This is a genomic window from Lysobacter sp. cf310, from assembly GCF_900114355.1.
GTDB lineage: Bacteria > Pseudomonadota > Gammaproteobacteria > Xanthomonadales > Xanthomonadaceae > Lysobacter.
The window spans coordinates 715759-770528 of the sequence record NZ_FOSS01000002.1 but is presented as its reverse complement, the minus strand read 5'-3'; the positions used below and the strand labels follow the sequence as shown (position 1 = coordinate 770528).

The 54770-nt window shown below is 70.2% G+C and carries 56 protein-coding genes and 1 riboswitch (2 of these 57 only partly in view); of the genes, 30 read left to right on the top strand and 26 right to left on the bottom strand.

Translation table 11 applies throughout. The features are described 5' to 3' along the window. The 3 genes in view from BMZ45_RS10180 to BMZ45_RS10170 are tightly spaced (at most 22 nt apart) and all read left to right on the top strand, a layout consistent with a single transcriptional unit that may run on beyond the window. Positions 1-580: the 3' portion of a protein-L-isoaspartate(D-aspartate) O-methyltransferase gene (locus BMZ45_RS10180; protein WP_091635821.1), read on the top strand. It extends 101 nt beyond the left edge of the window; the window shows 580 of its 681 coding nt (coding positions 102-681); its start codon lies beyond the left edge, outside the window; the stop codon is at positions 578-580. A 22-nt stretch (positions 581-602) separates the two neighbouring features. Then, complete coding sequence (locus BMZ45_RS10175) at positions 603-1220, top strand: YqaA family protein (RefSeq protein WP_091635818.1); 618 nt, start codon at positions 603-605, stop codon at positions 1218-1220. Positions 1221-1228: 8 nt separating this feature from the next. Beyond that, positions 1229-2080, top strand: coding sequence for a peptidoglycan DD-metalloendopeptidase family protein (locus tag BMZ45_RS10170; RefSeq protein WP_254776591.1), 852 nt, complete (start codon positions 1229-1231; stop codon positions 2078-2080). 358 nt (positions 2081-2438) lie between these two features. Here BMZ45_RS10170 and BMZ45_RS10165 read toward each other — a convergent pair whose 3' ends face one another. The 3 genes from BMZ45_RS10165 to yhbY form a co-directional block, all read right to left on the bottom strand. Further along, positions 2439-2963, bottom strand: coding sequence for a D-Ala-D-Ala carboxypeptidase family metallohydrolase (locus BMZ45_RS10165; RefSeq protein ID WP_091635814.1), 525 nt, complete (start codon positions 2961-2963; stop codon positions 2439-2441). 116 nt (positions 2964-3079) lie between these two features. Then, complete coding sequence (locus BMZ45_RS10160; protein ID WP_056172870.1) at positions 3080-3454, bottom strand: Mth938-like domain-containing protein; 375 nt, start codon at positions 3452-3454, stop codon at positions 3080-3082. Positions 3455-3597: 143 nt separating this feature from the next. Further along, positions 3598-3903 carry a ribosome assembly RNA-binding protein YhbY gene (yhbY, locus tag BMZ45_RS10155; protein ID WP_056172873.1) on the bottom strand — a complete coding sequence of 102 codons (306 nt, stop codon included), beginning with the start codon at positions 3901-3903 and terminating at the stop codon, positions 3598-3600. A 69-nt stretch (positions 3904-3972) separates the two neighbouring features. Between yhbY and rlmE the strand changes: the two genes are divergently transcribed. From rlmE to BMZ45_RS10110, 9 genes are all read left to right on the top strand, one after another. After that, on the top strand, positions 3973-4605 hold the full coding sequence (gene rlmE, locus BMZ45_RS10150) for a 23S rRNA (uridine(2552)-2'-O)-methyltransferase RlmE (RefSeq protein WP_091635811.1): 633 nt from the start codon (positions 3973-3975) through the stop codon (positions 4603-4605). Positions 4606-4701: 96 nt separating this feature from the next. Continuing rightward, positions 4702-6597 (top strand): ATP-dependent zinc metalloprotease FtsH, encoded by a 1896-nt coding sequence (gene ftsH / locus BMZ45_RS10145; protein ID WP_091635808.1) that lies wholly within the window; start codon positions 4702-4704, stop codon positions 6595-6597. 325 nt (positions 6598-6922) lie between these two features. Continuing rightward, on the top strand, positions 6923-7822 hold the full coding sequence (gene folP, locus BMZ45_RS10140; protein ID WP_091635806.1) for a dihydropteroate synthase: 900 nt from the start codon (positions 6923-6925) through the stop codon (positions 7820-7822). 1154 nt (positions 7823-8976) lie between these two features. Then, positions 8977-9966 carry a tRNA (adenosine(37)-N6)-dimethylallyltransferase MiaA gene (gene miaA, locus BMZ45_RS10135; RefSeq protein ID WP_091635803.1) on the top strand — a complete coding sequence of 330 codons (990 nt, stop codon included), beginning with the start codon at positions 8977-8979 and terminating at the stop codon, positions 9964-9966. Between the two features lie 144 nt (positions 9967-10110). Then, positions 10111-10389 carry an RNA chaperone Hfq gene (gene hfq / locus BMZ45_RS10130; RefSeq protein WP_056172892.1) on the top strand — a complete coding sequence of 93 codons (279 nt, stop codon included), beginning with the start codon at positions 10111-10113 and terminating at the stop codon, positions 10387-10389. Between the two features lie 95 nt (positions 10390-10484). Beyond that, positions 10485-11792 (top strand): ribosome rescue GTPase HflX, encoded by a 1308-nt coding sequence (gene hflX / locus BMZ45_RS10125; RefSeq protein ID WP_091635800.1) that lies wholly within the window; start codon positions 10485-10487, stop codon positions 11790-11792. Positions 11793-11867: 75 nt separating this feature from the next. Next, positions 11868-13001, top strand: a complete 1134-nt coding sequence (hflK, locus tag BMZ45_RS10120; protein WP_091635798.1) for an FtsH protease activity modulator HflK — start codon at positions 11868-11870, stop codon at positions 12999-13001. Continuing rightward, positions 12998-13861, top strand: coding sequence for a protease modulator HflC (gene hflC / locus BMZ45_RS10115; RefSeq protein WP_091635795.1), 864 nt, complete (start codon positions 12998-13000; stop codon positions 13859-13861). The genes hflK and hflC overlap by 4 nt, the downstream gene beginning before the upstream one ends. After that, positions 13862-14050 carry a DUF2065 domain-containing protein gene (locus tag BMZ45_RS10110; protein ID WP_091635792.1) on the top strand — a complete coding sequence of 63 codons (189 nt, stop codon included), beginning with the start codon at positions 13862-13864 and terminating at the stop codon, positions 14048-14050. A gap of 13 nt (positions 14051-14063) precedes the next feature. Here BMZ45_RS10110 and BMZ45_RS10105 read toward each other — a convergent pair whose 3' ends face one another. From BMZ45_RS10105 to BMZ45_RS10095, 3 genes are read right to left on the bottom strand one after another with little or no spacing between them, the layout of a single operon-like run. Beyond that, the gene (locus BMZ45_RS10105; protein WP_091635789.1) at positions 14064-14849 is read right to left on the bottom strand and encodes a LytR/AlgR family response regulator transcription factor; all 786 of its coding nucleotides are present in this window, start codon (positions 14847-14849) and stop codon (positions 14064-14066) included. Further along, complete coding sequence (locus tag BMZ45_RS10100; RefSeq protein WP_254776590.1) at positions 14846-15928, bottom strand: sensor histidine kinase; 1083 nt, start codon at positions 15926-15928, stop codon at positions 14846-14848. Before BMZ45_RS10100 ends, BMZ45_RS10105 begins: the two co-directional genes overlap by 4 nt. Positions 15929-15967: 39 nt before the next feature. Beyond that, on the bottom strand, positions 15968-16837 hold the full coding sequence (locus BMZ45_RS10095; RefSeq protein WP_091635784.1) for a DUF2306 domain-containing protein: 870 nt from the start codon (positions 16835-16837) through the stop codon (positions 15968-15970). Between the two features lie 431 nt (positions 16838-17268). Between BMZ45_RS10095 and BMZ45_RS10090 the strand changes: the two genes are divergently transcribed. The 4 genes from BMZ45_RS10090 (at position 17269) to BMZ45_RS10075 (ending at position 21529) form a co-directional block, all read left to right on the top strand. After that, positions 17269-18561 (top strand): adenylosuccinate synthase, encoded by a 1293-nt coding sequence (locus BMZ45_RS10090; RefSeq protein ID WP_091635781.1) that lies wholly within the window; start codon positions 17269-17271, stop codon positions 18559-18561. Between the two features lie 149 nt (positions 18562-18710). After that, a complete protein-coding gene (locus BMZ45_RS10085) occupies positions 18711-19184 on the top strand; it encodes a hypothetical protein (RefSeq protein ID WP_139215456.1) in 474 nt (157 codons plus the stop codon). 27 nt (positions 19185-19211) lie between these two features. Beyond that, entirely contained in the window at positions 19212-19586 is a 375-nt protein-coding gene (locus BMZ45_RS10080; RefSeq protein ID WP_139215455.1) for a hypothetical protein, read from the top strand. Positions 19587-19714: 128 nt separating this feature from the next. Next, positions 19715-21529: an SLC13 family permease gene (locus BMZ45_RS10075; protein ID WP_091635773.1), complete on the top strand. Its 1815-nt coding sequence runs from the start codon at positions 19715-19717 to the stop codon at positions 21527-21529. Between the two features lie 10 nt (positions 21530-21539). Here the strand turns inward: BMZ45_RS10075 and BMZ45_RS10070 are convergent, their stop codons facing one another. After that, entirely contained in the window at positions 21540-21965 is a 426-nt protein-coding gene (locus BMZ45_RS10070; RefSeq protein ID WP_091635771.1) for a VOC family protein, read from the bottom strand. Between the two features lie 72 nt (positions 21966-22037). Here BMZ45_RS10070 and BMZ45_RS10065 point away from each other — a divergent pair, with 72 nt between their 5' ends. Next, positions 22038-22610, top strand: a complete 573-nt coding sequence (locus BMZ45_RS10065) for a TetR/AcrR family transcriptional regulator (protein WP_091635768.1) — start codon at positions 22038-22040, stop codon at positions 22608-22610. Between the two features lie 6 nt (positions 22611-22616). Here the strand turns inward: BMZ45_RS10065 and BMZ45_RS10060 are convergent, their stop codons facing one another. After that, on the bottom strand, positions 22617-22961 hold the full coding sequence (locus BMZ45_RS10060) for a hypothetical protein (protein WP_091635764.1): 345 nt from the start codon (positions 22959-22961) through the stop codon (positions 22617-22619). 128 nt (positions 22962-23089) lie between these two features. On the opposite strand from BMZ45_RS10060, the gene BMZ45_RS10055 reads away from it, so the two are divergent. Then, positions 23090-23710, top strand: coding sequence for a GIY-YIG nuclease family protein (locus BMZ45_RS10055; protein ID WP_091635762.1), 621 nt, complete (start codon positions 23090-23092; stop codon positions 23708-23710). A 6-nt stretch (positions 23711-23716) separates the two neighbouring features. Here BMZ45_RS10055 and BMZ45_RS10050 read toward each other — a convergent pair whose 3' ends face one another. Further along, positions 23717-24976 carry an RNA polymerase sigma factor gene (locus BMZ45_RS10050; RefSeq protein WP_091635759.1) on the bottom strand — a complete coding sequence of 420 codons (1260 nt, stop codon included), beginning with the start codon at positions 24974-24976 and terminating at the stop codon, positions 23717-23719. Further along, positions 24961-25365 (bottom strand): YciI family protein, encoded by a 405-nt coding sequence (locus BMZ45_RS21830; protein ID WP_091635757.1) that lies wholly within the window; start codon positions 25363-25365, stop codon positions 24961-24963. The genes BMZ45_RS10050 and BMZ45_RS21830 overlap by 16 nt, the downstream gene beginning before the upstream one ends. Before the next feature lie 253 nt (positions 25366-25618). Here BMZ45_RS21830 and BMZ45_RS10040 point away from each other — a divergent pair, with 253 nt between their 5' ends. Together BMZ45_RS10040 and BMZ45_RS10035 are read left to right on the top strand one after the other, a co-directional pair. Further along, positions 25619-25882 (top strand): hypothetical protein, encoded by a 264-nt coding sequence (locus tag BMZ45_RS10040; RefSeq protein ID WP_091635754.1) that lies wholly within the window; start codon positions 25619-25621, stop codon positions 25880-25882. Between the two features lie 78 nt (positions 25883-25960). Beyond that, on the top strand, positions 25961-26554 hold the full coding sequence (locus BMZ45_RS10035; protein ID WP_091635752.1) for an HAD family hydrolase: 594 nt from the start codon (positions 25961-25963) through the stop codon (positions 26552-26554). Positions 26555-26596: 42 nt separating this feature from the next. Here BMZ45_RS10035 and BMZ45_RS10030 read toward each other — a convergent pair whose 3' ends face one another. Continuing rightward, positions 26597-27568 carry an alpha/beta fold hydrolase gene (locus tag BMZ45_RS10030; protein ID WP_091635749.1) on the bottom strand — a complete coding sequence of 324 codons (972 nt, stop codon included), beginning with the start codon at positions 27566-27568 and terminating at the stop codon, positions 26597-26599. A gap of 141 nt (positions 27569-27709) precedes the next feature. Here BMZ45_RS10030 and BMZ45_RS10025 point away from each other — a divergent pair, with 141 nt between their 5' ends. The 5 genes from BMZ45_RS10025 to BMZ45_RS10005 all read left to right on the top strand — a co-directional run bounded on the left by BMZ45_RS10025 (position 27710) and on the right by BMZ45_RS10005 (position 33211). Continuing rightward, positions 27710-28546: a helix-turn-helix domain-containing protein gene (locus BMZ45_RS10025; RefSeq protein ID WP_217643180.1), complete on the top strand. Its 837-nt coding sequence runs from the start codon at positions 27710-27712 to the stop codon at positions 28544-28546. A gap of 10 nt (positions 28547-28556) precedes the next feature. After that, positions 28557-29702 carry a sensor histidine kinase gene (locus BMZ45_RS10020; protein WP_175489027.1) on the top strand — a complete coding sequence of 382 codons (1146 nt, stop codon included), beginning with the start codon at positions 28557-28559 and terminating at the stop codon, positions 29700-29702. 358 nt (positions 29703-30060) lie between these two features. After that, the gene (locus BMZ45_RS10015; protein ID WP_091635741.1) at positions 30061-31212 is read left to right on the top strand and encodes a sensor histidine kinase; all 1152 of its coding nucleotides are present in this window, start codon (positions 30061-30063) and stop codon (positions 31210-31212) included. After that, positions 31209-31988, top strand: coding sequence for a LytR/AlgR family response regulator transcription factor (locus tag BMZ45_RS10010; protein WP_091635738.1), 780 nt, complete (start codon positions 31209-31211; stop codon positions 31986-31988). The genes BMZ45_RS10015 and BMZ45_RS10010 overlap by 4 nt, the downstream gene beginning before the upstream one ends. A gap of 125 nt (positions 31989-32113) precedes the next feature. Next, positions 32114-33211 (top strand): serine hydrolase domain-containing protein, encoded by a 1098-nt coding sequence (locus tag BMZ45_RS10005; protein WP_091635735.1) that lies wholly within the window; start codon positions 32114-32116, stop codon positions 33209-33211. A 24-nt stretch (positions 33212-33235) separates the two neighbouring features. On the opposite strand, the gene BMZ45_RS10000 is transcribed toward BMZ45_RS10005, so the two are convergent. The 13 genes from BMZ45_RS10000 to gcvP form a co-directional block, all read right to left on the bottom strand. Continuing rightward, on the bottom strand, positions 33236-33607 hold the full coding sequence (locus tag BMZ45_RS10000; protein WP_091635732.1) for a VOC family protein: 372 nt from the start codon (positions 33605-33607) through the stop codon (positions 33236-33238). 55 nt (positions 33608-33662) lie between these two features. Continuing rightward, a complete protein-coding gene (locus BMZ45_RS09995) occupies positions 33663-34088 on the bottom strand; it encodes a hypothetical protein (RefSeq protein WP_091635729.1) in 426 nt (141 codons plus the stop codon). Positions 34089-34157: 69 nt separating this feature from the next. Continuing rightward, positions 34158-34655, bottom strand: a complete 498-nt coding sequence (locus BMZ45_RS09990) for an SRPBCC family protein (RefSeq protein ID WP_091635727.1) — start codon at positions 34653-34655, stop codon at positions 34158-34160. A gap of 12 nt (positions 34656-34667) precedes the next feature. Then, positions 34668-35021: an ArsR/SmtB family transcription factor gene (locus BMZ45_RS09985; RefSeq protein ID WP_091635724.1), complete on the bottom strand. Its 354-nt coding sequence runs from the start codon at positions 35019-35021 to the stop codon at positions 34668-34670. A 126-nt stretch (positions 35022-35147) separates the two neighbouring features. Then, a complete protein-coding gene (locus tag BMZ45_RS09980; RefSeq protein ID WP_175489026.1) occupies positions 35148-35777 on the bottom strand; it encodes a DUF998 domain-containing protein in 630 nt (209 codons plus the stop codon). Continuing rightward, positions 35774-36178: a hypothetical protein gene (locus BMZ45_RS21655; protein ID WP_175489025.1), complete on the bottom strand. Its 405-nt coding sequence runs from the start codon at positions 36176-36178 to the stop codon at positions 35774-35776. The genes BMZ45_RS09980 and BMZ45_RS21655 overlap by 4 nt, the downstream gene beginning before the upstream one ends. A gap of 86 nt (positions 36179-36264) precedes the next feature. Beyond that, on the bottom strand, positions 36265-37032 hold the full coding sequence (locus BMZ45_RS09975) for a LytR/AlgR family response regulator transcription factor (RefSeq protein ID WP_091635719.1): 768 nt from the start codon (positions 37030-37032) through the stop codon (positions 36265-36267). Then, the gene (locus BMZ45_RS09970; RefSeq protein ID WP_091635716.1) at positions 37025-38293 is read right to left on the bottom strand and encodes a histidine kinase; all 1269 of its coding nucleotides are present in this window, start codon (positions 38291-38293) and stop codon (positions 37025-37027) included. The genes BMZ45_RS09975 and BMZ45_RS09970 overlap by 8 nt, the downstream gene beginning before the upstream one ends. Positions 38294-38456: 163 nt before the next feature. After that, entirely contained in the window at positions 38457-39326 is an 870-nt protein-coding gene (locus BMZ45_RS09965; protein ID WP_091635714.1) for a hypothetical protein, read from the bottom strand. Between the two features lie 18 nt (positions 39327-39344). Then, the gene (locus BMZ45_RS09960) at positions 39345-40850 is read right to left on the bottom strand and encodes an XVIPCD domain-containing protein (RefSeq protein ID WP_091635711.1); all 1506 of its coding nucleotides are present in this window, start codon (positions 40848-40850) and stop codon (positions 39345-39347) included. Positions 40851-41067: 217 nt separating this feature from the next. Beyond that, positions 41068-42579 (bottom strand): XVIPCD domain-containing protein, encoded by a 1512-nt coding sequence (locus BMZ45_RS21650; protein ID WP_175489024.1) that lies wholly within the window; start codon positions 42577-42579, stop codon positions 41068-41070. A gap of 130 nt (positions 42580-42709) precedes the next feature. Beyond that, positions 42710-43726, bottom strand: coding sequence for a sensor domain-containing diguanylate cyclase (locus BMZ45_RS09950; RefSeq protein ID WP_091635709.1), 1017 nt, complete (start codon positions 43724-43726; stop codon positions 42710-42712). Between the two features lie 245 nt (positions 43727-43971). Beyond that, positions 43972-46851, bottom strand: coding sequence for an aminomethyl-transferring glycine dehydrogenase (gene gcvP, locus BMZ45_RS09945; RefSeq protein ID WP_091635706.1), 2880 nt, complete (start codon positions 46849-46851; stop codon positions 43972-43974). 101 nt (positions 46852-46952) lie between these two features. Continuing rightward, a riboswitch (glycine riboswitch) is annotated at positions 46953-47118 on the bottom strand. Positions 47119-47397: 279 nt separating this feature from the next. Between gcvP and BMZ45_RS09940 the strand changes: the two genes are divergently transcribed. The 5 genes from BMZ45_RS09940 to BMZ45_RS09920 all read left to right on the top strand — a co-directional run bounded on the left by BMZ45_RS09940 (position 47398) and on the right by BMZ45_RS09920 (position 52760). Continuing rightward, the gene (locus tag BMZ45_RS09940; protein ID WP_091635703.1) at positions 47398-48270 is read left to right on the top strand and encodes a hypothetical protein; all 873 of its coding nucleotides are present in this window, start codon (positions 47398-47400) and stop codon (positions 48268-48270) included. Positions 48271-48384: 114 nt separating this feature from the next. Beyond that, entirely contained in the window at positions 48385-48822 is a 438-nt protein-coding gene (locus tag BMZ45_RS09935; protein ID WP_091635700.1) for a VOC family protein, read from the top strand. Then, a complete protein-coding gene (locus tag BMZ45_RS09930; protein ID WP_091635697.1) occupies positions 48822-50084 on the top strand; it encodes a multidrug effflux MFS transporter in 1263 nt (420 codons plus the stop codon). Before BMZ45_RS09935 ends, BMZ45_RS09930 begins: the two co-directional genes overlap by 1 nt. A 15-nt stretch (positions 50085-50099) precedes the next feature. Beyond that, entirely contained in the window at positions 50100-51302 is a 1203-nt protein-coding gene (locus BMZ45_RS09925; protein ID WP_091635694.1) for a DegT/DnrJ/EryC1/StrS family aminotransferase, read from the top strand. 93 nt (positions 51303-51395) lie between these two features. Continuing rightward, positions 51396-52760: a M1 family metallopeptidase gene (locus BMZ45_RS09920; RefSeq protein WP_091635692.1), complete on the top strand. Its 1365-nt coding sequence runs from the start codon at positions 51396-51398 to the stop codon at positions 52758-52760. On the opposite strand, the gene BMZ45_RS09915 is transcribed toward BMZ45_RS09920, so the two are convergent. Together BMZ45_RS09915 and BMZ45_RS09910 are read right to left on the bottom strand one after the other, a co-directional pair. Further along, on the bottom strand, positions 52736-54025 hold the full coding sequence (locus BMZ45_RS09915; RefSeq protein ID WP_091635689.1) for an amino acid permease: 1290 nt from the start codon (positions 54023-54025) through the stop codon (positions 52736-52738). The genes BMZ45_RS09920 and BMZ45_RS09915 overlap by 25 nt on opposite strands. Further along, positions 54022-54770, bottom strand: the 3' portion of a protein-coding gene (locus BMZ45_RS09910) for an aromatic ring-hydroxylating oxygenase subunit alpha (RefSeq protein WP_091635686.1). The gene runs 352 nt beyond the window's last position; the window shows 749 of its 1101 coding nt (coding positions 353-1101); the start codon falls outside the window, past its right edge — the gene reads right to left on this strand; it ends in the stop codon at positions 54022-54024. The genes BMZ45_RS09915 and BMZ45_RS09910 overlap by 4 nt, the downstream gene beginning before the upstream one ends.

Sequence of the window (54770 nt, the reverse complement as noted above, 5' to 3'; positions counted from 1 at the left end):
CGGCGACGAGCGCGTGCTCAACGCGATCCGCACCGTGCCGCGTCATTTGTTCGTCGACGAGGCCCTGGCCACGCGCGCCTACGAAGACACCGCGCTGCCGATCGGCCACGGCCAGACCATCTCGCAGCCCTGGGTGGTGGCCAAGATGACCGAGGCGCTGCTCGCCGACGGCATGCCGGGCAAGGTGCTGGAGATCGGCACCGGCTCGGGCTACCAGGCTGCGATCCTGGCCGCGCTGGGTTTGGAAGTGCACACCGTCGAGCGCATCGGCGAGTTGCTGCGCACCGCGCGCAAGCGCTTCCGCCAGCTCGGCTTGAACGTGCGCAGCAAGCACGACGACGGCCGCATCGGCTGGCCCGAGAACGGCCCCTTCGACGCCATCATCGTCACCGCCGCGGCGCCGGCCCTGGTCGATGCGCTGACCGCGCAATTGGCGCCGGGCGGCACCCTGATCGCGCCGGTCGGCGCTTCCTCCTCGCAGTCGCTGCTGCAGCTGCGCAAGGACGCCGAGGGCAAGGTCAGCCAAACCACGCTGGCGCCGGTGGTGTTCGTGCCGCTGCTGTCGGGCATGATCGATTGAACGCGCGCCACAGGGATACTGAGTGAAGATTTTTGGTCCGCTCTACGAGCGCACGCTGGCCTGGGCCGCTCACCGTCACGCGCCGGCCTATCTCACCGGCTTGAGCTTCGTCGAAGCGATCATCTTTCCGGTGATGCCGGAGGTGATGCTGGCGCCGATGTGCGTGGCCCAGCCCAAGCGCGCGTTCTGGTTCGCGACCCTGAGCCTGATCGGTTCGATGGCGGGCGCCCTGGTCGGCTACGCGCTGGGGCATTACGCGTTCGAGGCCCTGAAGCCGATGTTCGCGGCCCTGGGCATGCTGGACAACATCGAGGCGGGCATCGCCACGGTCCAGGCCAAGGTGGCCGAATCGCCGTGGGCGGTGTTCACCTTCCTGGTGATCGGCGGCTTCATGCCGATTCCGATGAAGGTGTTCACCTGGGCGTCGGGCATCGTCGGCGTTCCCATGCTGCAATACGTGCTGAGCATGCTGATCGGTCGCGGCAAGCGGGTGTTCCTGCTGGCGCTGGTGATCCGGATCGGCGGGCCGCGCGCCGAGGCCGCGCTGCGTCGCTATATCGAGCCGCTGGGCTGGATCGCGACCGCGGTGGTGGTGGCCGGCATCGGCTGGCTGTGGTGGCACGCCCAATCTGGAGCATGAACGCGCGCATGACTAACAACGGACTGTCGCTCATCGACACCATCCCCGTCGGCTCGGCCAAGACCGGCCGCGCACTGGTCGTGGTCGCCGCGGCGCTCGTGCTGGCGGCTTGCTCGAGCACGGTGATCCGCGAACCCTCGCGCGGCGGCCGTACCCCGGTGCGCGTGTCCACGCCCAAATACGGCGCCAGCGCGGTGGTCCAGCGCGGCGACACCATGTACGGGATCGCGTTCCGCAACGGCATCGACGCGCGCGATCTGGCCGCCTGGAACGGCATCAGCGCGCCGTACACGATCTACCCCGGTCAGCGCCTGAAGCTGTATCCGGGCAACGCCACCGCCTCGCGTCCGCCGGTGTCGCGTCCGGTGCCCGCGCGCCCGACCGGCACGACGCCCGTGGCCGGCACGCCGAGCGCGCCGACGGCGCGTCCGCCGGTCGCGACGGCGCCCTCGCGTCCGCCGCCGGCGCCGACCGCGCCGGTCAGCAGCGGTATCGACTGGCGTTGGCCTGCCGACGGCCAATTGCTCAGCCGCTACGTCGCCGGCGAGCCGACCAAGCAGGGCATCGACATCGCCGGCAGCAGCGGCGCGCCGGTGCGCGCGGCCAGCGACGGCGTGGTGGTGTATTCGGGTTCGGGCCTGGTCGGCTACGGCGAGCTGATCATCATCAAGCACAACGATGCCTGGCTCTCGGCCTACGGCCACAATCGCAACCGCATGGTCAACGAAGGCCAGTTGGTGAAGTCGGGCCAGCAGATCGCCGAGATGGGCCGCAGCGGCGCCGCGCGCGACATGCTGCATTTCGAGGTCCGCTACAACGGCAAGCCGGTGGATCCGTTGCTGTATCTGCCGAAGAAGTGATCGGGCGCCGGCCGCGCCGGCGACCTGTCGCGACGATCGGATCTTGCCTTGGGGTAGGAGCGGCGTGAGCCGCGGCCGCATCGCGGCCGAAGTTGCGCGATCGCGGCTTACGCCGCTCCCACAGGAAGCCTGCGGTTAGGCCGCGACGGGTGGATCTTGCTTTGGGGTAGGAGCGGCGTGAGTCGCGACTGCGTCGTGGCCGAGTTGCGCGATCGCGGCTTACGCCGCTCCCACAGGAAGCCAGCGGTTACGCCGCGACGGGTGGATCTTGCTTTGGGGTAGGAGCGGCGTGAGCCACGACCTCGTCGTGGCCGAAGTTGCGCGGTCGCGGCTTGCGCCGCTCCTACAGGAGGCGGTGTCAGCCGCGGCGATGGGGTTTGCTTTCGCCAAGGCGAGACGGCTTAGGCGGGGGCGCGCACAGCGAACTGCGCCGCGTGTAGTCGTAACCCCAGGTCCGATGACCGGCGGTGTCGACATGGATCGCACCGGAGTCGTAGAAGCCCAGCCCGAAGCGTCGTGCGGCGCCATGCATCCGCCAGTAGGCGCACAGCCGTTGGTGCAGGCCGTCCTCGGGGGCCAGGTCGAAATCCAGCGCCGCGTTGCTCAGATGCTTGCTGCCGGGGGCGCCGCCCTCGCAGCGGTTCAGGGCCGGGTTGCGATAGCCCGAACCCACGCTGGCCCGATCCAGCAGGCCGGCGCCGCGCAGTTCGCGCACCAGACGCAGGGTCGGGACCATCGTCGGCCATTGCGATTGCGGCGGCACCGCGAATTCCTCGTCCGCGCAGCCTCGCCAACGCCGCGCGCTGCGTAGCAACTGTTGCGGCGGCAGCACGTCGGCGACGCCATGCGTGCGCAGATAGCCGAGATAGGCGTCGGCGGCCACGGCGCGGGTCCGGTGCCACCTGGCGTAGCGTTCGGCAGGCGTCGGGGCAGGGCTAGGGGGCGTACAGGCGCCGATCGCCAGCGCGACCAGCAGTACCCACACCCCGGCGCGCGGGCTCACGCGCCCAGCACGAACCCCGCGACCACGCGCCGGCCTTCGCCCGCGAGCACGTTGAAGGTGCGCGCGGCGGCGGCGTTGGTCATGGTTTCCAGGCCGACGCCGCGGCTGAGGCAGGCGGCCAGGGTAGCCGGCGGCGGGAAGGCCTGGGTGGCGCCCGCGCCCAGCACGATCAGCTCGGGGTCCAGCGCCAGCAGCGGCGCGAGGTCGTCCAGACTGAGCTGGCGCACGTCCTGGACCGCCCAGCCCTCGATCAGGGTGTCGGGGGAGAGCACGAAGCTGGCTTCGAGCCGGCGCTCGTTGACCAGGGCGACCTGGCCGTCGGCGCCGCGCAGGAAATAGGTGTGATCCGGGTTTTCCAGCGTCAGTTGCATGGGGCTGGGATTCGGGATTGGAGATTCGGAATTCGTTTAAACGCGGGCTTGGGGACTTGAGCGAGGGGCGGGCCGGCTAGGCGGGAGGCTGGGCCGTTCAGCTTTGCCCAATCCCTAATCCCGACTCCCGGCCGTCAAGCCGTTCAGGCACGCGGCAACACGATCTGGCGCTTGTCCTTGCTCTGGCGGTAGTACACGGCGGTGTGGCCGATGCGCTGGACCAGGGCTGCGCCGGTGCGCTCGGCGAGCTCGGCGATCATGGCGTCGCGGACTTCGCGATCGTCGGCGCCGACCTTGACCTTGATGAGCTCGTGGTGTTCCAGGGCCAGGTCGATCTCGGCCACCAGGGCGTCGGTGATGCCTTTGCCGCCGACCTGCAGCATCGCCTTCAGGTCATGCGCCTGGCCCCGCAGGAATCGAGTCTGGGAGGAGGTCAGGAGGGTGGGCATTCGGGCACGCAACGGGGTACGGAGGGGGCGTCAGGGTATCATGGCGGCCCACTAGCCCCGCCGGCCGCCATGGCAACCCGCAGTAAAAGCAGCCAACGCTGGCTCAAGGAACACTTCTCCGACCCCTTCGTGAAGAAGGCCAAGGCCGAAGGTTTGCGCTCGCGCGCGGCCTACAAGCTGGAGGAACTGGTCGAGCGCGACCGCCTGCTCAAGCCGGGCATGGTCGTGGTCGACCTGGGCGCGGCGCCGGGCGGCTGGTCGCAGTGGGTGCGCCAGGCCCTGGGCCCCAAGGGCCGGGTCATCGCCCTGGACATCCTGGAGATGCCCAGCCTGGCCGGGGTCGAGTTTCTTCATGGCGATTTCAGGGAGGATGCGGTCCTATCCCAGCTGGAGGCCAGCCTGGGCGGACAGACCGTGGACCTTGTGCTGTCGGACATGGCCCCCAATATGAGCGGTGTGGATGCGGTGGACCTGCCGCGAGCGATGCACCTGTCGGAGCTGGCGATGGATTTCGCCGACCGCCATCTGCGCGTGGACGGGGCCTTCCTGATCAAGCTGTTCCAGGGCGTCGGCTTCGACGACTACGTGCGCGAGCTGCGCCGTCGTTACGCCAAGGTCTCGATCCGCAAACCCGCGGCCTCGCGCAAGCGTTCGCCCGAGGTCTACGCCCTGGCACAGGGCAAGCGGGCACAAATTAAGTAAGGTGCGGGATTCGGGCCCAGGCCCGTATTCCGATCTCACGGCGCACAGACGCGCCAGCGGCAACCATGCCCCCCACGGGCAGCAGGCAGGAACTGAATGAACGACTTGGCCAAGAATCTGTTGCTCTGGGTGATCGTCGCCGTCGTATTGATGTTGGTGTTCCGCGCGTTCGGTCCGCCGGCCGGTGCCAGCGATGTGGTCGCGTACGACCAATTCGTGCAGCAGGTTCAGAGCGACCGGATCAAGAAGGTCAACATCTCCGACGACAAGACCACGATCAACGGCGAACGTAAGGACGGGACCACGTTCACGACCTATTCGCCCGACGACAAGGAACTGGTCAACGATCTGATCAACCACAAGGTCGCGATCGAGCAGGCGCCGCCGCAGAGCGGTCCGTCGCTGTTCCTGATCCTGATCAACGTGCTGCCCTGGCTGCTGTTCATCGGCATCTGGGTCTATTTCATGCGCCAGATGCAGCAGGGCGGCAGCAAGGGCGCGATGAGCTTCGGGCGTTCGCGCGCCAAGCTGCAGGGCGAGGACCAGGTCAAGGTGACCCTGGCCGATGTCGCCGGCTGCGACGAGGCCAAGGAGGAAGTCGGCGAGCTGGTCGAGTTCCTGCGCGATCCGTCCAAGTTCCAGAAGCTGGGCGGCAAGATTCCGCGCGGCGTGCTGATGGTCGGCCCTCCGGGTACCGGCAAGACCCTGCTGGCGCGCGCGATCGCCGGCGAGGCCAAGGTGCCGTTCTTCTCGATCTCCGGTTCCGACTTCGTCGAGATGTTCGTCGGCGTCGGCGCCAGCCGCGTGCGCGACATGTTCGAGCAGGCCAAGAAGCACGCACCCTGCATCATCTTCATCGACGAGATCGACGCGGTCGGCCGCCATCGCGGCGCCGGCCTGGGCGGCGGTCACGACGAGCGCGAGCAGACCCTCAACCAGTTGCTGGTCGAGATGGACGGTTTCGAAGGCGGCGAAGGCGTGATCGTGATCGCCGCGACCAACCGCCCCGACGTGCTCGACCCGGCGCTGCTGCGTCCGGGCCGTTTCGACCGCCAGGTCGTGGTCGGCCTGCCCGACGTCAAGGGCCGCGAGCAGATCCTGCGCGTGCACATGCGCAAGCTGCCGCTGGCCGACGACGTGGTGCCGATGACGATCGCGCGCGGCACCCCGGGCTTCAGCGGCGCCGACCTGGCCAACCTCTGCAACGAGGCGGCGCTGTTCGCCGCGCGCGAGAACGGCAAGGAAGTGCGCATGGAGCACTTCGACCGCGCCCGCGACAAGATCATGATGGGCACCGAGAACCGCTCGATGGCCATGAGCGAGGAAGAGAAGAAGCTCACCGCCTACCACGAGGCCGGCCACGCGATCGTCGGCCGTCTGGTCCCGGACCACGACCCGGTCTACAAGGTCACCATCATCCCGCGCGGCCGCGCGCTGGGCGTGACCATGTACCTGCCGGAAGGCGACCGCTACAGCTACAACAAGATCAACATCGAAAGCCGTCTGTGCTCGCTGTACGGCGGGCGCGTGGCCGAGGAGCTGATCTTCGGCGCCGACATGGTCACCACCGGCGCGTCCAACGACATCGAGCGCGCCACCAAGATGGCCCGCAACATGGTCACCAAGTGGGGCCTGTCCGAGCTGGGTCCGATCACCTACGGCGAGGAAGAGGACGAAGTCTTCCTGGGCCGTTCGGTCACCCAGCACAAGAACGTGTCCGACGAGACCGCGCGCAAGATCGACGAGGTCGTGCGCGGCATCCTCGACAACGCCTACGCCCGCACCACCCAGATCCTCAAGGACAACCTGGACAAGCTGGAAGTGATGGCCGGCGCCCTGCTGCAGTACGAGACCATCGACGCGGGCCAGATCGACGAGATCATGGCCGGCCGCGAGCCGGGTCCGCCGGCGGACTGGGTCAAGTCGGGCAAGACCAGCAAGGACGACAAGGGCCGTCCGGGCGCGATTGGCGGTCCCGCCGCGCAGACCTGAACCAGGCTGGATTCGCTTACGAGAACGCCGGGCTAGCCCCGGCGTTTTTCGTTTGGGGCGGGGCGTGGGGTGGGAAGGTTCATCGCGGCTTACGCCGCTCCCACAGGAAACCCGTGGCTGTGCTCAGGCGCGCGACAGGGCCTGCACGCCCGACGGACCCGCTCGCTTCCTGTGGGAGCGGCGTAAGCCGCGATCGCGACACGCGCTTGCCGACGACCGCTCGTGCGCCGACGCCTATCGGCAACCCGCGCTCCCGTCCTCGAACGCATCCTCCACCCGTGCGCGGTAGCATGCCGGCTCGCCCCGACGCCGCACGAGACCGCCCATGTTCGACCTCGCCCCGATCCTGGATTGCAACGGCCGCGCCCTCAAGCTCGACCGGCCGCGCGTGATGGGCATCGTCAATGTCACCCCCGATTCGTTTTCCGACGGCGGCGCGCACGACAGCGCGGATGCCGCGGTCGCGCATGGGCTGCGCCTGGCGCAGGAGGGCGCCGACGTGCTCGACATCGGCGGCGAATCCACGCGACCGGGCGCCGACGAGGTGACGGTGGAGGAAGAACTGCGCCGGGTGATTCCGGTGATCGAGCGCCTGGCGCGGGACACGCACCTGCCGATCAGCGTCGACACCTCCAAGCCCGAGGTCATGCGCGCCGCGGTCGCGGCCGGCGCCGGCCTGATCAACGACGTCTATGCGCTGCGCCGCGAGGGCGCGCTGGACGCCGCCGCCGCGCTGGGCGTGCCGGTGGTGCTGATGCACATGCAGGGCGAGCCGCGCAGCATGCAGGCCGCGCCGGAGTACGACGACGTCGTCGCCGAGGTTCATCGCTTTCTGGCCGAGCGCATCTTCGCCGCCGAGATGGCCGGCATCGCCAAGAAGAAGATCGTGGTGGATCCCGGTTTCGGCTTCGGCAAGACCCTCGCCCATAACCTGACCCTGCTGGCGCAGCTGGAACGCTACGCCGAACTCGGCGTGCCGGTGCTGGCCGGCCTGTCGCGCAAGAAGAGCATAGGCGAGCTCACCGGTCGCGAATCGGCGCGCGAGCGCGTGCACGGCTCGGTCGCCGCGCACCTGATCGCGGCCCAGCGCGGCGCGCGCCTGCTGCGCGTGCACGACGTCGCCGCGACGGTGGACGCGCTCAAGGTATGGGAGGCGGTGGCGGCGCAGGCGATGCCGCGTCGCACGGCCGCGCCATCGATGCCGAAGTGGCCGGACGACGAATAAGCCGCAGACGTGCCGGCATTGGCCGGCGCATGCATTCGATCGTGGCATGGCGCGCACGGTCGCGCGGGCATGCCGCATCTGGCGTCTGCGCGCGGCGATGCGATGGCCTTGTGCTTCGTGGCGCCACGGGCGCAAGACGCGCGATTTTTTATGCGCGCATCCGAGCGGGCTGCGCATTCCCTTCTCCCGCAGGCGGAAGAGGGTGCCCGCAGGGCGGATGAGGGGGCGCGACCAAGTACGAACGACGTCTCTGTCGCAGCCCCTCACCCCAACCCCTCTCCCGCACGCGGGAGAGGGGCTCCGCGAGGCGCTCGTTTTCGCGTCTCATTGCGCCTTGGTGCGCGAACGCCGCGCTTCGGCGTCGGCCGTTCGCAGCGATGGCGAATTTGTCGCCAAACTTGCTGCGCCCCTTGCGCCGTCTGGCCTGCGCGAGCTTCGTCACGCAACTGTCCGCAGGCTTGTCCACAGGCGATGTGGATAGTCGCGCGCGATGCGCGTGCAAGCGCATCGGAATGGGAATTTCAAGCTTGACGCGATCGCCAATCTGGGCATGCGGACGCGTTCGTTCGGGATGCCGAAAAGCCGGAATCTGTCAAACAATTTCGCTGGCTAATTTTTAGCCAAATTCCTTGCGGGCCTTGCTGCGCTTGGCTCTGCGCAGGCTTCGCGCGAGACTGTCCGCAGGCTTGTCCACAGGCCGTGTGGATTAGTCGCGACGCCCGCTTCGTATTGCGTTGCAGCACGCAATGGCGGCGATTGCGTATTGACGAATCCGATCGCATTCGTTCCGCATCCGCGGTTCGCGCGGCGACCGTCGCGCATGCGTCTTCGCGCAAGCAAGTCAAGCGATTTCGCTGGTCATTTTTTCGACAGACCTCTTGCGCTCCTTGCTGCGCCTGGCTCTCAGCCATGTCGTCCCAATACTGTCCGCAGGTTTGTCCACAGGCTTTGTGGATAGCGCGCGGGGCCTGGCTAAAATTTGATCGAACTGCGCGCGGGCCTTGCTGCGCCTGCGCCGCAGCGGCTTATCAACAGGCTTGCCCCAGCGCTTGCCCACAAGCTTTGTGGAAACCGCTGGATGGCGCGCGCTTCCGCGAGCTGCGCGGCTGTGCGAGTCTGCGCGCTCGCCTCCGTACCGGAACCGCCGCCCCCGCATGTCCGCCGACCCGCGCCCGCTCGCGATCGCCCTGATGGGCCCGACCGCCTCGGGCAAGACCGCGCTCGCGCTGGATTGGGCGCAGCGCTACGGCGGCGAGATCGTCAGCGTCGACTCGGCCCTGGTCTACCGCGGGTTGGACATCGGCTCGGCCAAGCCCGGCGCCGAGGAGCTGGCGCGGGTGCCGCACCATCTGATCGACCTGCGCCAGCCCTGGCAGCCGTACTCGGCGGCCGAGTTCGCGGTCGACGGCCGGCGCGCGCTGGACCAGATCGCCGCGCGCGGGCGCCTGCCCATCCTGGCCGGCGGCACCGGGCTGTACTTCCACGCCCTGTTGCAGGGGCTGGCGCCGATGCCGGAGGCCGATGCCGAGGTGCGCGCCGAGCTTGCCGCCGAGGCCGGTCAACGCGGCTGGGCGGCCCTGCACGCGGAGCTGACCGCGCTGGACCCGGAGGCGGCCGCACGCATCCACGCCACCGACGCCCAGCGCATCCAGCGCGCGCTCGAGGTCTACCGCCTGTCCGGCCGCCGCATCAGCGACTGGCGGCGCGAGGCCGCCGGCGCGCCGCGCCTGCCGTACCGGGTGCTGAAGCTGGTGCTGGCGCCGGCCGACCGCGCCGTGCTGCACGCGCGCATCGCCCAGCGCTTCGACGCCATGCTGGCGGGCGGCTTTCTCGACGAGGTCCGGGCTTTGCGCGGCTTGCCGGAATTGCAGGCGCATCCGCGGCCGTTGGACTTGCCGGCCTTGCGCGCGGTCGGCTACCGCCAGGCCTGGGAGTTCCTGGACGGCGAGGGCGGCGCGCAGGCCGCCGCCGAATTCCGCGACCGCGGCATCTATGCCACCCGCCAGCTCGCCAAGCGCCAATTGACCTGGCTGCGCGGCCAGTTGGACGCCCGCTGGTTCGACCCGAGCGCCGACGCCCAGGCCCTGGAACGGGCCGTCGCGCTGTTCATCGGCGGATCCCGGCACGCGCATCGCAAAGCCTGAGTTCGGCCCGTATCCGCAACGGCCACTTGCGTTACCATCGGCCGGTCACCGCTGTGGGGACAGCTACCGGCGACGCGGTCCGACAGGATGTCCAGGGCCGTCTTTGGCACCGAACCTTATAACTAGAAAGCTGGGGAACTACTGATGTCCAAGGGGCAATCCTTACAGGATCCTTTCCTGAATGCGCTGCGGCGCGAACGCGTACCGGTCTCGGTCTACCTAGTCAACGGCATCAAGCTGCAGGGCACGATCGAATCCTTCGACCAGTTCGTGGTCCTGCTGCGCAACACCGTGAGCCAGATGGTCTACAAGCACGCGATCTCGACCGTGGTGCCCGCGCGCAACGTCCGCGTCGGTCCTGGCGGCGGCTACGTGCAGTCCAGCGAAGGCGGCGGCGCCGAGGGCGACGACGAGAACGAGTGAGGCGGGCCAGGGGCGGGCAGGAATGAGACGATGGCGGGGCGGTAGCGTCCCGCCGCGCTTGCATTCCCGGTTTTCCTCCCCATCTTGCTGACTCGATGTTTGAACGCTCACGCAAAGGCGAACACGCCTTACTGATCCAGCCCCACGCCGGCGGTCCGCCGGACGAGGGCTTGCTGGAAGAATTCGCCGATCTGGCCAAGTCGGCCGGCGCCACCGTGGCCGCCGTGCTGACCGCGCGCATCGACCGCCCCAACGCGGCGATGCTGATCGGCAGCGGCAAGCTGGCCGAGGTCAAGGCCGCAGCCGATGCCACCGGCGCCGACCTGATCCTGGTCAACCACCCGCTGTCGCCCGGCCAGGAACGCAACCTGGAACGCGCGCTGGAACGGCGCGTGGTCGACCGCACCGGCCTGATCCTGGACATCTTTTCGCAGCGCGCGCAGAGCGCCGAGGGCAAGCTGCAGGTCGAACTGGCCCAGCTCAAGCACATGGCCACGCGCCTGGTGCGCGGCTGGACCCACCTGGAGCGCCAGCGCGGCGGTTCGATCGGCCTGCGCGGCCCCGGCGAAACCCAGCTCGAAACCGACCGCCGCCTGCTGCAGAAGCGCCTGGAGCAATTGCAGAAGCGCCTGGACAAGGTCGAGGTGCAGCGCACCCAGATGCGGCGCGCGCGCATGCGCAGCGAACTGCCGCGCGTGGCCCTGGTCGGCTACACCAATGCCGGCAAGTCCACGCTGTTCAACGCCATGACCGGCGCCGAGGCCTACGCCGCCGACCAACTGTTCGCGACCCTGGACCCGACCGTGCGCCGGATCGATCTGTCCGGCGGCGCGGCGGTGCTGGCCGACACGGTCGGTTTCGTGCGCGACCTGCCGCACGATCTGGTGGCCGCGTTCCGCTCGACCCTGTCGGAAGCGCGCGAGGCCGACCTGCTGATCCACGTGATCGACGCCGCCGACCCGCTGCGCGACGAGCGCATCGCCCAGGTCGACGCGGTGCTGCAGGAGATCGGCGCCGGCGACCTGCCGCAGCTGCTGGTGTTCAACAAGATCGACCGCCTGGACGGCGCTCAGCCGCGCATCGACCGTCCGGGCGAGGGCCATACCCGGGTCTGGCTGTCGGCGCGCGATGGCCGTGGCCTGGACCTGCTGCGCACCGCGCTGGGCGAGGCCCTGGAGCTGCGCCACGTCGCCGGCGCGCTGCGGGTGCCGCCGCAGGGCGCGCGCCTGCGCGCCCGCCTGCACGAGTTGGGCGCGGTCCGCGCTGAACGCGCCGACGAGCACGGCTGGGAGCTGGAGGTCGATCTGGCCATCGCCGACGCCCAGCGCCTGTTCGCCCAGCCGCACGGCGAGCCGCTGCGGTCTTTGCTGGAATCGGTGGCTGTACCGGACGACCTTGCTTGAGACGGCCAGGGCCCCCACCTAGAATCAACCGACCCGTCAGCTGAACACGGGTGCAGTTCCCTCTTTGGAGCAGGCATGGCCTGGAACACCCCTGGCAGTGACAATTCCGGCGGATCCGACCCCAACGGTCGATCGCCGCGGCAACGCAAGTCCGACGGCCGCGGCCTGGATGCCTTGCTAGACCCCCTTCGCGGCCTGTTCGGCGGCGGTGGCGGCATGGGCGGGGGCAGCATCCTGCGCTGGGTCGCCGCGATCCTGGGCCTGTGGCTGGTCTTCAACTGCTTCGTGCTGGTGACCGAGCAGGAGCGCGGCGTGGTCCTGCGCTTCGGCCATTTCTCGCGCATCCTCCAGCCCGGCCCGCATTTCAAGGCGCCCTGGCCGATCGAACGCGTGACCAAGGTCAACGCGACCCAGAGCAACGCCTACACCGAGACCGTGCCGGTGCTGACCCGCGACGGCAACATGGTCAACGTCGAGATCAACGTGCAGTACCGCATCGGCGATCCGCAGCAGTACCTGTTCGGTTCGCGCGATTCCGCCGACGTGCTGCAGCAGGCCGCGCAGAGCGTGCTGCGCGAGCAGATCGGCCGTTCCGACCTGGACACCGTGCTGAGCGCCCGCGGCGCCCTGACCACGGTGGTGCGCGCGCGCCTGCAGGAGTCGCTGCTGGCCTACCGTACCGGCCTGACCCTGACCGAGCTCAACCTGCCCAACGCGCGTCCGCCGGATGAGGTCAAGGACGCCTTCGACGAAGCTCAGCGCGCCGACGCCGACAAGGCCACCTCGATCAACCAGGCCGAGGCCTACGCCAAGAAGGTCGTGCCGGAAGCGCGCGGCCAGGCCTCGCAGGTGCGCACCGAAGCCGAGGGCTACAAGACCGCGGTGATCGCGCGCTCGCAAGGCGACGCCAGCCGCTTCTCGCTGCTGGTCGATCAGTACAAGTCCGCGCCGGAAGTCACCCGCAAGCGTCTGTGGCTGGAAACCGTGCAGCAGGTGATGGGCGACAACCGCAAGATCGTCGGCGGCGACTCGCGCCAGATGCTCTACGTGCCTCTGCCGGAACGCCGCGGCGGCAATTCCGCGCCGTTGCTGACGCCGGAGCTGCTGGCGCCGACGATCGCGACGCCGTCGTCCGATTCGGGTAACGAAACCATGTCGCGCCCGGCGCGCAGCAAGCGCCCGGATGGCCGCGAGGAGCCCGCACAATGAAATTCTCCGCCTGGATCGCCGTGGTCGTAGCCGTGCTGCTGGCCCTGCTGGGATCGATGTTCGTGGTCAGGGAAGGGCACGGCGCGATCGTGTTCCGCCTCGGCACCATCGTGCGCCGCGACATCGGCCCCGGTCTGCACTTCAAGTGGCCGCTGATCGAGAACGCCTCGGTGTTCGACCGCCGCCTGCAGGTGCTGACCGCCGCGCCGGAACGCTATCTGACCGCCGACAAGCTCGACGTCAGCGTCGACTTCTTCGCGATCGGCCAGATCGAAAACCTGAGCCGCTTCTATCAGGCCACCGGCGGCGACGAGAACACCGCCGCCGCGCGCCTGGCGCCGATCATCAAGGACTCGCTGCGCAACGAGATCAACTCGCGCACCCTGACCCAGGTGGTTTCCGGCGACCGCGCCACCGTGATCGGCAAGCAGCTGGTCGGGATCAACCGCGCCGCCGCCACCCTGGGCGTGCGCATCATCGACATCCGCATCAAGCGCATCGACCTGCCGCAGGACAGCAACGTGCTGGCCTCGGTCTACAACCGCATGCGCTCGCAGCGTCTGCAGGTCGCCAGCCAGAAGCGCGCCGAAGGCGTGGAGCTGTCGCAGGCGATCCGCGCCACCGCCGACCGCGACAAGACCGTGATCGTGGCCGAGGCCGAGCGCGACGCCCAGCGCCTGCGCGGCGAAGGCGATGCCGAGGCCGCGCGCACCTACGCGGCCGCGGCCAACAAGGACCCGAGTTTCTACGCCTTCCAGCGCAGCCTCGAGGCCTACCGCCAGTCCTTCAAGGACGGCGACAGCGTGATCGTGCTCGACCGCGACGACCCGTTCCTGCAATACCTCAAGTCGGACCGTTGAGTGAGCGGTGAGCTGATTTCGGCACTGTGCCTGGTCGCGGTGCTGGAAGGGCTGTTCCTGTTCGTGGCGCCGCGCGGTTGGAAGCGCGCCGCCGAACAACTGCAGGCGATGCCGGACCGCCAGCTGCGCATCGTGGGCGCGGTGGCGGCCGCGGTCGGCGTGCTGGCCTTGTGGGCCGTGCGCGCCTGAGATCCGCCGCGTCTCACATCTGCCGGAAGTGGTGCAGGTAGCTGCGGCTGACCGGCAGCACTTCGTCGCGGCCCTTGAGGTGGATGTGCGCGGTCTCGTTGGCGCCGCGGGTGACGTGGCTGATCGCGCGCAGGTTCACCACCACCGCGCGATGCACCTGCACGAACTGGGCCGGATCCAGCTGCGCGGCCAGCTCCTTCAAAGGCGTGCGGATCAGCGCCTCGCCGGGCTTGCCGCCGTCGCCGCGCCAGGCGATGCGGGTGTATTTCTCGTCCGAGCGCAGGAAGTCGATCTCGTCGACGCCGATCAGGCGCAGCGCCTGGCCGACCGAGGCGCGGATCCAGCGCAAGGTCTCCGGCGCGCTCTTTTTCTGCAACTGCGCGGCCAGGCGTTCCAGCAGGGCGTCGGTGTCGGGCGCGGGTTGCGCGGCGCGCAGACGCTCGCGCAGGCGGGCGATGGTGTCGGCCAGACGCTCGGCTTCCACCGGCTTGACCAGATAGTCGAGCGCGCCCTGCGCGAAGGCCTGCACCGCGTACTGGTCGTAGGCGGTCACGAACACCAGATGCGCGCGCCGGCCGATGAGACGCGCCGCTTCCACGCCAGACAGGCCGGGCATGTGCACGTCGAGAAAGCAGATGTCGGGGCGCAGCGCCTCGAAGCGCTCGACCGTCTCGCGGCCGTTGCGGGTCTGGGCGACCACCTCCAGTTCCGGCCAGGCCTGCGCGAGTTGGCGCGCCAGCGCGCGTCGCAGCAGCGGTTCGTCGTCGGCGATCAGGGCGGTCGGGCGCTGCGCGTTCATGGCGCGCTCCGTTGCGCGGGGAACTCGATTTCGGCCAGCACGCCGTGCGGCTGCAGTTCCATCAGGCTCAGGCGGGCGGCGTCGCCGTAGGCCAGCTGCAGGCGCTCGCGCAGATTGGCCAGGCCGGTGCCGAGGCCGTCGCCGACCTGACTGAGGCCGACGCCGGTATCGGCGACCTCGGCGCGGCAGCGGCCGTCGCGCAGACGCACGCGCACGTCGATGCGGCCGCCTTCCTCGCTGGGGTCGATGCCATGGCGGACCGCGTTCTCGACCAGGGTCAGCAGGGTCATGGGCGGGCAGTCCAGGTCCAGCGCGGCCTCGTCGGCATGCAGGGCGTACTGCAGGCGATCGGGCATGCGCATGTGCATCACGTCCAGATAGGCGCGCACCAGCTCCAACTCCTGGCCCAGGGTCGCGGCGGGCCCATGCAGGCGCGGGACCGCGGCGCGCAGGTAGGCGATCAGGCTGGCCAGCACGGTCGAGGCCTGCGGCGAACCGGCCTCGACCAGCTCGCGCACGTTGGCCAGGGTGTTGAACAGGAAGTGCGGCTCGACCTGGGCCTGCAGCAGGCGCAGGCGCGCGTCCAGCGCGTTGCGTTCGTAGCGGCTGCGTTCCAGCTCGAAGGCCAGCGCCTGGCGTTGCGCTTCGCCGCGGATCTGGCGCAGCAGCGCGGCGATCGCCATCCACGGCGCGACCAACAGGCCGTAGACGCTGATCTTGGCCATGCCGGCCAGGTACAGCTTGTCCTTCCACCACGGCAGCGAGTTGTCGGCGGTGGTCAGGGCATAGGCCAGGGCCGCGGCGAACGGAATCGTCGCCGCCACGCCCGCCACCTGCAGCACCCAGCGCGCGCTCCAGCGCGGCAGGCGCGCCGGCCAGCGCTCGAACAGGCCGAAGCTGAGCACGGCGGCGAAGCCGACGATCAGCATGCGCAGCAGCACGATCAGGTAGGGCGCCTGCGAGCCCAGTTTCATCAGCAGGCTGCTGACGAAGGCGGCGATCAACACGAAGCGCACGCGCTGCCAGCCGAGCATGCGCGCGGGTGGAGCGGGCAACAGGGGCGGGGCCGGTTCGGGCATGGCGCGACGATAGCAACTAAGCCGGCGGCGGCGCCGCCGTCACAGGCGCGGCAGCCACATCAGCAGCGTCGCCGCGCCGACGCCGGCCGCGGTGACCAGGGTCAGCACCGACAGCAGCGCGGTCGCGGCGATGCGCGCGCCGGCGCCGCCGCGGTCCTGCGCGCGCAGGTACAGCTCCAGCACCGCCAACGGCAGCAGGTACTGGGCGAACGCGAGGACGCTCAGGAACGGGCCGCGGAAACTGGCGGGATCGAAACCGGCCGGGCCCTGGTTGGCGACGATCCAGAACATCAGGCCGATGCGGAAGAACCAGACCCCGCTGACGGCCAGGAACAGGCGCAGCGCCCAGCGCCGGTGCAGGTCGATGCGGCGTGCGCGCGCATGGCGATAGGCCTGATAAGCGAAGGCCAGCATCAGCAGCGCGTTGAGGCCGATCGCGAACTTCTGCGAGAGGTCGCCGACCGAGCCGCGGGTGAGGATCATGCTCAGCCCGCCCAGGCTCATCACCGCCACCATCGCCAGATAGGCGCGACCGGTCCAGCGGTGGAACGCGGGCCAGCGCCGCCGCACCGCCGGCGTCAGCTGCAGCAGGCCAGCCACGACGATCAGGCAGGCGAAGCCCAGGTGCGCGGCGACCACCAGATTGCCCACGGTGTCGCCGGCCACGTAGCCGCGCGGGAACACGCCGTTCCAGGCCTGCCAGCGCCCCTGCAGGGCGGCGCGGCCGTAGTAGCCGAGCACATAGGCCACGAACAGCAACTGGCCGAGGGCCGCGACCGCGAACCAGGACATGGCCGCTGCGCGCAGCGCCACGCCGCTGCGGCGGGCGAGCGCGGCGCGATCCCCGGCGGCGACGGCAGGATCGGTGACGCCGGCGGTGGCGGGACAGGGTTGCGGGGCAGGGGGCATCGCGGGGCTCCGGGTGTGCGGCGCGGTCTGGACGCCCCGGCCGCGCTGTCAGCCGGCCGGGGCGGCGCAGTGTCCGGGGGGCGGCCCCGGCCTCGGTAGCGGCCGCGCGACGGGCCGCGGTTTGACGGCGATGGGGCACGCTGCGCGGCGACGGACCGTGCGTGGCCGGCGCAAACCGGGCCGGATCCGCGCGACGAGGGCGGTTGCGCACGCTCCGCAAGCCCGCCGCAGACGGCTTTGCGTGCCCAGGCTGAGCCGAATCTGTCCGCTGGCACGACTGGGGTGGCCCCTGCCCCCCGAAACCCGGATAATGCACAAAAGCCGGACGGGGATTCCCGCCGGCTTTTGTCGTTTTCGGCTTCCGCACGATGCGGGGCCTTCCGCGATGCCGGTCCTGCCGGGCCGTGCCAAACCAATTCGGAGTGCGTGTAATGGGTCAGTCAGTCGTCGTTCTCGGTGCCCAATGGGGCGATGAAGGCAAGGGCAAGATCGTCGACCTGCTGACCGAGCAGATCGGCGCGGTCGTGCGCTTCCAGGGCGGCCACAACGCCGGCCACACCCTGGTGATCGGCGGCAAGAAGACCGTGCTGCACCTGATCCCGTCCGGCATCCTGCGCGACGGCGCGCTGTGCCTGATCGGCAACGGCGTGGTGCTGAGCCCGGCCGCGCTGCGCAAGGAAATCGACGAACTCGAAGCCACCGGCGTGGAAGTGCGTTCGCGCCTGAAGATCAGCCCGGCCACGCCGCTGATCATGCCGTACCACATCGCCCTGGATCAGGCGCGCGAGAAGGCCGCCGGCGGCAAGGCCATCGGCACCACCGGCCGCGGCATCGGCCCGGCCTACGAAGACAAGGTCGCGCGCCGCGGCATCCGCGTGGCCGATCTGCACTATCCCGACCAGCTCGCCGAGAAGCTGCGCAGCGCGCTGGACTACCACAACTTCGTGCTCACCCAGTACCTGGGCGTCGACGCGGTCGACTACCAGCAGACCCTGGACGAGGCCCTGGCCTTCGGCGAATACGTCGAGCCGATGAAGTCCGACGTCGCCGGCATCCTGCACGACCTGCGCAAGCAGGGTAAGCGCGTGCTGTACGAAGGCGCGCAGGGTTCGCTGCTGGACATCGACCACGGCACCTATCCCTACGTGACCTCGTCCAACACCACCGTCGGCGGCGCGCTCGCCGGCACCGGCGTGGGCGCGGACTCGATCGACTACGTGCTCGGCATCGCCAAGGCCTACGCCACCCGCGTCGGCGGCGGCCCGTTCCCGACCGAGCTGGACGACGAGATCGGCGAGGGCATCCGCAAGCGCGGCCAGGAATTCGGCGCCACCACCGGCCGTCCGCGCCGCTGCGGCTGGATCGATCTGGTCGCGCTCAAGCGCGCGGTCGCGATCAACGGCATCTCCGGCCTGTGCATCACCAAGCTCGACATCCTCGACGGCATGGACAAGCTCAAGCTCTGCATCGCTTACCGCTACCGCGGCAAGGAAACCGAGTACGCGCCGCTCGACGCGCAGGGCTGGAACGAGTGCGAGCCGGTGTACCTGGAGTTCCCGGGCTGGCAGGAAAGCACCCACAACGTCACCGAGTGGGACAAGCTGCCGGCCGCCGCGCGCGCCTACCTGCGCGCGCTGGAGGAACTGTCCGGCTGCCCGCTGGCGATGGTCTCCACCGGTCCGGACCGCGACGCCAACATCGTGCTGCGCGATCCCTGGGCCTGAGGCCCGCAGACGCTCGCGAAAGCGGTGCGTTGCGACGAAAGGCCCCGCGATGCGGGGCTTTTTCGTATCCGGATTCGGTTCGTCGCATCACCCCTTGGGTCGGCTCGCATCTTTGCTAGGCTGACGCCAGTCGATGGAGAGGGACAGCCATGCATACACAAGGTGCGAAGCGCATGCGAGCGGCGAATCGCCTGCTGCTGGCCATTGCGGCGACCTGTTTTTCCTTGCCCGCGTTCGCGATTTGCCTGGCGGTGCCGCTGGAAGACGAATTGAAGGCGGCCAAGACCGTGTTTCTGGCGACGATCACCGAGTCCAAACTGGCGGGCCCGGTCGGCGCGCTCAAGGACGAGGACGGGTATCGCATCGATCATGCTTTCGTGGTGCGCAAGTCGTTCAAAGGCGATCCCGCATCCGTCAGGCGTGTCTATACGACCAGCTTGTACAACGACCCTGCCAAGAACACCGTCGTGCATATGGCGGAGCAGATCCACTTGTTTCCGGGCGAGAGCGTGCTGGTGATGAGCGCGGGCGAAGACGCGGTGCAGGTATCGCTGTGCGGGCCTTCCAGGCGGCGGGACGGTGTCGACCTCGATCGGGTTCGTGCCCTGCTGTCGACGAAGTAGCAAGCCCACGCTCCCAGGCCGACGCCCATGAACAACCCTTATCAAGCGCCTTCAACTGCCGTGCCGGCGACGCCGGGTGCGCAACGACCGGCGTTGGTCGTGGTCGGTGTGGTCTGCGCGGTGCTGACGGCGCTGATTCCCACCCTGGTCGTGCCCAGTTTCGGTCTGACGTTCAGCGCTTTCGGCGCCGACCTGCCATGGCCCACGCTCTGGTTGTTGCGGGCCTATCCGGCGTTGTGGCTATTGCCCGTGATCGTGCTGGCGGTCTGGCGGTTCTGGCCCAGGCCGGACAGGCGCAGGTTGGCCGCGTTCTGGACGGGGCTGACGATCCTTGTGGTGGGTCTTCCCGCGTGCATCGCGGCCTTGTACGCGCCGATCTTCATGCTGGCGCAAACGATCTGAGCGGCGCTGGCGGATCAATCCGTCCGCTGTCCATGCTGTACGAATCGGCGCGGCTTCGCGGCACGCATGAATATCGCCTTCATGCGCATCGGCTAAGTTAGTACGCAGATTTCGGAACAGGGGCGGGGATGGATCCGCAGCAGATCGTATTCCTATTGATCCTGGCCGCGGCGCTGGCGCTGTTCATCAGCGAGAAGCTGCGCGTGGACCTGGTGGCGATGCTGGCGATGCTGGCCTTGACGCTGACCGGCGTGCTGTCGCCGAAGGAAGCGCTGTCGGGTTTCGCGAGCGAACCGGCGATCATCGTCGCGGCGGTGTTCGTGCTGTCGGCGGGCCTGTCCGCGACCGGCATCACCGACCGCATCGGCGCGGCGATCGGGCGCGCGGCCGGAGGCAGCGAGGCGCGCGCGATCGCGGTGATCATGCCCGCGACCGCGGCGATGGCGGCGTTCTCGCACCATCTGATGGTCACGGCGATGATGCTGCCGATCCTGATGCGCCTGGCGCAGGAGCGCAAACTCGCGGCCTCGCGTCTGTTGATGCCGATGTCGCTGGCCGCGTCCTTGGGCACCACGCTGACCCTGATCAGCGCGCCGGCCTTCCTGCTCGCCAACGATCTGCTCGCGCGCAACGGCGGCGGGCGCATGGACCTGTTCGCGATCACCCCGATCGGCGCGATGCTGGTCGCGATCGGCGCGATCTACATGCTGGCCGGGCGCTGGCTGCTGCCCAAGCGCCAGGGCGAGAGCGGCAATGTCGAATACCTGAAGCTGGACCGCTACTACACCGAGTTGCTGGTGGACGAGGGCTCGCCCTGGAGCGGCAAGACCCTGGCCGCGTTCGACAAGGCCTTCCAGGGCCGGCTGCAGGTGGTGGATTGGCTGCGGCACGGCATCCGCCGTCGCGATCAGCGCGCCGAGGCGCCGCTGGCGGCGGGCGACGTGCTGCTGGTGCGCGCTTCGCCCGACGAAATCGCCTCGGTGCGCGACGAGCCCGGCCTGTCCCTGCACGCGGTGGTCAAGTACGGCGAGAAGCCGCGCGAGGACGGCAAGGCCGAAGCGCTGGGCGAGGAACGACTGGTGCAGGCGGTGGTCGCGCCGCGTTCGGAGTTCCTCGGCCGCAGCGTGTCGGAGATCGACTTCCTCAGCACCCTGGGCGTGGTCGTGGTGGGGCTGTGGCGCAAGGAGGGCTGGCTGGGCGGCGAGCTGTCCGAGCTGCGCCTGGAGGAGGGCGATCTGCTGGTGCTGTGGGGCGCGCAGGCGCGCCTGGAACAACTGGCCACGCATCGCGCCTTCCTGATGCTGATGCCCTTCGACGCACGCGGCAGCACGCGCCGGCGCGCGCCGCTGGCGCTGGGCATCATGGCCGCGTCGATCGCGCTGGCGGCGACCGAGCTGCTGGCGCCGCAGATCGCGTTCCTGCTGGGCGCGGTGGCGATGGTGCTCACGCGCTGCGTGAGCATCGAGCGCGCCTACGAGGAAATCGACGTGCGCATCTACGTGATGATCGCCGGCGTGATCCCGCTGGGCATCGCGATGGACAAGACCGGCACCGCCGATCTGATCGCGCAGTTGCTGGCCGTGCATGCGCAGGGCCTGCCGGTGCTGGGGCTGTTGTTGTTGATGTTCGCCGCGGCCGCGCTGCTGACCCAGATCCTGTCGGACGCGGCGACCACCGTGCTGCTGGCGCCGATCGCCTTGGCGCTGGCGCAGAGCCTGGGCCTGCCGCCGCTGCCGTTCGTGGTCTGCACCGCGATGGGCGCGGTGGCTTCGTTCCTGACCCCGATCGGCCACCACGGCAATCTGCTGATCCTCAATCCCGGCCAATACACCTTCGGCGATTTCCTGCGCGTGGGCATGCCGCTGACCAGCCTGATCGGCCTGACCGTGGCCTGGATGGCGCGTTGGCTGTGGCTGGACGGGCCGCTGCTGCCCTTCGCTTGAGCGTGCGCGCTCAGGTCGGCAGCGCGCCGGCCTCGTACTGCTGGGCGTAGTCCGCGCTCGGCGGGATCGGCTTGATCACGTCGATCAGCACGCCGTTGGGGTCGGCGGTGATGAAGTGGCGCTGGCCGAAATCCTCGTCGCGCAGCGAGCGCAGGATGGGCAGGCCAGCGGCCCGCAGACGATCGTGCACGGCGTCGACGTCCTCGACCTCGAAGTTCAGCAGCAGGCCGCAAGCGCGGCCGCGTGCGAGTTCGGGGATGGTCTCGTGGCCGCCGTCGAGCACGGCCAGATTGACCGCAGGGTCGCCATCCAACTGCAGATGCACATACCAGTCGGCGCTGAACAGCGCGACGAAGCCGAAGTGCCGGCGGTAGAAGTCGGCGGTGGCGGCGACGTCGGCGGTCATGAGCACGGGGTAGTAGCTGGTCACTTTCACGGTCGGCTCCTGGGGAATAACATACAGGCTGTATGCAATTGCCAAATTAACATACAGGCTGAATGTATTTCAATGAGCGCCCACCGCAGCAACCGCGAACGCACCGATGCCACCCGCCTGGCCCTGCTTGAGGCCGCGCGCGGCCTGTTCGTGGAGCGGGGCTATGCCGACACCTCGACCCCGGACATCTGCGCGGCCGCCGGCATCACCCGCGGCGCGCTCTATCACCACTACGCCGACAAGCGCGATCTGTTCCGTCACGTGCTGACGCGCGAGGCCGGGGCGGTGGCGGCCGACATCGAGGCCGCGGCGCCCGCGCTCGCCGATCCGCGCGCGGCCCTGCTGGCCGGCAGCCAGGCCTACCTCGCCGCGATGGCGGTACCCGGCCGGACCCGATTGCTGTTGATCGACGGCCCGGCGGTGCTGGGCCTGGCCGAACTGACCGCGCTGGACGACGCCCACGCCGCGCGCACGCTGCGCGAGGGGCTGGCCGCGGCGATGGCGCGCGCGCCGTCCGAGATCGACGCCTATGCGCGCCTGCTGTCGGCCGCGTTCGATCGCGCGGCCTTGGAGATCGACGCCGGTGCCGACGCCCAGGCGATACGCGCGGCGATGCAGGACCTGCTGACGCGCGCGATCGCCTGAGCGCGTTCAAGCCGCGGCGAATGGCGTCGGCACGTAGGAGGCCATGTCGGCGCGGATGCCGAGCTCGCGCATGAACTGGGCGGGGTCGAAGCCGGTTTCGGTGTAGTGCCGCTGCATCGCGGCCTTGGCTGCGGCCACCGCTTCGGCGTTTTCCCATTCGACCAGGGTGGCGACGTCGTACTCGCCGCTGGGGCCGGTCCGGCTCAGTACGAGGTTCTGCTTGCAGCCCGGCATGGCGTCCAGGGTCCGCTGGGTGAGGCGCAGGCGTTCGGTGAAGGCCGGCATCGCCGCGGCGGGCACGACGAAATGATCTAGACGGTAGACCGGGGTAGGGGCGACGGACTGGGACATGCGCGATCCTCGATGCGTGGCGGCGGCCGCAATGGCCGTGTGGCGCGCAGTCTGCGACCTCAAGCGAAGTTGAGGTCAATAGGCGACGCGTCGCAGCGGATGCGCGTTTGAGGATTTAGGCTGTGGCGATGGCGTTCCTGTCCAGCGGCGATCCCGATGTCACCCACAGCGCCAGCGAGGGGCGCTGTTATCTGTATGTGCTGCCCTGCGCCTACGAGGACCTGCTCAAGCTGGGCTTTTCGCGCAGCCCGCTGCGCCGCCTGGGCGAGCTGCAGACGCGCTACTACGAAACCTTCGATCTGGAGCGCGCGTTCCTGGTCGAAACCGAAACCGTGCGCGACGCGCGCGACCTCGAACTCACCCTGCGGCATGCCCTGCGCGAACACCAGGCGCCGGCGCCGCTGCTGATCCGGCGCGAGGCCGCCGGCCACACCGAGTGGTACCGCGGCGCCTACGCCTTGCTGCGCGCGCAGGCCGATGCGCTGGGCGGGCGCGGCTATCGCCTGCATGCGCCCTTGCGCGACTGGCTGGCGCAGGCGCTGCTCGCGCATTCCGACGCGCTCTATGCCTGGGGCGCGAGCGTGCTGGACGCGCTGGGCGGCGACCCCGAGCAATTGCAGACGCCGGCGCTGGCAGGCTTGCGTACTCAGGTGCTGGACGCGTTGGATGCCTATCCGGCCTTGGGGCTCGATCTGGATGGACGCCTGCCCGAAGCGCTATACGCCTGGCATCGCGCGCGCCGCGGCTGAGCGCGTCTAGGCTTGCTCGGACAAGCGGGCCGCCTGGCGGCGCAAGTAGTCGCGCTCCGGAATGCTGGCGGTGCGCATGGCCGCGCCGCGGTAGCAGGCGATCGCGGCCTCGCGCTCGCCGGCGCGCTCGTGCAGATGCGCGCGCACCGCGTCCAGACGGTAGTGACCGCTCAGGCGTGGATCGGCGTCGAGCTCGCGCAGGCGCGCCAGCCCGTGCGCGGGGCCGTGGACCATGGCCGCCGCGATGGCGTGGTTGAGCGCGACCATGGGGTTGTCCGACATCCGCAGCAGCAGGCCGTACAAGGCCAGAATCTGGGCCCAGTCGGTGTCCTCGTAGCGCTGCGCTTCGTCGTGCACGGCCGCGATCGCGGCCTGCAGTTGATAAGGGCCGACCGCGCCGCGCGCCAGCGTGCGGCTGATCAGCGCCACGCCCTCGGCGATCGCGCGCCGGTCCCAGCGCGCGCGGTCCTGCGCTTCCAGCGGTATCAGTTCGCCGTCGGGCCCGCTGCGGGCCTCGCGGCGCGCGTCGGTGAGCAGCATCAGCGCGAGCAGACCGGCCGCTTCGCCGTCCTGCGGCAGGCCGCGCTGGACCTCGCGCGCGAGCCGGATCGCTTCCTGGGCCAGATCCTCGCGCTGCAGGCGCTCGCCGGCGCTGCTGACGTAGCCTTCGTTGAAGATCAGGTACAGCACGTGCAACACCGAAGCCAGGCGCTCGCCGCGCTCGTGCGGATCGGGAATCTCGAAGGGCACGCCGGAGTCGCGGATGCGCTGCTTGGCCCGGCTGATGCGCTGGGCCATGGTCGCCTCCGGCACCAGGAACGCATTCGCGATCTCGGCCGTGCTCAGGCCGCCGACTGCGCGCAAGGTCAGGGCGATCGCCGACGGCGGCGTCAGCGCGGGATGACAGCACATGAATAAGAGAATCAGCGCATCGTCCTGGCCGACGTCGGATGCGTCGGGCGCGGGCGCCAGCCATTCGTCCTCCGGCGTCAGCCGCAGCGCTTCGGCTTCGCGCCGGCGGCGCGCGAGTTCGCTGCGGATGTGATCGGTCATGCGCCGCGCCGCGACCTGGATCAGCCAGGCGCGCGGATGCTCGGGCACGCCCTGTTGCGGCCATTGCAGCGCCGCGGCCAGCAGCGCTTCCTGCACCGCGTCCTCGGACGCGGCGAAATCGCCGTAGCGGCGCACCACCGCGCCCAACACCTGCGGCGCGAGGCTGCGCAGCAGGTGTTCGGCGCGCGGCGCGGGGCTTACGAGGCCTCGCACGCCGAATGATCCATGACCCGGCGCACTTCGACCGGCAGGTTCAATGCCGCGCCGCCGGGACCGGGCCCGGCCGACCAGCGCGCGGCGATCTCGTAGGCGCGCTGGGCGCTGTCGACATCGACGATCAGATAGCCGGCGAGGAATTCCTTGGATTCCGGGAACGGCCCGTCGGTGACCGCCGGGCTGCCGTCGGCGCGCGCGTGCACCAGGATCGCCGCCTCGGGGCCGGTCAGGCCTTGAACCTGGACGAATTCGCCCGATTCGACCAGGTCGTGGTTCATGCGGCGCAGGTAGTCCATGTGCGCGTTCACGTCCTGCTCGGGCCACAGCTCCATCCGCGACACGTTCCAGTCGGCGTTCGGGAAGGTCATCATCAACATGTACTTCATGGCTAGGTTCCTGGGTGGGCGGCGCCCGGAATGGGCGCTGGCATGGAGTAGTCGGAGCAGGGGGCGGCTGCTCTACATGCCGGCGAAAAATAATTCCGGCCATCTTAGGGCGGGGCGGCGGGCGCGTTCACGTGCGCGCGCTCGCGGCGTTTCTAGGGATGGGGACCCAGGCCGGACCGGCCGACCCCGCCGGTGCGCCGCGCAGGCCGCCGTTCCCGCTCCGCAGGCGGAGCCAACCGCGAGAGGTAGCCACATGCCCGTACTCGGCGCAGTAACCTTCACCCTGAAATCCGGCAAAGTCTGCGGCCCGTACAACGCGACCCGCGAGACCGCCGACAACTACGTCGACGTGACCAAGGGCGGCAAGGACTATCCGACGCCGCTGGACTTCAACAAGTTCAAGACCGTGGCCTCGTTGACGTTCAAGCCGGGCGTCGGCGGCGCCACCACCTGGACCAGTTGGACCTACTACAACAACGGCCAGTGGGCGGTGGACCGCTTCACCAATCTGGCCTGAGCCGATCGGGCCTCGTCGCCCGCCGGGGCGAGCCCCGTTATGCTGCGGTTCCCTCCACCCAGGCGAACCGCAGCCGGCATGAATCTGGCGCTCTTCGATTTCGACGGCACCATCAGCGACCGCGAACTGTTCGCCGATTTCGTCGCGCGCGCGGTGCCGCCGCAACGGCTGCGCCGAGGGCGCTGGCTGTTCGCGCCGATGGTGCTGGGCTACAAGCTCGGCCTGGTGTCGGGCAGCACGATCCGCGCGCGGGTGGCGCGGTTCGGCTTCCGCGGCTTGGACGCCGCGCAGGCCGAACAGGCCGGGCGTCGCTTCGCCGACGAAGTGCTGCCCGGCGCGATCCGGCCCGAAGCATGGGAGCGCATCGCCTGGCACCGCGAGCAGGGCGACACCGTGGTGGTGGTGTCCGGTGCCTTCGATCTGTATCTGCGCCATTGGTGCGAGCGCCATGGCCTGGACTGGATTTGCTCGTCGCTGGAAGTCGAGGACGGCGTGCTGACCGGCGACTATCGCGGCGCCCAATGCGTGGGCCCGGAGAAACCCCGTCGCGTCAGCGAACGCTATGACCTGTCGCGCTACGCGCAGATCTATGCCTACGGCGACACGCGCGAGGACCTGGACCTGCTGGCGCTCGCGCACCGGCGCTGGTACCGCTGGCAGGAAGTCGCCTGAGGCGCGGCGCCTCGGCCTGGCCGGGACGCCGCGCACGCAGGCTCAGGCCGCGTCCCACAGGCGCAGCGCTTCCTCGGCGATCACGTCGGGGCGTTCTTCCGGCCAGAACAGCTTGCTGCCCTCCAGGCGGCGGGTGCCCTGATAGCGGCCGAAGCTGCGTTCCAGATGCTCGGCGCCGGCCGGCGAAAAGATCGTGTCGCCCATGCCCCAGACCACCCGCACCGGCGCGGTGCTGCGCTTGAGCGCCGCGCCCACGCCTTCGAGCACGTTGTGGTCCAGCGCGACCGCGTAGGCGTGCACGCGCGCCTTGCTCTGCGCCGAGGCCACCAAGGGCGAGAAGTAGCTGTCGATGGCCTCGTCGCTGGGGTGGGACGGATCCAGGTAGCACATGCCGCCGATGCCGTCCGGCGAACGCGCCAGGGCGTGGTCGGCATGCCAGGGCGCCAGCCACTGGTCGACGAACTTGCCTTCGCGCGACAGCGCGATCACCGGCAGCATGGCCGCGGGCGGGCATTCGATCTCGGTGTCGCAGTTGGTCAGCAGCAGCGAGCGCACGCGTTCGGGATGGCGCGCCAGCAGCAACTGCGCGACCGCGCCGCCGCTGTCGCTGGCGATCAGGTCGGCACGCTCGATCGACAGGCGGTCCATCAGCGCCAGCAGCATTTCGACCTGGGCATCCGGGGCCACGCTCTGGCCCTCGGCCACCTCGGTATGGCCCAGGCCCATGAAGTCCGGCGCCACGCAGCGGCGATAGGGCGCCAGGCGTTCGATCGCGCCGCGCCATTGGAAGCTGTTGAGCGGGAAACCGTGCAGGAACAGCGCGGCCGCGCCGCGACCGCGTTCGACGTAGGCGATGCGGCCGAAGCGGGTACGCGCATAGCGGCGCGCGGCCTTGAACGCGGCCGCGTTCAAGGGGCCGGTGGCGGCCGGGGCGGCGGCCAGGCCGACAGTGGTGGCGAGGGCGCCGGCAGCGAGTGCGCCGGTGGAGAGAGCGAGAAAGCGCCTGCGGTTCATGGGGTAGCTCCGTCGAAGGACCGTCCTTCGTTGGCGCAAATGATTGGCGTTTGAGGTCATGCCCTCAATGTCGTCGCAGGTCATGCTTCCATGACCTGGCAGGTCATGGTTTTGGCTACCGGGCGTCGTAAGATGGGTGCGATGGACACAGCCGTCGCACGCGCCACCTCGTCCGCCGCACCGACCCAGGTCGGCGCTCTGCTGCGCGAATGGCGCGCGGCAAGGCGTCTGAGTCAGCTCGATCTGGCCCTGGACGCGGGGCTGTCGGCGCGTCACCTGAGCTGCGTGGAGACCGGCAAGGCCCAGGCCAGCCGCGAGGTGATCGCGCGCCTGGCCGATGCGCTGGAAATGCCGCTGCGCGAGCGCAATGCGCTGCTGGTCGCGGCCGGCTACGCGCCCAAGTACCCGGAGACCGCGCTCAACACGCCCGAACTGTCGCAGGTGCGGCGCGCGATCGAGTTCATTCTGGCCCAGCAGGAACCGTACCCGGCCTTCGTGCTCAACCGGCGCTGGGACGTGCTGATGGCCAATGCCGCGGCGATGCGCGTGAACGCCTATGTGATGCGCGGCAAGCCCAGCGCGCACGCCAACATGATCCGGCAGTTCTTCGACCCTCAGGACCTGCGCCCGGCGGTGGCGAATTGGGAGGAGGTCGCCGGCGATCTGATCCGTCACCTGCACGACGAGGTCGCGGCCGCGCCTGGCGATGCCGCCGCGCGCGCCTTGCTGGACGAGGTGCTGGCCTATCCGGGCGTGCCCGCGCGCTGGCGCCATCGCGACCTCGGCGCGACGCCCACGCCGCTGCTGACCACCGTGCTGCGCCGCGACGAACACCTGCTGCGGTTCTTCTCCACCATCACCACCTTCGGCACGCCGCGCGACGTGACCATCGACGAGCTGCACATCGAGTGCTGCTTCCCGGTCGACGATGCCACCGCCGAGCAGTGCCGCGCGCTCGCGCGCGACGCGGGCGGCTAGCCGAACGCGCATGGACCGTACGGCGTCTGTGGGCGACGAGCTGCGCGATCCGACGGCGCCGTCGAAGTCGATCGGCAGCGCGCTGCAGGCCACGCCGATGTCGCCGTATTGGCTGCCGGTGCTGGTCGGTCTGCCCTTGATCGCGTGCACCCTGCTGATGGCCTTGCCGGTGTTCGGACGCGAGGTCGCGGTGTTCTTCTGGAGCGTGTTCCTGCTCGCCAACCTGATGTGGATGTGGCCGTTGACCGCGATTCAGGACGCGATGCGCCGTCGCGGCACGGCCAAGTGGGTGATGGCGCTGGCGCTGCTGGTCATCACCTACCTGATGTCGGTGACCAACAACCTGATTTGCGCGGTGATTTCGCGCACGCGCGGCTGGCCGCAGGACTATCCGCTGGACTGGAGCCTGCTGCTCACCGGCTTCGATATCTGCTGGCTGGTGATGATCGCCTTCTGCGTCGTGCATGCGAGCACGGCCTACTACGCCGAACTGCAGGAGGCCAAGGCGCGCAACCGCCAGGCGCTGGCCTTGACCCGCGAGGCCGAGTTGCGCGCGCTGCGCTATCAGTTGCATCCGCATTTCCTGTTCAACACGCTCAACGCGATCTCCAGCCTGGTGGCCGAGGACCGCAGCGGCGACGCGCGCCAGATGATCGCGCGCCTGGCCGAGTTCTTGCGCGCCACCCTGGAGAGCGGCGACCGCCACGAGGTGCTGCTGGCCGAGGAACTGGCGCTCACCGAGACCTATCTGGAAATCGAGCGCGCGCGCCTGGGCGCGCGTCTGCGCCTGCGCTGGAGCGTCGGCCCGGACACGTTGCGCGCGCGCGTGCCGGCGCTGCTGCTGCAGCCGCTGGTGGAGAACGCGATTCGCCATGGCATCGCGCCGCGCGCCGAGCCGGGCCGTCTCGAGATCCGGATCGAGCGCGACGGCGACCGCCTGCACCTGCATGTGGGCAACGACGGTGCGGGCGACACCCGGCCGTTCCAGTCCGGCCGCAGCGTCGCCCCGCTGGGGCTGCGCAACATCCTCGAACGCCTGCGCGCGCTGTACCCGCAGGCGCATTCCTTCGCTGCCGGCGGGCGCGCCGACGGCGGCTACGAGGTGCGGCTGTCGCTGCCGTTCCGGGAAACCGAAGCGGCCGCCCTGGCCGGCTGAACGCAACCGGCCGCGGTCGCGCCGCGGGCCGAGACGGGGCGGCGCCAGCAGCCGGCGCACACGGTTTCGGCCCGCCGCACGCGCCTACCGCTTCGTCGCAAGAGCGCCTGCGCGCGCTGGCCGCGCGCGCCGCGCTGAGGCCCAATGGAGCCTCGCTCGAACCGGCATCGCCGTTCCGTCACGCGTCCACGGCGCGGCGGCGCCGTTTCGAGCGCCTATTGCGTTGCCAGGGAAGGCGACTCTTTCTGCCGCTACGCCGGCCTGCGCGCCGGCACACGAACGGCACATCGGGCTTGGTCGCAGGCGACATACGCTGGAGAATCGGCTTGCCGCTTCATTACGACCTGCCGAACCCGATATGAGCACCCCCGCCGCGATTCCGGATCCCAGCATCGACCCGGCATCCGCCGACACGCCGGCGCAGGACCCGCCCGGTTCGGGACGGGTGTGGCTGTCCTTGCTGGCGCGCCTGCTGCTGGGCGTGTGCACCGTACTGATCGCGCTGCCGTCGCTGGACGACCCGCACGAGACCGCGTACTGGGCGACCTTCCTGCTCGCCAACCTGATCTGGATGTCGCCGCTGACCGCGATCCAGCACCTGTTCTGGCGGCGCGGCATCTCCAAGTGGACCATGGTGATCGCGCTGCTGGTGATCACCTACCTGATGTCGGTGCTGAGCAACCTGGCCGCGCACTGGATCGCCAACACCCAGGGCTCGGAATTCCGCGATCCGACCGACTGGACCCTGATCTTCGGCGGCGTCGGCGGCTGTTGGCTGGTGCTGATCGCCTACTGCGCGATCCAGTCGGTGATCACCTATTACGCCGACCTGCAGGACGCGCGCGAGCGCAACCGCCAGGCGCTGATGCTGGCCCAGGACGCCGAGCTGCGCGCGCTGCGCTATCAGATCAATCCGCACTTCCTGTTCAACACCCTCAACGCGATCTCGGCCCTGGTCGCCGAGGACCGCAATCGCGAAGCCCAGCAGATGATCACGCGCCTGGCCGGTTTCCTGCGCGTGACCCTGGACGGCGCCGAGGGCCACGAGGTCGCGCTGGCCGACGAACTGGCGCTGACCGACACCTATCTGGAAATCGAGCGCGCGCGCCTGGGCCAGCGCCTGCGCCTGAAATGGAACATCGGGCCGGACACCCTGCGCGCGCGGGTGCCGGTGCTGCTGCTGCAGCCGCTGGTCGAGAACGCGATCCGCCACGGCATCGCCCAGCGCAGCGAGCCGGGCCGCCTGGACATCCGTATCGAGCGCGAGGGCGACCGCTTGCACCTGCACGTGGGCAACGACGGCGCGCCCGCGCCGGCGGCCTCGGGCGAGGACGCGCGCCGCGCCGGCGCGATCGGTCTGCGCAACATCGCCGAACGCCTGCAGGCGCTGTACCCGGATGCCCATAGCTTCGCCGCCGGCGCGCGCGCCGACGGCGGTTACGAAGTGCGCATGTCGCTGCCGTTCAACGAGGCGCCGGCGGCGCTGGTGGTCAAGGAGACTGAAGCATGATGCGAGTAGCGGTAATCGACGACGAACCCCTGGCGCGCAGCGGCGTGATCACTCGCCTGGCCGCGCATCCGGACATGCAGGTGGTGGGCGAATTCGCCGACGGCCCCTCGGCCCTGGCCGGCATCGTCGCGTTGGCGCCGGACCTGGTGTTCATCGATGTGCAGATGCCGGGCATGACCGGTCTGGAAGCGCTGGCCGCGCTGTCGCCGGAGCAGCGGCCGCTGGCGGTGCTGTTGACCGCCTACGAGAATTTCGCTGTGCGCGCCTTCGAGCTGCACGCGATCGACTACCTGCTCAAGCCGATCGACGACGAGCGCTTCGCCGAGGCGCTGGAGCGCGCGCGTCAGGCCCATCCCTATCGCCGCGCCGGCACCCAGCCGCCGGGCATGCTGGCCGCGCCCAGCGCGCAGCACGACGACGAGAGCAGCTGGCTGACCCGTTTCGTGGTGCGCGTGGGCCGGCGCGTGGCCTTCGTCGAAGCCTCCGAGGTCGAGTGGATCCAGGCCGACGGCGACTACGCCACCCTGCACGTGGGCGATCGCGGCTATCTGCTGCGCGAGTCGATGGGGCGTTTGTCGCGGCGTCTGGATCCGGCCCAGTTCGTGCGCGTGCATCGCTCCACCATCGTGCGGGTGGACTGCGTGGCCGAACTGCAGCCGCTGTCCAACCGCGACGCCATGCTGCGCCTGCGCGACGGTACCCCCGTGCGCGCCAGCCGCACCTATATCGAGCCGCTGCAGGCGCGCCTGCGCGGCCGCGTGGGTTTCGTCGGCTAAGCGATCCGCGGCGCGCTGCAACCGCGCGCGCCGCGGCGGTATCTCCGGCTCCGACCTTGGCGCTCGCGCCAAGCCTGGGAGCGGGCCGCACGGCGGCCCGGCGCCCGTTCGCACCGGAGCCGCGCATGAAATCCTGGATTCTGAGCTGGGCCCTGCTATGGTCCGCGGCCGGCGCCGCGCAAGCGCAGGCGGTCGCGCCCACCCTCGACGCCTTCGTCGCCGACTACGCCCGCGCCCACGACTTCAGCGGCACCGTGCTGGTCGCGCGCGACGGCAAGGCCGAGTACCTGGCCAGTTTCGGCCTGGCCAATCTGCCGTTCCGCGTGCCCAACACACCAGGCACGCGCTACAAGATCGCCTCGATCACCAAGACCTTCACCGCGGTGCTGATCCTGCAGCTGCGCGATCAGGGCCGGCTCGATCTGGAACGCAGCATCGCCGCCTATCTGCCCGACTACGCGGGCGAGGGCGCGCAGGACGTGCGCCTGCGGCAACTGCTCAACCACACCTCGGGTCTGACCAATCTGGACACGGTCAAGGACGCCCAGACCGCGATCCGCGACGGACTGCCCGTGTACCAACTTCCGCACAGCAGCGATGCGCTGTTGTCGCGGTACTGCGCGGGCAAGCGGGTGGCCGCGCCGGGCGCCGTCTTCGACTACAACAACTGCGACTACATCGTGCTCGGCAAAATCGTCGAGCGCGTGACCGGGCAAAGCTACGAGCAGGCATTGCGCGAACGCATCCTGCAGCCGCTGGGCCTGGCCGACACCGGGCTGCTGCGCCAGGACCGCATCGTCGAACGCCTGGCCGATACCTACTTCGACCGCGACGGCGCGGGCGCGATGACGCCGGATCTGCCCGCCTACCCGGAGAACTGGTACGCGGCCGGCGCGATGTATTCCAGCGCGCAGGACCTGGCGACCTTCGCCGACGCGCTGTACGGCGGCCGTCTGCTCAGCGCCGATTCGCTGCGGCGCATGCTGCGCCCGGGCCTGGACGACTACGGCTATGGGCTGTGGAGCTATGAGATGAAGATCGGCGGCCGCAAGCGTTGGGTGGCCAAGCGCCCGGGTCAGATCATGGGCGCGCGCAGCCAGCTGTTGCGCGTGATCGAGCCGCGCATCAGCGTGGTGATCCTGAGCAATGCCGGCAGCGCCGATCTCGACGAATTCGTCGCCGAGATCGCCCGCCGCGCGGGCGCGCCGGCGTCGCCGCCTTGAAGCGGCCACGGCCTGGCGCGCGCCTCAGGCCTTGGGCTTGAGCTGATGCAGCAGGATCGAGTTGCCTTCCGAATCCAGGCACACCGCCATGCGGCAGACCGGGCTGTGGATGATGTCGCTCTTGAACGCCACGTCCTTGGACTTGAGGTCGGCGATCAGGGCGTCGAGGTCCTCGACCTCCAGTGCGATGGTGCCGCCGGCGGCGGCGCTGGGCGCGTCCGGCACGAAGTTGGTCAGGGCCAGGCAGCCGCCGTCGGGCAGGTCGTATTCGATCCACCAATTGTCGCCCTGGTGGCCGCTGGAGCCCGGCGTGAGGCCGAAGATTTCCTCGTAGAACTTGCGTGCGCGCGGCACGTCGCGGATCGGGTACATGGTGAACGCGACCTTCCTGAACATGGGTGGCTCTCCTGGCGCGTACGGCGATAAGGACGACGATGGATGGCGAGGGAATTCAGCGCCGGCGCGCGTACAGCCAGCCGCCGATCAAACAGCTGGGCAGGCCGGTGAGCGCGACCAGGATCGCGTACCAGGCCGGACCGAATTCGGGCCCGCGGCCCCAGGTCGCGACCACGCCGGCGATGCCGATCAGCGTGCCGATCAGGCCCAGCGCCCACACATGCGCCATCGGCCGCTGCGGCGCCAGCCGGGCGCACAGATAGCCGCCGAGCACGGTGTAGACCGCGCGATAGCCGAGCGCGAGCAGCCACAGGCCGCTGCTCATCGGCTGGAACCAGGCGGGGAACACGCCGCTGGCGTGCAGGATCACGTCGGTGGCGGTGGACAGCAGCATCACCGAAAGCAGGCCCGACAGCACGGCGACGATGCTGCGGCCGATGCGTCGCTGGGGAACGGCGGAACTGGCGGTAGGAGCGTTCATGGCGTGTCCTTCGCGCTGCGCGCGCTGGATGGGGCAGGGGACGCGGGCGCGGCGCGCCCGCGCGTGGGATCAGGACGCGGTCGCGGCCGCGCCGGCCAGGAACGCCTCGAGCTTGTCGTAGCCGGCCGCGATGCCCTGTTCCATGTTGCTGGCGAGCGCGCCGTCGCGCGCCTCGCGCGAGGCGTAGACGACGGTGGTGACCAGGGTGGTCTTGCCGTCGCGTTCGTTCAGCACCGCGGTGCCCACGGTTTCGCCGCCGGTCCAGTCCATATCGAAGCGCTCGGTGCGCACGATGCGCTGCGCGCGCTCGATCTCGCGGTGCACGCCGCCCATGCCCATCTCCACGCCTTCCGGCCCGCTCCAGACGTAGCGGTAAGCGCCGCCCACGCGCAGGTCGACCTCGCAGACGGTCAGGGTCCAGCCGTCGGGGCCGTGGAACCAGCGCTTGAGCAGTTCGGGTTTGGTCAGGGCGTCGAACACCAGGTCGCGCGGCGCGTCGAAGGCGCGCGTGATCACGATTTCGCGTTCGCCGGGGGCGGTGACGGTGAGGGCGTTGTGGCTGTGCATGGTCGGAACTCCTTAGCGTTTCTTGCGTGAGGTGGGCGACCGCTCGGTCTGCAATTCGTCGAGCAGCGCATCGAGGCGCCGATAGTTCTGTTCCCAGATCCGGCGGTAGTGCTCGAGCCAGACATTGGCCTCGGCCAAGGGCTGCGCTTCGATCCGGCAGGGGCGGCGCTGCGCATCGCGGCCGCGGGTGATGAGGCCGGCGTGTTCGAGCACCTTGAGGTGCTTGGAGATCGCCGGCTGGCTCATGGCGAACGGCTCGGCCAGTTCGGTCACCGTGGCCTCGCCGCTGGCGAGGCGGGCCAGGATCGCCCGTCGCGTGGGGTCGGCCAGGGCGGCGAAAGTGGCGTCGAGACGCTGGGTCTGCATATATATAACCGTAAAGTTATGTAACTTGTAGGTTATATACAGCCGCGCGGTCCCCGGGTCAAGTGCCGGCTTTGCGAATTCGAGGGGCGGGCGCGCCGGGCGGCGCGTCGGGCCGCGCGGAACGCCTCAGGCGCGCGGCGCGCGCAGGCGGCGCGCCAGATACCAGGCCGCGATCGCGATCGGCGGGTAGATCGCCAGGGTCGCCAGGCGCTGCAGCAGACCGGTGCAGGCGCGCGTGTCCCACCCGGTCCAGTGCGCCATGAACGGGATCAGGGCGAGGATCCACAGATTGGTCGCGAGCAGGTAACGCTTGATCGCGCGGCTGCGCTCCAGCGACCACAGCGCCAGGATCATGAAAGCGGGAAACAGCAGGATGCCGATCATCAGCGGACCCGAGCCGTGACGCGGGTGCGGCAGCGGGAAGTACGCGGCCTTGATCGAGACCACGGCATTGACGAGCAGGGCCAGGGTCACCAGCGCGATCGCCAAGGGCGGACGACCGAGCCGGCGCAGCGCGCCGGCGATACCGGCCGAGCCGATCAGGGTGGCGATGCCGGTCAGCACCGCGCCGCCGTTGAAGATCCACGGCAGCGGCGCGCGGTCGGAACCCAGCGTACTCGCAGCCTGGCGCAAGAAGCTGTAATCGGGAAAGAACGGCGCGGCGATCAACTGGGTGGCGTAGTAGACGAAGGGCACCGCGATCGCGCAGGCGAGCGCGGCCTGCAGGCCCGGCCCGGGCCGCGATTGCGCGCTCATCGCGCCGTCTCGACGCTGGCGGCCAACGCGGTGTCGGGCTGCGAGGATTCGCAATCGGGGCCGATCGTGGCCGGATGCTCGTGCTGACCGACGCACAGGTCCAGCGCCGCCGGCAGGCCGACGATCTCGCGGCTGTCGCCGACCTTCATGCTGAAGCGCTCGAAGGCCGGTTGACGGCAGTCCGATTGCCGCGGCGCGCACTCGCGCGCGAACAGCGCGTAGTGGCAGCGGCCGCTGTCGCTGGCGATGCATTCGAAGCGTCCGATCCCGGCTTGCACGCGGGTGCGCGCGTGCAGGGTGTCGTGGCCGTTGTTGATGGCGCGCGTGACCAGGGTGCTGCCGCCGGTCTCGCAGCCGAGCAGGGCGAACAGGAAATAGGCCAGGGCGATCAGATTTCGCATGCGACACCTCGAAGAGTGGACGAGCGCCGCCGACACGCGACCGGGTCGCATGGGCCTTGCTGCGTTTGGGAACGACAGGGTCGGAACTACATGTGTCGGAACAGCGCCATGAACGGCTGGCTCACGCTCAGCGTTTCCGGGCGTTGCTTGAGCCGTACCGTGCCGCGGCCGCTGTCGTCGCGCACGATCGCGGCGATCGTTTTCAGGTTGACGATGGTCGAACGGTGGATCTGCTTGAACACGTTCGGATCCAGTACGCCCAGCAGCTCGCGGATGGGCGTGCGCAGCAGCGCTTCGCCCTCGGCGGTGACCACGGTGGTGTATTTGTGGTCGGCGCGAAAGTAGACGACGTCGTCGACCAGGATCAGTCGGGTTTCGCGACCGGCGCTGGCGGTGATCCAGGTCAGCGGAGGCGCTTCCGGACGCGGCAGCTGGGCGCCGAGCTGGCGCAGCAGGTCGGCGAGCGCGCCGTTGTCGCCGCCGCTGTCGGCCGCGCGAGCGCGCAGGCGCTGCACGGTCGCGGCCAGGCGCTCCGGTGCGATCGGCTTGAGCAGGTAGTCGATCGCGCCGCGTTCGAAGGCATCCACCGCGTACTGGTCGTAGGCGGTCACGAACACGATCCGGGTCTGCGGGCTGGCCTCGGCCGCGGCGGCCGCGACTTCCAGGCCGCTGAGCCCGGGCATGCGGATGTCGAGGAAGGCCACGTCCGGCTTGTGCTCGGCGATGGCTTCCAAGGCCTCGGCGCCGTCCTCGCAGGCGGCGGCGATGTCCAGCTCGGGCCAGGCCTGGGCCAGCAGGTCCAACAGCGACTGGCGCAGCAGCGCTTCGTCTTCGGCGATGACGGCCTTAGCCATGACGTGCGTCTCGATCAAAAGCGGCGGGGACCGTGATGGTCGCGGCCACGCCGTTGGGGAAGTTGGCGACCACGGCCAGCGACGCGTCGGCGCCGTAGACCAGGCGCAGGCGTTCGCGCACGTTCTTCAGGCCGATGCCGGTGCCGCCGGGCTGGGCGCCGAAGCCTTCGCCGTCGTCGGCCACGGTCACCGCGACCGCGTTGCCGTCGCGGCGCGCGAGGATCCAGACCATGCCGCCGCCGCTGCGCGGCTCCAGGCCGTGCTTGATCGCGTTCTCGACCAGAGTCTGCAGCATCATCGGCGGCAGCGGCGTCTGGCGCAGCGCGTCGGGGACCTCGATCTGCACGGCCAGGCGCGGGCCCATGCGGATGCGCAGGATCTCCAGATAGGCCTGCGCGCGCTCGAGCTCCTGGCCCAGGGTCGACAACGCGTCTTCGGTGCGCGGCAGCGAGTGACGCAGGTACTGGATCAGATGGCCCAGCATCTCGTCGGCGCGTGCCGGATCGGTGCGGGTCAGGTACTGCGCGCTGGCCAGGGTGTTGTAGAGGAAGTGCGGTTCGACCTGCGCGTGCAACAGGCTGAGCTTGGCGACGGTGAGTTCCTTCTCGGTCACGGTCTGGGCGACCGCGGCCTGCTCGTTGCGGCGGCGCTCGGCGACGCGGCGCGCGATGGCGCGGGTGATCGCCTCGGCGTTCTCCAGATTGGTGCCGTCGTCGACGCGGAACCAGTCGCTCCAGGCGCCGCTTTCGGGCTCGCAGACCAGGGTGACGCTGCCGCTGCCGTCGCGCGGGGCGACCAGGGCGAGGATCTGATTGCGCGGCACGCCGAACCAGTTGAGCGGGTTGTAGCGGCCGAGCGGTCGGCGCCCGTAGGTGTCGGGGCGACGCACCTTGGCGCGCACCTGCAGGCTGTCGCGTGCGCTCTCGATCTCTTCGCTGCGCGGCAGTTCGCGGATCGCGGCGTCGAGCAGGTCGAAGGTTTCGCCGGCCTCGAACGGCACTTCGATCTGGCGGCGCTGGCGATTGGCCAGGGCGCTGCCGTCGATGTGGCCGGCGATCAGGCGCACCCGGCGCAGATGCGAGAACGCGCCGGTGATCACGAACGCCGCGACGATCAGTCCGATTAGGAACACCGGCCAGGGATCGTTGTCGCCGTAACTGCCGTCGACGCTGGGCAGCGCCGACCACGCCAGCGCCAGGATGAAGAACAACACCGTCCAGGCGGCGATGATGCGGACTAGGAAGAACAAGCTCTTGATCACGGTGCGGCCCGGCTACGTCGTTGCTGGCAAGCATAGCGACGGCCCGCGCCAGGGCCAGCGGCGCGCGACGAAAGCGGGCGTGGGGCGACGAAACGGGGCGCTGCGGGTGTCGGGCGCCGCAGGCGCGCCGTTCGACGCGCCTGCGATGGAGCGGGGCGGCTGCTTACTTGCCGAGCACGTAACGGTCCTGCGGGTCCGGGCAGCCCTCGTCGCGGGGCGGGCAGGGCCACAGCTTGCGCGGCAGGCTGTCGCGCACTTCGAAACGATCGCCGTTCCAGATCACGAAGCCGGCGTGGGCTTTCATGCCGCCCTGAAAGCCGCGCGTGTCCTTGGCCGGCAGCGGCCGCTCGGGGTCGGCTTCCACCACCCAGCGCAAGGTCGGCGCGACGGCGGCGCGGCTGTCGTCCAGGGCGATCGGATTGGCGCCCAGCGCGCGGTAACGGTCCAGGCGTTCGCGGCCCAGGCTCAGCTCCGGCGCGCGCAAGCTGGCGGTGACATCGACCGGCGCCTTGCCCGCGGTGACGAGATAAGCGCGCAATCCGCTATCGGCGAACTCGGCCTGCGGCCGCGCGCAGGCGCGTCGCGCCGCCGCCAGATCCTCGGTCGACTCGGTCTGCACCGTGGCGACGCTGGCGCAGGGCATGCGCATCTGCACGAGATAGCCGGCGCTGCCGCGGCGGCGGCCCTCGAAGCTGCGCACCCACAGGCTGTAGCGGGCGCCGTTCTTGTCGGCGAGCAGGTACTCGGTGCGGTCGCCCGTGCCCGGGACGCTGCGCAGATAGACCTGCGCGGTCATCAGGCGGTGGCGCAACTGCTTGGGCAGCAGCACGTCGCGGGTCGGCAGCGCGGCCACGAACGCGACGATGGCCTCCGGGGCTGCGGTGTAGCGGCCGTTCTGGATCACCGGCCCGCTGACCGGCGAGAACCCCGCCAGGCCGGTGCTGCCGGCCTTGCTCGTCGGCGCGGCGGCGCCGACGGTGGCGCACGCGCTCAGCAGCGCGGCGGCGAGCAGGATTTTGGAACTGGGGGGCACAGGCGAACTCCTCTACGGTTACTGGTGCGCGCGCCGCGGCGCTTCCTGCTGCTGCGTGCGTTGCGGATCTTCCAGGGCCGGCGTGGGCGCGGCCGGCTGGTTGCGATTGATCGTGTCCAGGCGGTTGAGGCTGGCCTCTGGCGTGGCATGGGTCGCGACGTCCGCCGACACCGCCACGCGCGCGGCCGCCGGATCGCCGGGCCTTCCCTGCACCATGAACAAGGTCTCGCCGGCGGCGCGCGTGGCGGTGGCGTTGTTGGTGGCGATGGCGCTGATGTCGGACAGATTGGCGAGCTTGGCCTCGGCCAGCAGATGCAGATTCACGCCTTCGTTGTTGCGGTCGTAAGGCGGGCCCAGCGCGCGCACGTGCCCGTCGATCTGGTTGTACAGGCGATGGTCGGCGTGCGCGGGATCGCGCGGATCGGACGCGGCGCGTCCCTGGCCGTTCGGGGCGGGCTCGGCGGGCGCCTGCGCGCGCTCCTGCTGCTGGCCCGGCGCGACCGAAGTCAGCACGTACTGCCAGCGGGTCTGGTCCGGATTGGCGCGCACCGTGTCGATGAAGGCGGTGTGCTCGCCGCCGCCGATGGTCTGGCAACCGGCGGAGTCGGTGTTGGTGTTGCTGCCGCGATGGATCTTGAACGAGTTGTTGAGATCCTGGACGCCGTTCACGTCGCGCGAGTCGAACCAGCCGTCGGCATTGGTGTCGCGCTCGACCATGTTGGCGCCGTTGCGCACCGCCTCGTCGGAGGGGCGCAGCGAGAACTCGCGGCCGCTGCGGGTGTGGCCGTTGCTGGCGTGGTCGGTGCGCACCATCTCGACCGTGCCTTCGGCCAGGCGGCCCATGTCGCGCACGTTGTCGCCGTTGACGTCGTCGCCCTCGATCTTGCGCGTGCGCACATCCTCGTAGCCGGGCGAGGTCGCCAACCGCGGCGCCTGGCGCTGGGTATCGGCGTAGATGCGGTTGCCGTCGCTGCCGGCATGATGGTCGTACTGCGCGGTGGGTTCGGTGGTGGCGTGGTTGAACTCGCGCGCGTGGCGGCCGCCGTCGGCGTCTTTCCAGACCACGACCAGGCGGTCGTTGAACTCGCCGCGTCCGTTGTTGTCGAGGGTGGAGTTTTCGTTGCGCATGCCCAGGATCACGCGGTCCTGCGTGCCCAGGGCGTCGCGCGCGGCCTGGGTGCCGCGCGCGCCGATCACGCTGGCGTAGACGTCGTACTGCTGCGCCTGCGACAGGTTCTGGGTTTCGGCGTCGGTCGGGAAGCGCGGCGCCGCGGTCGCGCCGCGCAGGCGCTCCAGGGTCGGATTGAGCGTGGCCGCATCCTCGGCCGAGAGCGCATCCGGCGCGCGCAGCGCGGTCAGACGCTCCTGGCCGCGCACGGCGACGTAACGGTCCAATGCCTCCTGCACCACCGCGTCCTGGTTCAGGCGCAGGGCGTCCAGGCGGGCGGCGGCTTCGCGGTTCTGACCGCGGTTGAGCATGCCGACGACTTCGTCGGCCGAGGCGTTGATATCGAGTTCGGGCATGGGGAATTCCTTTTCCGATTGAACGGGCGTCGCGGGTCGTGGCGGGTTCGCGTGTAGGCGCCCCCGTGCCGTTCGGAGGCGTTTCGGGGCGAGGTTAGCACTGGTGCGTGTCGCGAGGCAGTGTGGGCGTGGCCCTGCCTGCTCGCGTCGATCGCTTAGCTGAGTACGTCGTGCAGGCCGGGCCGGATGCAGGGAGCCGGACCGGGCGCCGCCGGCTTCAGCCCATACGCCGCGGCGGGGCGTCCTGGCTGTGCGCCTGCTCCGGCCCGGAGGGCGGCGGCGCGGCCCGATTGAGTTCGTCCAGACGCGCCAGGCTGGCCTGCACGGGCGTATGGGCCGCGGCCTCGACCGAGATCGCCACGCGCTGCGCGCCGGGGTCGCCGGGGCGGCCCTGGAGCAGGAACAAAGTCTGGTCGGCAGGCACCTCGCCGTTGGCCCGGTTGGGCACCAGGCTGTCGGCCTGGGTGATGCGGTGGGTCTTGGCCGCGGCGAGCACGCTCAATCCGATCGCCTCGGCGTTGCGCGCGTACTCGCCGCCGAGCGCGCGCAGGTGGCCGTCGATCTGGCCGTGCAGACGATGGTCGGCGTGGCGCGGGTCGGACGGGTGCAATGCGGGCGTCGCGTCGTCGTGCGCGTCGGCGCGGCGCCCGCCCTGCGGCTGCGCGCGTTGCGGCGGCGGCGGGGGCGGCGCCACCGAGGTCAGCACGTACTGCCAGCGGGTCTGGTTCGGATTGCCGCCGGCCGCGCTGATGAAGGCGTCGTACTCGCCGCCGCCGATGGTCTGGCAGCCGGCCGAATCGGTATTGGCGCTGCCGCCGCGATGGATCTTGAAGGTGTCGTTCAAGTCCTGGCGGCCGTTGACGTCGCGCGCGTTGAACCAGCCGTCGGCGTTGCTGTCGCGCTGCACCCGGTTCGCTCCGGCCGCGACCGCGGCCGCGGTCGGGCGCAGCGCGAATTCCTCGCCCGGGTTGGCGCCGTAGGTCGGATGGGTGTCGGCCTTCATTTCGGTGGTGCCTTCGGCCAAGCGGCCGAGGTCGCGCACGCGGTCGTTGTTGACGTCCTCGCCTTCGATCTTGCGGCGGTCGACGTTTTCGTAGCCGGGCGAGCGCGCCAGGCGCGGCGCCACCTGGCCGCCGCTTTCGGCGATCAGGCGCGTGCCGTCGCTGCCGGCGTGGTGGTCGTACTGGGCGCTGGGTTCGGTGTTGGAATGATTGAACTCGCGCGCGTGGCGGCCGCCCTTGGCGTCCTTCCACACCACCACGATGCGGTCGTCGTACTCGCCGGCGCCGCGGTTGGCGGTGGTGCGGGTATCGTTGCGCATACCCAGGATCACGCGGTCCTGCGTGCCCAGGGCGTCGCGCGCGGCCTGGTCGCCGCGCACGCCGATCACGCTGGCGTAGACGTCGTACTGCTGCGCCTGCGACAGGCGCGCGGTCTCGCGATCCTCGGGAAAGCGCGGCGCGGTGTGGCCGGCGGCCAGCAATCGGCCCAGGTCCTCGCGCGGCGGCGTGACCGCGCTCATGCCGGGCATGGGCAGCAGGGTCATGCCGTAGAGGGCGGTGATCGGGCCGGCGGCGCGCGCGGCGACGTAACGGTCCAGGGCTTCCTGCACCACCGGCGGCTGATCGCGGCGCAGGTGGTCCAGGCGCGTCATGGCGTCCACGCCGCGGCCCTGATTGAACAAAGTGGCGACCTGATCGGCCGAAGCGTTGATATCGAACTCGGGCATGGCGGAGCTCCTTTCCTGCGGCCGCGAGCAGCGGCGCGCCCCCTGTGGCGCCGGGGCCTTCCCCGGGGCCTTGGCGGCAGCCTAGCACCGCCGCCGGGCGCGCGCAGCGCCGCCCGGCGCCTGCCCCGGGTCAGCCCGGCTCGCCCTTCTTGCGGCGCTTGGCGCTGTACATGGACTGGTCGGCCTTGTGCAGCAGCTCGCCCAGGTCCTCGCCGTCGTCGGGATAGATGGCGCAGCCGATGCTGGCCTGCAGCGGGATGGGGCGGTCGTCGAACGCGAATGGCGGATCCAGCGATTCGGCCAGGCGCTGGGCCTGGGCGACGGCGCCGTCGCGGTGCTCGATGTGCGGCAGGATCACGCCGAATTCGTCGCCGCCGACGCGCGCCACGGTGTCGCCGCTGCGGGCGCTGCGCTTGACCCGCGCGGCGAACTCCACCAGGGCGGCGTCGCCGGCGCGATGGCCGAGGCGATCGTTGACCGGCTTGAGGCCGTCCATGTCGAGATTGAGGATGCCGATGCGGCGCCGGTCGCGCTGCGCCTGCGCCATGCAGTGACGCAGGCGGTCGTAGAACAGCGCGCGGTTGGGCAGGCCGGTGAGCGCGTCGTGGGTGGCCTGATGGAACAGCTCGTCGGTTTCGTAGCGCGCGGCGTGGTACATGGCCGCGCCGATCAGGCCCGACATCAGATCGAGCATGCGCAGGTCGTCGCTGCCGAACGCCGACGGCGCGGCGCCCATCACCTTGAGCACGCCGACCACGGTCTGGTGATGCTTGAGCGGTACCACGATCATCGAGCGCAGGCCGACGTTGCGGCAGGCCTCGCGATCCACGCGCGGATCGGTTTCCGAATCCTCGCAGCTCAAGGGCGCGCCGACCGCGACGCAGGCGCCGGACAGGCTGGCCGCGCGCCGCAGGCGCAGGCCCAGGCTGGGCTCGGCGATGCCGGAGGCGGCGCGGTAGACCATGTCCTCGCCTTCGGCCAGTTCCACCACCGCGCCGACCGCGCCGGTCAGGGTCTGCGCGCGTCGCGTGACCAGGTCCATCACCCCGCCCAGGTCCAGGCCCAGGCGCGCGATCTCGGTCTGGGTTTCGATGACCTGCAGCAGGCGCGCGGCCTCGTCGGACGCGGGCGTTGCGAGCGCGCTCATGGTCGGCTCCGACGGAGAGTAAGGACGAACATACCCTGCGCGGACGGCGACAGGCCAGGCGGAACGGACCGCACCGCGGCGACTGCACAAACAGTGCGTATTTGTTGTGTCACTTTCATGAGAGAGCGAACGAGTGTGGCCTCGGGCCGGTTCGCGCCGAGACATCCAGCCGCGAATCCGTTCGCCAGGGTCGCGGCGCAGGCGCCGCGTCGCGGCCGGCCCGCAGGCCGGCCGCAGACTGGAGCTTACGCCTCGGCTTCTTCTTTGTAAGCGTCCACCGGGATGCAGGCGCACATGACGTTCTTGTCGCCGTAGACGTTGTCCACGCGCGCGACCGGCGGCCAGTACTTCTGCAGCTTCAGGCTGGGCAGCGGGAACGCGGCCAGCTCGCGCGGGTAGGCGTGGGTCCACTCGCTGGCCGAGACCGCGGTGGCGGTGTGCGGGGCGTGCTTGAGCGGGTTGTCCTCGCGGTCCAGCGTGCCTTGCTCGACCGCGCGGATTTCGTCGCGGATCTGGATCATGGCGTCGATGAAGCGGTCCAGTTCGTGCTGCGACTCGCTCTCGGTCGGCTCGACCATCAGGGTGCCGGCGACCGGGAAGCTCAGGGTCGGGGCGTGGAAGCCGAAGTCGATCAGACGCTTGGCCACGTCCTCGGCGCCGATGCCGGTGGCGTCCTTGAGCGGGCGCAGGTCGAGGATGCACTCGTGCGCGACCAGGCCGTTGCGGCCGGTGTAGAGGGTCTCGTAGTGCGGGGCCAGGCGCTTGGCGATGTAGTTGGCGTTGAGCAGCGCGACCTGGGTCGCGCGGCGCAGGCCGGCCGCGCCCATCATGGTGATGTACATCCACGAGATCGGCAGGATCGAGGCCGAGCCGAAGCTCGCCGCGGACACCATGCCGACCGCGCCTTCGCTGCCCAAGGTGCGCGGCAGGAAGGGCGCGAGGTGCGATTTGACCGCGCAGGGGCCCACGCCCGGGCCGCCGCCGCCGTGCGGAATGCAGAAGGTCTTGTGCAGGTTGAGGTGCGACACGTCCGAGCCCCACTTGCCGGGCTTGGCCACGCCGACCAGGGCGTTCATGTTGGCGCCGTCGGTGTAGACCTGGCCGCCGTGGGCATGGACGATCTCGCAGATCTCGACCACGTCCTCTTCGAACACGCCGTGCGTGGACGGGTAGGTGATCATCAGCGCGGCCAGGCGGTCGCTGTACTTCTCGGCCGCACGGCGGATGTCCTCGACATCGACGTTGCCGTTGCTGTCGCACTTGGTGACCACGACCTGCATGCCGCACATCTGCGCCGAGGCCGGGTTGGTGCCGTGCGCCGATTCCGGGATCAGGCAGATGTCGCGATGGCCTTCGTTGCGCGAGCGGTGATAGGCGCGGATCGCGAGCAGGCCCGCGTATTCGCCCTGCGCGCCCGAGTTGGGCTGCAGGCTGACCGCGTCGTAGCCGGTGCACTCCACCAGCATCGCTTCGAGCTCGTCGATCAGCTGCTTGTAGCCCACGGTCTGGTCGGCCGGCGCCAGCGGATGGATGTTGCCGAACTCCGGCCAGGTCACCGGAATCATCTCGGCGGTGGCGTTGAGCTTCATGGTGCAGCTGCCCAGCGGGATCATGGTGCGATCCATCGCCAGGTCCTTGTCGGCCAGCGCTCGCATGTAGCGCAGCAGTTCGTGTTCGCTGTGGTGGGTGTTGAACACCGGGTGCTGCAGGAACGCGCTGCTGCGGCGCAGGCCGGCGGGCAGGGCGTCGGCGGTGGCGGCGTCGAGCGCGTCGATGTCGTCGATGCGCGCGCCGAACAGCGCGGCCAACTGCGCGACTTCGGCGCGGGTGGTGGTTTCGTCCAGGCTGATGCCGACGCGGGCCGGATCGCCGGAGTAGTTGAGGTTGATGCCGGCCGCGGTGGCCTTGGCGTGCAGCGCGGCGGCGTCGACGCCGACGATGTCCAGGGTGTCGAAGAAATCCGGACCGACGGTGAGGCCGGCCTGGCGCAGCGCGCCGGCCAGGATCGCGGCCAGGCGGTGCACGCGGCGCGCGATCCGGGTCAGGCCTTCGGGGCCGTGGTAAACCGCGTACATCGAGGCCATCACCGCCAGCAGCACCTGCGCGGTGCAGATGTTGGAGGTGGCCTTCTCGCGGCGGATGTGCTGCTCGCGGGTCTGCAGGGTCAGGCGGTAGGCGGGCTTGCCTTCGGCGTCGATGGACACGCCGATCAGGCGGCCCGGCATCGAGCGCTTGTAGGCGTCGCGGCAGGCCATGAAGGCCGCGTGCGGGCCGCCGAAGCCGAACGGCACGCCGAAGCGCTGGCTGTTGCCGACCACGATGTCGGCGCCCCATTCGCCGGGCGCGGCGATCAGGGTCAGGGCGAGCAGATCGGTCGCGACCGCGACCAGGCCGCCGCGCGCGTGCACGGCGTCGGCCAGGGCCTTGTGGTCGCCGATCTGGCCGCGGGTGTTGGGGTATTGCAGCAGCACGCCGAAGCTGTCGCTGTTGAGCGCTTCGCCGTCGTCGCCGACCTGCAGGTCGATGCCCATCGCCTCGGCGCGGGTGTGCAGCACTTCCAGGGTCTGCGGGTGCACGTCCTTGGAGACGAAGAACAGGTTGGACTTGGACTTGGCCGAACGCTTGGCCAGGGTCATCGCCTCGGCCGCGGCGGTGCCTTCGTCCAGCAGCGAAGCGTTGGCGATCTCCATCCCGGTCAGGTCGGCGACCATGGTCTGGAAGTTGATCAGCGCTTCCATGCGGCCCTGCGAGATTTCCGCCTGATACGGCGTGTAGGCCGTGTACCAGGCCGGGTTCTCGAGGATGTTGCGCAGGATCACGTTCGGGGTCAGCGTGCCGTAGTAGCCCTGGCCGATGAAGCTGCGGAAGACCTGGTTCTTGTCGGCGACGGCGCGGATCTTGGCCAGCGCCTCGACTTCGGTCATCGGCGCCGACAGCGCCAGCGGCGCGGGCGACTTGATCTTGGCCGGCACGATCGCGTCGGTCAGCGCTTCCAGCGAGTCGTGGCCGACCGTGCGCAGCATGTGCGCGATCTCGGCGTCGTTGGGGCCGATGTGGCGTTCCAGGAAGGCGTCGTGGTGCTCGAGGTCGCGCAGGGATGCGTCGTGCAGAGAAGCTGGGGTCATGGCAGGGGGCGTCCGAAGGCGGTAGGGAGGGGCGTTCCCGCCCGTTGGCCTCGCGGCCAACGTGCGCTCGCGGGCTCGCAGCAACGCTGCTCGAAAGCCCCGCTCGCCCCTCTGTCCTTTTGCCTGAGAGTTTGGAAGCGCAGCTGCGCACAGGCAGCTGGGGGGAGGGGGATCCTGGAGGATCGCTCCTGTACGGCTCGCTTCGTGCCCCTTCGGCGCCGGTTCCGTCCGATGATCCGGGCGGTCGGTCTCTCCAGAGTTTGTACACGCGGCGGTATGGGGCCTGAGCGATTACGGGCGTTGCGCCTTCGGCAGCGGTCGTTCCCTTGCGGGGCCGGCCGGCTTCTCCCACCGCGTGTTTCAAGCCTGGGATTATAGCCCGATGGCGGCGCCGGGTCAGGGGGCGGCCGGTTCAGTTTGCGGCGATCCGCCGTACCATGGGGCTCCGTCGTTCGTGGGCCGTCGATCGTCTATGCAGCCATGCCAGGTCGTAGGGATCCAGGGGGATAGTCCGGCCGCCAGCCCACCACGCCCGGGTCGCGCTCGATGAGCGACGGTTCGGGTGCGCCGACCGCGCCGCGAGGCAAGCGCAGACGTCGTCGCGCCGGCAACGGCGACGGCACCACCGCGACCGGGGCGCCAGCCCAAACCGCGCGGCCGCCGCTGTCGGCCGAGGCCGCCGAGGCCGCGCGCCTGGCGCGCGAAGCCTGGGCGGTACGCGCCTGGCGACGCATGCTGCGCGAGCCCAGTCTGGGCCTGAGCGCCGGCTACCTGCTGGTGTCGATGATCGGGCTGTGGGCGAACTACTGGTTCTACCGCCAGTTCGATGTGCCGATCCTGGAATACATGCAGGCCAGCGACTACCTGGTCGCCGGCCTGCGCGATCCGGGCTACGCGCTGGTGCTGGCGATGTCGGTAACGATGTCGTGGCTGATCAGCTGGCCGGAGATCTACCGCAAGCAACACCCGCGCCGGGTGCGCGAACTGCAGCGGCGCTGGTGGGGGCCGTTCGTGTTTCCGGAGTCGGACTGGTTCCGCTGGACCTTGCTGCGGTTGAAGCCGGAGACCGGCATCGCGATGGTGGTGTTCATGGGCATGGCCTTGGCCACCTGCTCCTACGTGATGGCCAAGGCCCATCGGATCCGCGATCAAGCCGCCGGCCACGCCGTGCGCGTGAGCCTGGCCGGCGACGCCGCGCCGCTGCCGGGGCAGGCGCGCCTGCTCGGCACCAGCAGCGCCTACGTGTTTCTCTGGTGGCCCGATACGCGCCGCGCTGAAGCGCTGCCGATCGAGAGCGTGGGCCGCCTGCAGGCGCTGCCGCGCTTGCGCAAGGGCGATGCGGCGCCCGCGCGGACGCCGGCGGCTCCTGTCGCAACGCCTCCGCCGGCGGCAACGCCCGCGGTCGCGCCGGCGTCTTGAACGCATGGCGCGATCGCCACGCCGAAACGACCGATCGGGACAGTCGCGCATGACGCCGTCGCGACGACGCGGTTGTATGCTGTCGCGATCCTCACGACGCCGCGGATCCATCGCATGAGCGCACCCCCGTTCCAGTTGCTGCAACTCGATCACGTGGTGTTGCGGGTGCGCGATCCCGAGGCCATGGTCGCGTTCTACTGCGAAGTGCTGGGCTGCTCGGTGGAGCGCCGCCAGGACGAAATCGGCCTGATCCAGCTGCGCGCCGGCCAGTCGCTGATCGACCTGGTCGGCATCGACGGCAAGCTCGGCCGCATGGGCGGCGCCGCGCCGGGCGTGGAGGGCCGCAACATGGATCATCTGTGCCTGCGCGCCGATCCGTTCGATCGCCAGGCCATCGTCGCCCACTTGAACGCGCATGCGGTGCGCATCGGCGACTTCGGTTCGCGCTACGGCGCCGAAGGCGAGGGCCCGTCGCAGTATCTGTTCGATCCCGAGGGCAACCTGGTCGAACTCAAGGGCCCGCCGGACGCCGGCGCGGTGGCCGCGCCCTGATGTCCGAACCTGCGACATCGCGAGCGGGCGCCAAACCCGCGCGTTACCTCGCTCCGCTGTTGGCCGGCCTGGCGATGTTCGGGCCGTTCTCGATCGACACCATCTTTCCGGCGTTTCCGGCGATGGGCGCCGAACTGGGCGCCGACAAGCTGGCGATGCAGCAGACCATCAGCGTCTATCTGATCGCCTACGCGCTGATGAGCATCGTGCACGGCCCGCTCTCCGACGCGATCGGGCGCCGGCGCGTGATCATCGGCGGGCTGTTCGTGTTCACCCTGGCCTCGGTGGGCTGCGCGCTGTCGCGCGACCTGAGCACCCTGCTGATCTTCCGCGCCATCCAGGGCCTGTCGGCCGGCGTCGGCCTGATCGTCGGCCGCGCGGTGATCCGCGACGTGCTGCAGGGCGACGACGCCCAGCGCCTGATGAGCCACGTCTCGATGATCTTCGGCATCGCCCCGGCGATCGCGCCCATCATCGGCGGCTGGATCCTGGGCTGGAGCCATTGGCCGGCGATCTTCTGGTTCCTGGTCGCGTTCTCGGTGCTGTTGCTGATCGCGACCCTGCGCGTGCTGCCGGAGACCCACCCGCCGGCCTCGCGCCTGCCGCTGGTGCCGCGCCGGCTGCTGCGCGACTACGTGGCGATCTTCATCAACCCGCGCTTCCAGCGCCTGACCGCGGCCAGCGCCTTCAACTTCGGCGCGCTGTTCCTGTACATCTCCTCGGCGCCGGCGTTCGTGCTGGACCTGCTGCGGCTCAACGAGCGCTCGTTCGCGTGGTTCTTCGTGCCGATGATCGGCGGCATGGTGATCGGCGCCTTCGTCTCCGGGCGCACCGCCGGCAAGGTCGGCGGCCAGCGCATGGTGCGGATCGGGTTCGCCTGCACGATTCTGGCGATGGCGCTGAACGTGGCCTACAACCTGTTCGACGCCACCCCGCAGGTGCCGTGGGCGGTGATCCCGATTTCGCTGTGCTCGTTCGGCGTGGCCCTGGTGTTTCCGATCGTGACCCTGGCGATCCTGGACATGTACCCGCGCCAGCGCGGCTCGGCGTCCTCGCTGCAGGCCTTCACCGGCCTGGTCCTCAACGCCCTGATCGCGGGCGTGCTGTCGCCGCTGGTCAGCGGCAGCGGCGCCGCGCTGGCGATCGCCGGCCTGGTGTTCGTGGTGGTGGGTTGGGCGTTCTGGCGCTGGGAATCGGCGCGCTCGCGGCAGGCGCCGCCGAGCGCGGACGCGCCGGTGATCGAACCGCCCGAAACGCTGTAGCGCCAAGCGCGCACGATGCTGCCGCGGCAACGTCCCGACATCGGCTGGCGCGATCTCGTCCACGCGGCGGCCTATGCCCTGCGGGGCGGCGATCGCGAACGCGCCCAGGCCGCGGCCGAAGCCGGCGCCGACGCGCTGGCCGCCGACGGCCGCCGCAGCCTGGTCAGCCTGTCGGTGCGCAGCGGCTTCGACCGCCTGCTCGCGACCCTGCAACTGCCGCCGGGCAGCGAGGTGCTGGTGTCGGCGGTGACCATCCGCGACATGATCGCGGTGATCGAACAGCACGGCCTGCGCGCGGTGCCGGTGGACGTGGACGCCGACAGTCTGAGCCTGGACGAACGCGCGCTGGCCGCGGCCCTGACCCCGCGCAGCCGCATGCTGCTGGTTGCGCATCTGTTCGGCAGCCGCATGCCGCTGCAGGCGGCGCTGGCGTTCGCGCGCCGCAATGGGCTGCTGCTGGTGGAGGACGGCGCCCAGGCCTACACCGGCGACGGCTGGTTCGGCGAACCGGGCTGCGACGTCAGCCTGCTCAGTTTCGGCCCGATCAAGACCGCGACCGCGCTCGGCGGCGCGGTGCTGCGTTTCGCCGATCCGGACCTGCGCGAGCGCGTGCGCGCGGCGCAGGCGTGCCTGCCGCCGCAGGCGACGCGCGCGTTCGCGCAGCGGGTCGGCAAGTACGCGCTGCTCAAGGCGCTGACCGCGCGCGCCGTCTACAGCGTGTTCTGCCGCGCCTGCCGCGTGTTCGGCGTCGACCACGACGCCCTGATCAATCGTTCGGTGCGCGGCTTCGCCGGCGGCGATCTGTTCCAGCGCATCCGCCAGCGGCCGTGCGCGGCGCAGTCGCGCTTGCTGCTGCGGCGCCTGCGCGCTTATCCGCCGGCGCGCGCCAGTGCGCGCGCGCAACGCGGCGAGCGCCTGCTGTCGGCGCTGCCGCTGGCGCGCCCGGGTCGCGCCGTGGCCGGCTCCGGCCATTGGGTGCTGCCGGTGCTCAGCGAGGACCCGCCGCGCTTGCTCGCCGGCCTGCTCGAGCGCGGCTTCGACGCCACCCGCGGCGCGTCCAGCCTGTACCCGGTGCCCGGCGACGCCGCGCCGGGCGTGGGCGATCTGCGCCGCGCCATGGCCGCGGTGGTGTACCTGCCCGCGCCCGAGGGCGAGGCCGACCTGCGTCGGCTGGTCGCGGCGGTGCGCGCGACCGTGGCGGACGCGCCGCCGGTATGAGCCGGGGCCCAGGCGCCGGTACGGACGCGTTCAAACGGGCCGCGCCCGGTGACGCTAGACTTCGCCCGGATAAGGGCGGCATCACGGAACGGCATGGCAGTGGTCAAGGATAGAAACGCGGCGGCGCGCCTGCGCCGACGTTGGGCAGGGCGGATCGGCTGGGCCTTGGCCTGGGCGTTGGCAGGGGCGACCCCGGCCCTGGCGCGCGACATCGACATCCGCCATTACGTCGCCCGCATCGAACCCGATCTCAAGACCCGCAGCGTCAAGGGCGAGGTCTCGGTGCGCTTCGTCGCCAGCGTCGACTCCACCGACCTGATCGTGCTCGACCGCGACGGGCTGGACATCGACCGGGTGCGCGAGGGCGAGCGTTCGCTGTCGTTCGACCAGACCGGGCGCGTGCTCAAGATCCGGCTGTCGCGACCGGCGCTGCGCGGCCAGCTGCGCGAGGTCACGATCAACTACCACGGCAGCCCCAAGTTCGGCCTGCAGTTCCATCCCGAGCGCCGCCAGATCTACACCCTGTTCTCGACCGCGCAGTGGCTGGTCGGCATCGACGCGCCCGACGAGCGCGCCAGTCTGGATCTCAGCGTGGTGTTGCCGACCGGCCTGAAGGCGGTCGGCAACGGCTACCTGGTCGGCCGCCGCAGCCTGGGCAACGGCACCGAACTGCATCGCTGGCGCCAGACCGTGCCGATGCCGGCCTACACCTACGGTTTCGCCGCCGGCCCGTTCGAGGAGGCCAGCGACCGCGGCAGCAAGGTGCGCCTGCGCTACCTGGGCGCGGGTTACAGCCAGAACGAACTGCGCCGGATCTTCGCCGACAGCGGCGACATGCTGCGTTACTTCGAGCGCCGCGCCGGCGTGCCGTATCCGGGCGGGGTCTACACCCAGGCCCTGGTCGCGCGCACCATCGGCCAGGAGCACGCGGGCTTCTCGCTGCTGTCGGAGGACTACGGCCGCGGCGTGCTCGGCGACCGTCGCGACGAATCGCTGATCGCGCACGAGGCCGCGCACCAGTGGTGGGGCAACCTGGTCACCTGCCGCGACTGGACCCATTTCTGGCTCAACGAGGGCTTCGCCAATTTCCTCGCCGCCAGCTATATGGAGCAGCGCTTCGGCCGCGAGGAATACCTCAAGCAGGTCGACGGCTGGCGCCGCCGCTACGAGAAGCTCAAGGAGGCCGGCAAGGACAAGCCGCTGGTGTTCCCGGACTGGGACAAGCCCAGCGCCGACGACCGCGCGGTGGTTTACCAGAAGGGCGCCTACGTGCTGCACCTGCTGCGCGAGGAGCTCGGCGAGGTCGCCTTCTGGAACGGCCTGCGCGAGTACACCCGCGGCCACCGCGGCGCCGCTGTGACCAGCCAGGACTTCGAGCGCTCGATGGAGCGCGTCAGCGGCCGCGACCTGTCGGCGTTCTTCGCGATCTGGGTCTATCCGCCCGCGCCGTCGCGCTGAGCGCGCCGCAGCAGGTAATGCAGCGGCAAGCCGGCGACGACCAGCACGGCGCCCCATAGCAGGGGCTGCGCGCCGATGCCGAACAAGGCGTACAGGCTGTAGAGCAAGGCCGCCGCGGCGATCGCGCGACTGACAGGGCCTTGCCCGCGCAGGGCCCAGGCCGCGCTGCCGACCACGTAGGGCAGCAAGGTCGCCGCGGTCGACAGCAGGATCGAGAAAGTGAACAGCTGCACCAGCGAGCGGCTGTAGTTCGACAATACTAGGGCCGAGGCCAGGGCGCTGCCGATCAGCACGCCCGCCACCGGCGTGCCGCGCGCGTCCACGCGTGCGAACACCTGCGGGAACAAACCGTCGCGCGCCGCCGCCAGCGGCAGCTGCGCCGACAGCAGCACCCAGCCGTTGAGCGCGCCGAAGCAGGACACCGCGGCCACCACGGCCAGTGCGATGCCGGCCGGCGCGCCCCACAAGGCGCGCGCGGCGTCGGCCATCGGCGCCTGCGAGGTCTGCAGGGTCGCGGCCGGCAGCACGCCCAGCACCGCGGTGCAGGCCAGGATGGTCGCCACGCCCGCGATCAGGGTGCCGAACACGGTCGCACGCGGCACCGTGCGCGCGGCGTCGCGCACTGCGCCGGCCGGCACGGTCGCCGCTTCCAGTCCGAGGAAGGCCCACAGGCTCAGCGCCGCGGTCGCATGCGCGACCTGCGGCAGCGACTCGCCGCTGGGATTGAAGGGCACGCTCGCCTGGCTGTCGGCGAACCACAGCGCGACGCCGCCGAACAGCAGCAGCGGCAGCAGCTTCAAGGCGGTGGTCAGCAACTGCATGCGTCCGGCCTCGCGGATGCCGGCCAGATTGACCGCGCTGCACAGCCACAGCGCCGCCAGCGCGCAGGCGGCCGCGCGCGCGGGCGTGGCGGTGGCGGCCGGGAACACCGCGCCCAGGCTGCCGGCGAAGGCCACCGCGATCGCGGCGTTGGCGCACCAGATCGAGATCCAGTAGCTCCACGCGATCACGAAACCCGGCGTATCGCCGAAGGCCTGGCGCGCGTACACGTAGGGCCCGCCGCTGTGCGGCCAGCGCGCCGACAGACGCGCGAAGGTCAGCGCCAGCAGCAGCGCGCCGAACAGCGTCACGGCCCAACCGATCAGGGTCGCGCCGCCGTAGGGCGCCAGCGCCGACGGCAGCAGGAACACGCCGCTGCCGATCATGCTGCCGACGACCAGCGCGGTGGCCGACCACAGCCCCAGCGGTCGGCCGTTCGCGCTCACGCGCCGTCCGGCGCCCTGGCGTCGCGGTAGGTCGCGCGCAGCAGTTCCTGGAAATGGTGGACCGCGTTCTCGCGCAGCGGATTCAGGCGGCCGGGCACGTAGGAGCCCGAGGCCAACCCGCGCTGCACATCCTCGCAGATGGTCAGATCCTCCAGCTGCACTTCGTCGCTGAAGGCGAGGTCGGCGTCGCGACGCGCGCGCGCCTCGCCCGAGTCGTCCAGGCGGTAGTAGAAATCGAACACCACCCGGCAGCGGTCGACGCCCACCGGCACCACCCGATTGGTCTGCAGGCGCCCGGGCAGGATGTTGAGCATGGTGTTCGGCCACAGCCAGTAGTACAGCGCGTCGCCGTCGCCGTAGAGGCCGTCGCCGCTTTCCAACGGGCTCCATTGGTAGGAGTACCAGCGCGCGGTCTCGGTGACGTAGCTGCGGTAGTCGAGCAGGCGGTTGAGGCCGGGGTGGATGTGCGGGACGTGGTAGCCCTCCAGGTAATTGTCGACATAGACCTTCCAGTTGCAGGCCACGTCGTAGCTCACCCGGTGATGGTGGCCGTAGTCGGCCAATCCGCGCTCGCCGCCGATGCGTTCGTCGATGTCGCGCACCAGCTCGTCGAAGCTCATGGCCGGCTCGGCCACGCAGGCGAACACCATGCCCTGCCAGATCCGCACGCGCAGTTGCGGCAGACGCACGTCGGCCACCGCGAAGTCCGGGGTCTGGCCCATTTCCGGGGCCGAGCGCAGCACTC

Excerpts from the sequence above, each read along its gene's own strand:
- BMZ45_RS10170 (WP_254776591.1), top strand. The coding sequence starts at position 1,229 with ATGACTAACAACGGACTGTCGCTCATCGACACCATCCCCGTCGGCTCG.
- BMZ45_RS10160 (WP_056172870.1), bottom strand. The coding sequence starts at position 3,454 with ATGCAACTGACGCTGGAAAACCCGGATCACACCTATTTCCTGCGCGGC.
- yhbY (WP_056172873.1), bottom strand. The coding sequence starts at position 3,903 with ATGCCCACCCTCCTGACCTCCTCCCAGACTCGATTCCTGCGGGGCCAG.
- rlmE (WP_091635811.1), top strand. The coding sequence starts at position 3,973 with ATGGCAACCCGCAGTAAAAGCAGCCAACGCTGGCTCAAGGAACACTTC.
- ftsH (WP_091635808.1), top strand. The coding sequence starts at position 4,702 with ATGAACGACTTGGCCAAGAATCTGTTGCTCTGGGTGATCGTCGCCGTC.
- folP (WP_091635806.1), top strand. The coding sequence starts at position 6,923 with ATGTTCGACCTCGCCCCGATCCTGGATTGCAACGGCCGCGCCCTCAAG.
- miaA (WP_091635803.1), top strand. The coding sequence starts at position 8,977 with ATGTCCGCCGACCCGCGCCCGCTCGCGATCGCCCTGATGGGCCCGACC.
- hfq (WP_056172892.1), top strand. The coding sequence starts at position 10,111 with ATGTCCAAGGGGCAATCCTTACAGGATCCTTTCCTGAATGCGCTGCGG.
- hflX (WP_091635800.1), top strand. The coding sequence starts at position 10,485 with ATGTTTGAACGCTCACGCAAAGGCGAACACGCCTTACTGATCCAGCCC.
- hflK (WP_091635798.1), top strand. The coding sequence starts at position 11,868 with ATGGCCTGGAACACCCCTGGCAGTGACAATTCCGGCGGATCCGACCCC.
- hflC (WP_091635795.1), top strand. The coding sequence starts at position 12,998 with ATGAAATTCTCCGCCTGGATCGCCGTGGTCGTAGCCGTGCTGCTGGCC.
- BMZ45_RS10105 (WP_091635789.1), bottom strand. The coding sequence starts at position 14,849 with ATGAACGCGCAGCGCCCGACCGCCCTGATCGCCGACGACGAACCGCTG.
- BMZ45_RS10100 (WP_254776590.1), bottom strand. The coding sequence starts at position 15,928 with ATGCCCGAACCGGCCCCGCCCCTGTTGCCCGCTCCACCCGCGCGCATG.
- BMZ45_RS10095 (WP_091635784.1), bottom strand. The coding sequence starts at position 16,837 with ATGCCCCCTGCCCCGCAACCCTGTCCCGCCACCGCCGGCGTCACCGAT.
- BMZ45_RS10090 (WP_091635781.1), top strand. The coding sequence starts at position 17,269 with ATGGGTCAGTCAGTCGTCGTTCTCGGTGCCCAATGGGGCGATGAAGGC.
- BMZ45_RS10085 (WP_139215456.1), top strand. The coding sequence starts at position 18,711 with ATGCATACACAAGGTGCGAAGCGCATGCGAGCGGCGAATCGCCTGCTG.
- BMZ45_RS10080 (WP_139215455.1), top strand. The coding sequence starts at position 19,212 with ATGAACAACCCTTATCAAGCGCCTTCAACTGCCGTGCCGGCGACGCCG.
- BMZ45_RS10075 (WP_091635773.1), top strand. The coding sequence starts at position 19,715 with ATGGATCCGCAGCAGATCGTATTCCTATTGATCCTGGCCGCGGCGCTG.
- BMZ45_RS10065 (WP_091635768.1), top strand. The coding sequence starts at position 22,038 with ATGAGCGCCCACCGCAGCAACCGCGAACGCACCGATGCCACCCGCCTG.
- BMZ45_RS10060 (WP_091635764.1), bottom strand. The coding sequence starts at position 22,961 with ATGTCCCAGTCCGTCGCCCCTACCCCGGTCTACCGTCTAGATCATTTC.
- BMZ45_RS10055 (WP_091635762.1), top strand. The coding sequence starts at position 23,090 with ATGGCGTTCCTGTCCAGCGGCGATCCCGATGTCACCCACAGCGCCAGC.
- BMZ45_RS21830 (WP_091635757.1), bottom strand. The coding sequence starts at position 25,365 with ATGAAGTACATGTTGATGATGACCTTCCCGAACGCCGACTGGAACGTG.
- BMZ45_RS10040 (WP_091635754.1), top strand. The coding sequence starts at position 25,619 with ATGCCCGTACTCGGCGCAGTAACCTTCACCCTGAAATCCGGCAAAGTC.
- BMZ45_RS10035 (WP_091635752.1), top strand. The coding sequence starts at position 25,961 with ATGAATCTGGCGCTCTTCGATTTCGACGGCACCATCAGCGACCGCGAA.
- BMZ45_RS10030 (WP_091635749.1), bottom strand. The coding sequence starts at position 27,568 with ATGAACCGCAGGCGCTTTCTCGCTCTCTCCACCGGCGCACTCGCTGCC.
- BMZ45_RS10025 (WP_217643180.1), top strand. The coding sequence starts at position 27,710 with ATGGACACAGCCGTCGCACGCGCCACCTCGTCCGCCGCACCGACCCAG.
- BMZ45_RS10020 (WP_175489027.1), top strand. The coding sequence starts at position 28,557 with ATGGACCGTACGGCGTCTGTGGGCGACGAGCTGCGCGATCCGACGGCG.
- BMZ45_RS10015 (WP_091635741.1), top strand. The coding sequence starts at position 30,061 with ATGAGCACCCCCGCCGCGATTCCGGATCCCAGCATCGACCCGGCATCC.
- BMZ45_RS10010 (WP_091635738.1), top strand. The coding sequence starts at position 31,209 with ATGATGCGAGTAGCGGTAATCGACGACGAACCCCTGGCGCGCAGCGGC.
- BMZ45_RS10005 (WP_091635735.1), top strand. The coding sequence starts at position 32,114 with ATGAAATCCTGGATTCTGAGCTGGGCCCTGCTATGGTCCGCGGCCGGC.
- BMZ45_RS10000 (WP_091635732.1), bottom strand. The coding sequence starts at position 33,607 with ATGTTCAGGAAGGTCGCGTTCACCATGTACCCGATCCGCGACGTGCCG.
- BMZ45_RS09995 (WP_091635729.1), bottom strand. The coding sequence starts at position 34,088 with ATGAACGCTCCTACCGCCAGTTCCGCCGTTCCCCAGCGACGCATCGGC.
- BMZ45_RS09990 (WP_091635727.1), bottom strand. The coding sequence starts at position 34,655 with ATGCACAGCCACAACGCCCTCACCGTCACCGCCCCCGGCGAACGCGAA.
- BMZ45_RS09985 (WP_091635724.1), bottom strand. The coding sequence starts at position 35,021 with ATGCAGACCCAGCGTCTCGACGCCACTTTCGCCGCCCTGGCCGACCCC.
- BMZ45_RS09980 (WP_175489026.1), bottom strand. The coding sequence starts at position 35,777 with ATGAGCGCGCAATCGCGGCCCGGGCCGGGCCTGCAGGCCGCGCTCGCC.
- BMZ45_RS21655 (WP_175489025.1), bottom strand. The coding sequence starts at position 36,178 with ATGCGAAATCTGATCGCCCTGGCCTATTTCCTGTTCGCCCTGCTCGGC.
- BMZ45_RS09975 (WP_091635719.1), bottom strand. The coding sequence starts at position 37,032 with ATGGCTAAGGCCGTCATCGCCGAAGACGAAGCGCTGCTGCGCCAGTCG.
- BMZ45_RS09960 (WP_091635711.1), bottom strand. The coding sequence starts at position 40,850 with ATGCCCGAACTCGATATCAACGCCTCGGCCGACGAAGTCGTCGGCATG.
- BMZ45_RS21650 (WP_175489024.1), bottom strand. The coding sequence starts at position 42,579 with ATGCCCGAGTTCGATATCAACGCTTCGGCCGATCAGGTCGCCACTTTG.
- BMZ45_RS09950 (WP_091635709.1), bottom strand. The coding sequence starts at position 43,726 with ATGAGCGCGCTCGCAACGCCCGCGTCCGACGAGGCCGCGCGCCTGCTG.
- gcvP (WP_091635706.1), bottom strand. The coding sequence starts at position 46,851 with ATGACCCCAGCTTCTCTGCACGACGCATCCCTGCGCGACCTCGAGCAC.
- BMZ45_RS09940 (WP_091635703.1), top strand. The coding sequence starts at position 47,398 with ATGAGCGACGGTTCGGGTGCGCCGACCGCGCCGCGAGGCAAGCGCAGA.
- BMZ45_RS09935 (WP_091635700.1), top strand. The coding sequence starts at position 48,385 with ATGAGCGCACCCCCGTTCCAGTTGCTGCAACTCGATCACGTGGTGTTG.
- BMZ45_RS09930 (WP_091635697.1), top strand. The coding sequence starts at position 48,822 with ATGTCCGAACCTGCGACATCGCGAGCGGGCGCCAAACCCGCGCGTTAC.
- BMZ45_RS09925 (WP_091635694.1), top strand. The coding sequence starts at position 50,100 with ATGCTGCCGCGGCAACGTCCCGACATCGGCTGGCGCGATCTCGTCCAC.
- BMZ45_RS09920 (WP_091635692.1), top strand. The coding sequence starts at position 51,396 with ATGGCAGTGGTCAAGGATAGAAACGCGGCGGCGCGCCTGCGCCGACGT.